This window comes from Pseudomonas vranovensis, from assembly GCF_040438935.1.
GTDB classification, from domain to species: domain Bacteria; phylum Pseudomonadota; class Gammaproteobacteria; order Pseudomonadales; family Pseudomonadaceae; genus Aquipseudomonas; species Aquipseudomonas vranovensis.
The window spans coordinates 4501244-4557989 of the sequence record NZ_CP159259.1 but is presented as its reverse complement, the minus strand read 5'-3'; the positions used below and the strand labels follow the sequence as shown (position 1 = coordinate 4557989).

The 56746-nt window shown below is 62.6% G+C and carries 51 protein-coding genes (2 of these 51 cut by a window edge); 19 read left to right on the top strand and 32 right to left on the bottom strand.

Annotated features, from left to right (window positions below):
• The 14 genes in view from ABVN19_RS21145 to ABVN19_RS21080 are tightly spaced (at most 9 nt apart) and all read right to left on the bottom strand, a layout consistent with a single transcriptional unit that may run on beyond the window.
• On the bottom strand, positions 1–217 hold the 5' portion of the coding sequence (locus ABVN19_RS21145; RefSeq protein ID WP_028943940.1) for a beta-ketoacyl-[acyl-carrier-protein] synthase family protein. It extends 983 nt beyond the left edge of the window; the window shows 217 of its 1200 coding nt (coding positions 1–217); it begins with the start codon at positions 215–217; the stop codon falls past the left edge of the window.
• The gene (locus ABVN19_RS21140; RefSeq protein WP_028943941.1) at positions 214–699 is read right to left on the bottom strand and encodes a hypothetical protein; all 486 of its coding nucleotides are present in this window, start codon (positions 697–699) and stop codon (positions 214–216) included. Before ABVN19_RS21140 ends, ABVN19_RS21145 begins: the two co-directional genes overlap by 4 nt.
• On the bottom strand, positions 696–3011 hold the full coding sequence (locus ABVN19_RS21135; RefSeq protein WP_105641879.1) for an MMPL family transporter: 2316 nt from the start codon (positions 3009–3011) through the stop codon (positions 696–698). Before ABVN19_RS21135 ends, ABVN19_RS21140 begins: the two co-directional genes overlap by 4 nt.
• Positions 3001–3603, bottom strand: coding sequence for an outer membrane lipoprotein carrier protein LolA (locus ABVN19_RS21130; RefSeq protein ID WP_028943943.1), 603 nt, complete (start codon positions 3601–3603; stop codon positions 3001–3003). Before ABVN19_RS21130 ends, ABVN19_RS21135 begins: the two co-directional genes overlap by 11 nt.
• Positions 3600–4025, bottom strand: coding sequence for an acyl-CoA thioesterase (locus ABVN19_RS21125; protein ID WP_028943944.1), 426 nt, complete (start codon positions 4023–4025; stop codon positions 3600–3602). Before ABVN19_RS21125 ends, ABVN19_RS21130 begins: the two co-directional genes overlap by 4 nt.
• Entirely contained in the window at positions 4015–5562 is a 1548-nt protein-coding gene (locus tag ABVN19_RS21120; RefSeq protein WP_028943945.1) for an aromatic amino acid ammonia-lyase, read from the bottom strand. Before ABVN19_RS21120 ends, ABVN19_RS21125 begins: the two co-directional genes overlap by 11 nt.
• The gene (locus tag ABVN19_RS21115; protein ID WP_028943946.1) at positions 5543–6481 is read right to left on the bottom strand and encodes a glycosyl transferase; all 939 of its coding nucleotides are present in this window, start codon (positions 6479–6481) and stop codon (positions 5543–5545) included. Before ABVN19_RS21115 ends, ABVN19_RS21120 begins: the two co-directional genes overlap by 20 nt.
• A complete protein-coding gene (locus ABVN19_RS21110; RefSeq protein ID WP_105641880.1) occupies positions 6478–7212 on the bottom strand; it encodes a glycosyltransferase family 2 protein in 735 nt (244 codons plus the stop codon). Before ABVN19_RS21110 ends, ABVN19_RS21115 begins: the two co-directional genes overlap by 4 nt.
• Complete coding sequence (locus ABVN19_RS21105; RefSeq protein WP_105641881.1) at positions 7205–8878, bottom strand: AMP-binding protein; 1674 nt, start codon at positions 8876–8878, stop codon at positions 7205–7207. Before ABVN19_RS21105 ends, ABVN19_RS21110 begins: the two co-directional genes overlap by 8 nt.
• Positions 8875–9420: a hypothetical protein gene (locus ABVN19_RS21100; RefSeq protein WP_105641882.1), complete on the bottom strand. Its 546-nt coding sequence runs from the start codon at positions 9418–9420 to the stop codon at positions 8875–8877. The genes ABVN19_RS21105 and ABVN19_RS21100 overlap by 4 nt, the downstream gene beginning before the upstream one ends.
• Positions 9417–9671 (bottom strand): acyl carrier protein, encoded by a 255-nt coding sequence (locus tag ABVN19_RS21095; RefSeq protein ID WP_028943950.1) that lies wholly within the window; start codon positions 9669–9671, stop codon positions 9417–9419. Before ABVN19_RS21095 ends, ABVN19_RS21100 begins: the two co-directional genes overlap by 4 nt.
• Before the next feature lie 9 nt (positions 9672–9680).
• A complete protein-coding gene (locus tag ABVN19_RS21090; RefSeq protein ID WP_028943951.1) occupies positions 9681–9953 on the bottom strand; it encodes a phosphopantetheine-binding protein in 273 nt (90 codons plus the stop codon).
• A complete protein-coding gene (locus ABVN19_RS21085) occupies positions 9928–10740 on the bottom strand; it encodes a lysophospholipid acyltransferase family protein (RefSeq protein WP_028943952.1) in 813 nt (270 codons plus the stop codon). Before ABVN19_RS21085 ends, ABVN19_RS21090 begins: the two co-directional genes overlap by 26 nt.
• Entirely contained in the window at positions 10716–11432 is a 717-nt protein-coding gene (locus ABVN19_RS21080) for a beta-ketoacyl synthase chain length factor (protein WP_028943953.1), read from the bottom strand. The genes ABVN19_RS21085 and ABVN19_RS21080 overlap by 25 nt, the downstream gene beginning before the upstream one ends.
• Before the next feature lie 311 nt (positions 11433–11743).
• On the opposite strand from ABVN19_RS21080, the gene ABVN19_RS21075 reads away from it, so the two are divergent.
• Positions 11744–12517, top strand: a complete 774-nt coding sequence (locus ABVN19_RS21075; protein ID WP_028943954.1) for a ParA family protein — start codon at positions 11744–11746, stop codon at positions 12515–12517.
• Positions 12518–12578: 61 nt separating this feature from the next.
• Here ABVN19_RS21075 and trxC read toward each other — a convergent pair whose 3' ends face one another.
• From trxC to ABVN19_RS21055, 4 genes are read right to left on the bottom strand one after another with little or no spacing between them, the layout of a single operon-like run.
• A complete protein-coding gene (gene trxC, locus ABVN19_RS21070; protein WP_105641883.1) occupies positions 12579–13013 on the bottom strand; it encodes a thioredoxin TrxC in 435 nt (144 codons plus the stop codon).
• Between the two features lie 53 nt (positions 13014–13066).
• Positions 13067–14527, bottom strand: coding sequence for a protein adenylyltransferase SelO (selO, locus tag ABVN19_RS21065; RefSeq protein WP_028943956.1), 1461 nt, complete (start codon positions 14525–14527; stop codon positions 13067–13069).
• Between the two features lie 58 nt (positions 14528–14585).
• On the bottom strand, positions 14586–17939 hold the full coding sequence (mscK, locus tag ABVN19_RS21060) for a mechanosensitive channel MscK (protein WP_105641884.1): 3354 nt from the start codon (positions 17937–17939) through the stop codon (positions 14586–14588).
• Positions 17940–17978: 39 nt separating this feature from the next.
• Entirely contained in the window at positions 17979–19721 is a 1743-nt protein-coding gene (locus ABVN19_RS21055) for a potassium/proton antiporter (protein ID WP_028943958.1), read from the bottom strand.
• A gap of 208 nt (positions 19722–19929) precedes the next feature.
• On the opposite strand from ABVN19_RS21055, the gene ABVN19_RS21050 reads away from it, so the two are divergent.
• Both ABVN19_RS21050 and ABVN19_RS21045 read left to right on the top strand, forming a co-directional pair.
• Positions 19930–20739, top strand: a complete 810-nt coding sequence (locus ABVN19_RS21050) for a DUF6543 domain-containing protein (protein WP_353632769.1) — start codon at positions 19930–19932, stop codon at positions 20737–20739.
• Complete coding sequence (locus tag ABVN19_RS21045) at positions 20732–22120, top strand: hypothetical protein (protein WP_353632768.1); 1389 nt, start codon at positions 20732–20734, stop codon at positions 22118–22120. Before ABVN19_RS21050 ends, ABVN19_RS21045 begins: the two co-directional genes overlap by 8 nt.
• Positions 22121–22177: 57 nt before the next feature.
• Here ABVN19_RS21045 and betA read toward each other — a convergent pair whose 3' ends face one another.
• The 3 genes from betA to betI form a co-directional block, all read right to left on the bottom strand.
• Entirely contained in the window at positions 22178–23875 is a 1698-nt protein-coding gene (gene betA, locus ABVN19_RS21040) for a choline dehydrogenase (RefSeq protein ID WP_028943960.1), read from the bottom strand.
• Between the two features lie 81 nt (positions 23876–23956).
• A complete protein-coding gene (betB, locus tag ABVN19_RS21035; RefSeq protein WP_028943961.1) occupies positions 23957–25429 on the bottom strand; it encodes a betaine-aldehyde dehydrogenase in 1473 nt (490 codons plus the stop codon).
• A gap of 30 nt (positions 25430–25459) precedes the next feature.
• Positions 25460–26125, bottom strand: a complete 666-nt coding sequence (gene betI / locus ABVN19_RS21030) for a transcriptional regulator BetI (RefSeq protein WP_028943962.1) — start codon at positions 26123–26125, stop codon at positions 25460–25462.
• Between the two features lie 420 nt (positions 26126–26545).
• Here betI and betT point away from each other — a divergent pair, with 420 nt between their 5' ends.
• Positions 26546–28549, top strand: a complete 2004-nt coding sequence (gene betT, locus ABVN19_RS21025; protein WP_028943963.1) for a choline BCCT transporter BetT — start codon at positions 26546–26548, stop codon at positions 28547–28549.
• A 129-nt stretch (positions 28550–28678) separates the two neighbouring features.
• A complete protein-coding gene (locus ABVN19_RS21020; protein WP_105641886.1) occupies positions 28679–29419 on the top strand; it encodes an ABC transporter substrate-binding protein in 741 nt (246 codons plus the stop codon).
• On the opposite strand, the gene ABVN19_RS21015 is transcribed toward ABVN19_RS21020, so the two are convergent.
• From ABVN19_RS21015 to gpmI, 4 genes are all read right to left on the bottom strand, one after another.
• Positions 29410–30177 (bottom strand): divergent polysaccharide deacetylase family protein, encoded by a 768-nt coding sequence (locus tag ABVN19_RS21015; protein ID WP_028943965.1) that lies wholly within the window; start codon positions 30175–30177, stop codon positions 29410–29412. The two genes, ABVN19_RS21020 and ABVN19_RS21015, sit on opposite strands and share 10 nt — an antisense overlap.
• Before the next feature lie 9 nt (positions 30178–30186).
• A complete protein-coding gene (locus ABVN19_RS21010; RefSeq protein WP_028943966.1) occupies positions 30187–31506 on the bottom strand; it encodes a S41 family peptidase in 1320 nt (439 codons plus the stop codon).
• Between the two features lie 93 nt (positions 31507–31599).
• Complete coding sequence (locus ABVN19_RS21005) at positions 31600–32883, bottom strand: murein hydrolase activator EnvC (RefSeq protein ID WP_105641887.1); 1284 nt, start codon at positions 32881–32883, stop codon at positions 31600–31602.
• A gap of 154 nt (positions 32884–33037) precedes the next feature.
• Complete coding sequence (gpmI, locus tag ABVN19_RS21000; RefSeq protein ID WP_028943968.1) at positions 33038–34573, bottom strand: 2,3-bisphosphoglycerate-independent phosphoglycerate mutase; 1536 nt, start codon at positions 34571–34573, stop codon at positions 33038–33040.
• A 215-nt stretch (positions 34574–34788) separates the two neighbouring features.
• On the opposite strand from gpmI, the gene ABVN19_RS20995 reads away from it, so the two are divergent.
• The 3 genes from ABVN19_RS20995 to secB are packed head-to-tail and all read left to right on the top strand — an operon-like array spanning position 34789 to position 35990.
• Positions 34789–35202, top strand: a complete 414-nt coding sequence (locus ABVN19_RS20995; RefSeq protein ID WP_028943969.1) for a rhodanese-like domain-containing protein — start codon at positions 34789–34791, stop codon at positions 35200–35202.
• Between the two features lies 1 nt (position 35203).
• The gene (grxC, locus tag ABVN19_RS20990; protein ID WP_028943970.1) at positions 35204–35458 is read left to right on the top strand and encodes a glutaredoxin 3; all 255 of its coding nucleotides are present in this window, start codon (positions 35204–35206) and stop codon (positions 35456–35458) included.
• A 40-nt stretch (positions 35459–35498) separates the two neighbouring features.
• Positions 35499–35990: a protein-export chaperone SecB gene (secB, locus tag ABVN19_RS20985; RefSeq protein WP_028943971.1), complete on the top strand. Its 492-nt coding sequence runs from the start codon at positions 35499–35501 to the stop codon at positions 35988–35990.
• A 57-nt stretch (positions 35991–36047) separates the two neighbouring features.
• Here the strand turns inward: secB and ABVN19_RS20980 are convergent, their stop codons facing one another.
• Positions 36048–36503, bottom strand: coding sequence for a tRNA (cytidine(34)-2'-O)-methyltransferase (locus ABVN19_RS20980; protein WP_028943972.1), 456 nt, complete (start codon positions 36501–36503; stop codon positions 36048–36050).
• Between ABVN19_RS20980 and ABVN19_RS20975 the strand changes: the two genes are divergently transcribed.
• Positions 36502–36939, top strand: a complete 438-nt coding sequence (locus ABVN19_RS20975) for a hypothetical protein (RefSeq protein ID WP_105641888.1) — start codon at positions 36502–36504, stop codon at positions 36937–36939. The two genes, ABVN19_RS20980 and ABVN19_RS20975, sit on opposite strands and share 2 nt — an antisense overlap.
• A gap of 234 nt (positions 36940–37173) precedes the next feature.
• On the opposite strand, the gene ntrC is transcribed toward ABVN19_RS20975, so the two are convergent.
• The 3 genes from ntrC to glnA form a co-directional block, all read right to left on the bottom strand.
• Entirely contained in the window at positions 37174–38610 is a 1437-nt protein-coding gene (gene ntrC, locus ABVN19_RS20970; RefSeq protein WP_028943974.1) for a nitrogen regulation protein NR(I), read from the bottom strand.
• Positions 38607–39692: a nitrogen regulation protein NR(II) gene (gene glnL, locus ABVN19_RS20965; protein ID WP_028943975.1), complete on the bottom strand. Its 1086-nt coding sequence runs from the start codon at positions 39690–39692 to the stop codon at positions 38607–38609. The genes ntrC and glnL overlap by 4 nt, the downstream gene beginning before the upstream one ends.
• Positions 39693–40068: 376 nt before the next feature.
• Positions 40069–41475 carry a glutamate--ammonia ligase gene (gene glnA / locus ABVN19_RS20960; protein ID WP_028943976.1) on the bottom strand — a complete coding sequence of 469 codons (1407 nt, stop codon included), beginning with the start codon at positions 41473–41475 and terminating at the stop codon, positions 40069–40071.
• Positions 41476–41807: 332 nt separating this feature from the next.
• On the opposite strand from glnA, the gene thiI reads away from it, so the two are divergent.
• Positions 41808–43262: a tRNA uracil 4-sulfurtransferase ThiI gene (gene thiI / locus ABVN19_RS20955; RefSeq protein ID WP_028943977.1), complete on the top strand. Its 1455-nt coding sequence runs from the start codon at positions 41808–41810 to the stop codon at positions 43260–43262.
• Positions 43263–43390: 128 nt separating this feature from the next.
• Entirely contained in the window at positions 43391–45214 is a 1824-nt protein-coding gene (typA, locus tag ABVN19_RS20950; RefSeq protein WP_028943978.1) for a translational GTPase TypA, read from the top strand.
• Positions 45215–45333: 119 nt separating this feature from the next.
• Here the strand turns inward: typA and ABVN19_RS20945 are convergent, their stop codons facing one another.
• On the bottom strand, positions 45334–45741 hold the full coding sequence (locus ABVN19_RS20945) for a YkgJ family cysteine cluster protein (RefSeq protein ID WP_028943979.1): 408 nt from the start codon (positions 45739–45741) through the stop codon (positions 45334–45336).
• A 198-nt stretch (positions 45742–45939) separates the two neighbouring features.
• Between ABVN19_RS20945 and ABVN19_RS20940 the strand changes: the two genes are divergently transcribed.
• The 3 genes from ABVN19_RS20940 (at position 45940) to ABVN19_RS20930 (ending at position 50142) form a co-directional block, all read left to right on the top strand.
• Positions 45940–48390, top strand: a complete 2451-nt coding sequence (locus ABVN19_RS20940; protein ID WP_105641889.1) for a glycogen/starch/alpha-glucan phosphorylase — start codon at positions 45940–45942, stop codon at positions 48388–48390.
• A gap of 141 nt (positions 48391–48531) precedes the next feature.
• Positions 48532–49542: a class 1 fructose-bisphosphatase gene (locus tag ABVN19_RS20935; protein WP_028943981.1), complete on the top strand. Its 1011-nt coding sequence runs from the start codon at positions 48532–48534 to the stop codon at positions 49540–49542.
• Positions 49543–49545: 3 nt separating this feature from the next.
• The gene (locus ABVN19_RS20930; protein WP_028943982.1) at positions 49546–50142 is read left to right on the top strand and encodes a DUF924 family protein; all 597 of its coding nucleotides are present in this window, start codon (positions 49546–49548) and stop codon (positions 50140–50142) included.
• Between the two features lie 64 nt (positions 50143–50206).
• On the opposite strand, the gene ABVN19_RS20925 is transcribed toward ABVN19_RS20930, so the two are convergent.
• Positions 50207–52099, bottom strand: coding sequence for a methyl-accepting chemotaxis protein (locus tag ABVN19_RS20925; protein ID WP_105641890.1), 1893 nt, complete (start codon positions 52097–52099; stop codon positions 50207–50209).
• A gap of 234 nt (positions 52100–52333) precedes the next feature.
• Between ABVN19_RS20925 and ABVN19_RS20920 the strand changes: the two genes are divergently transcribed.
• Complete coding sequence (locus ABVN19_RS20920; RefSeq protein ID WP_028943984.1) at positions 52334–52588, top strand: hypothetical protein; 255 nt, start codon at positions 52334–52336, stop codon at positions 52586–52588.
• On the top strand, positions 52585–53160 hold the full coding sequence (locus ABVN19_RS20915) for a lipocalin family protein (protein WP_028943985.1): 576 nt from the start codon (positions 52585–52587) through the stop codon (positions 53158–53160). The genes ABVN19_RS20920 and ABVN19_RS20915 overlap by 4 nt, the downstream gene beginning before the upstream one ends.
• Before the next feature lie 136 nt (positions 53161–53296).
• Here the strand turns inward: ABVN19_RS20915 and ABVN19_RS20910 are convergent, their stop codons facing one another.
• Positions 53297–54661: a formimidoylglutamate deiminase gene (locus tag ABVN19_RS20910; RefSeq protein ID WP_028943986.1), complete on the bottom strand. Its 1365-nt coding sequence runs from the start codon at positions 54659–54661 to the stop codon at positions 53297–53299.
• A gap of 142 nt (positions 54662–54803) precedes the next feature.
• On the opposite strand from ABVN19_RS20910, the gene hutC reads away from it, so the two are divergent.
• The 3 genes from hutC to hutU form a co-directional block, all read left to right on the top strand.
• On the top strand, positions 54804–55514 hold the full coding sequence (hutC, locus tag ABVN19_RS20905) for a histidine utilization repressor (RefSeq protein WP_167332117.1): 711 nt from the start codon (positions 54804–54806) through the stop codon (positions 55512–55514).
• Positions 55511–56083: a HutD family protein gene (locus tag ABVN19_RS20900; protein ID WP_028943988.1), complete on the top strand. Its 573-nt coding sequence runs from the start codon at positions 55511–55513 to the stop codon at positions 56081–56083. Before hutC ends, ABVN19_RS20900 begins: the two co-directional genes overlap by 4 nt.
• 298 nt (positions 56084–56381) lie before the next feature.
• Positions 56382–56746, top strand: the 5' end (the start) of a protein-coding gene (hutU, locus tag ABVN19_RS20895) for a urocanate hydratase (protein ID WP_353632767.1). The gene runs 1315 nt beyond the window's last position; the window shows 365 of its 1680 coding nt (coding positions 1–365); it begins with the start codon at positions 56382–56384; its stop codon lies off the right edge, out of view.

Genomic DNA, 56746 nt, shown 5'->3' with positions numbered 1-56746 from the left:
ACAGCAGTTGGTTGTTGCGGCTGTGCCGTGACTGCAGTGCTTCCGGCAACGCCAGCAGCGCGCCTCGAACAGCGGCAACCGGTACGCGCTTCTGCGGTACCCAGCCCACTTCTTCGCGCACCCCGGCGCAGTCGCCGGCAAACAGCTTTCGGGCGACATCGGCCTGATCACGCCCCAGGGCGCAGACCAGGCCCAGGGCATTGAGAAAGGCGGTCATGGCGGCGTCTCGCTGGGTAATGGGCTGACTAGATAACGCAGGCCCTGCCCAAGGTTCAAGGTGAAGTCATCGACTTCACGGTAATCGACCCGCCAGCGTTCGCCCAGCCAGCGCTGCTTGCCTTGCTGACGGGCATCGGGATAGCGCTGTTGCAGTTGTGCGTCGGGTGTCAGGGCAAACAGCAGGGCAGCAAACAGTTCCCGCGCCGCCGGGTTGGGTGGCAGCAGGCCGTCAGCTTGCCACAGGCCGTGGTCGAGCAACTGCCGCGCCTGGGGAATACCCAGCAAGTCGAGCATCGACCAGCGCAGGCTGCTGCCCTCTTGCTGGATCACCAGCAACCAGTCCTGGCGTAGCTCGGCCTGCTCGCGCCGGATGTGCAACTGCATCGGCAGCGCCAGTGCAGGCAGTTTATCGGGCAGCGGCGGCTGGCTGGCGCAGGCACTGAGCAGGGCAAGGGCAAGTGTCAGCAACAGGTGTTTCATGGCTGCTCCTTGTGCCGGATGGCGGCCCAGGGGGCGAGAAGGAAGCTGAACACCAGCCCCAGGCTCACCGCCAGGCCAAAATTGCTTACCGCCGGCGTCTGGGACACTGCCAGCAGGCCGAACGACAGCCATGTCGTGGTGGCGGCCAGCAAGGTTCCCAGCAGACTGACTGCGGCGCCGCCAATCTGTTCGTGCATGAGGATGGCGTAGTCGACGCTGATGGCGGTGACCAGCAGCAACCCGAACAGACTGAACAGGGTCAGTGGCTGGCCCAGCCAGCCGAGGCTGGCCAGGCTGCACAAGGCGGCCAGCAGTGGCAGGGCGACGATGCGCAGGGATCCGCCCCTGCCGAACGGAACGATCAGCAGCACCACGATCAGCGCACAGGACAATAGCTTGAGTTCGGCGGCGCTGACTTGGGTAGCGGCGAACACCCGGTTCAACTCGCCGAGGCGGTCCACCGGTTGTACGCCTGCCAAACCATCGGCCTGTCTCTGCAGCGAGGCCGGGTCAGTCAGGCCCTGCAGGCTGACCATCGCCGCGACGCCCTGAGTGTCGGCGCCCAGCCACAATGTGCGCCAGGGCTCGCCCAGAGGGCCGCTGAGGGCCTGATCGATGCCCAGGGGTGGCAGTGCCTGCAGCTGGCTCAGCTCCGCCTGCAATGCGCCTAGGGGCACGCCCAGGGCCAATAGCGGCTGCCAGTGCGCGGGCAGCTTGCCCAGCGCATCGCGCAACTGCTGTTGTTCCACGGTGCTGGCGACCAGTTGGTTGAGCATCCTGTAGCCCTTGAGCTTGCCGGCTTCGACCAGCGCGTCGAGACGCTCGCCCAAGGCGCTCAGGCGGCCAAGCAACTCGGCCTCGTCGGCAGCGCGCACCAGGTAGAACTGGCTGGTCGGCTGGTAGCCGGTAATGCGCGCGACGGCGCGGGCTTCAGCGAGCAGTTGCGGCGAACTGTCGACCCATTGGCGGATATCGTTGCGGCTGTCCAGCCGCCACACGCCGGCGGCGCAGAACAGGACCAGCAGGCCGAGCAGTACCGGGCTGGGTACCTTGGCCAGAAGCCCGGCGCGCAGGTTCATCAGCCACTGCGCAACCTGCAGCGGCCATTGTGCCGGTTGCAGGTTGACGCCCTTGAGCAGGGCTGGCAGCAGGCACACGGCACTGAGGTAGGCGCCGAGCAGACCGGCGGCGGAAAACACCGCGATCTGGGTCAGCGCCGGGAAAGGGGTGAAGGCCAGCGCCAGGTAGCCGATGCAACTGGTGACCAGGCTCAGGCTCAGCCCTGGGAGGGTCAGGCGCAGTGCTGGCCAGGCGTGCCAGGGGCGCAGGCTCCAACTCTTCGAGAGGTAATGCAGCGGATAGTCCACTGCCACACCGATCAGGCTCGAGCCCAGCACCAGGGTAATCACATGCATCTGGCCGAACAGGGCGACGCAGGCCACGGCGCCGAACAGCATGCCAACCATTACCGGGACCAGCGCCAGTAGCACGCGCAGGCGCCGGAAGGCCAACAGCAACAGCAGCACGATGCCGACTGTAGCGCCACCGCCGACCCAAGTGATTTCCTGGCTGGCCTGGCGCTGGCCGTTGGCGGCGTACAACAGGCCGCTGGCGGCCAGCAACTGGGCGCCTTGCCGGGTGGCTTGCCGACGACTGTCGTCGAGCAGGCCGGCCACCTGCAGCGGCAGTTTCACATCGAAGGCGTTGCCCTGGGTGTGGGCACGCAGCAACACCCAGGTCTGGCCGTCGGCCTCGGCCAGCAGGGTACCGCTGGCGGTATCCAGTTGCACCGAAGCCGGCCGCGGTTGGCTGCTCTGGATGCGTGCAGCGAGGCCCAGCCAGTCGTCCTGGCTGGGCACCAGGCTGATCCCGGCGAACGGGTCATAAAGGCTCTGCACCCGCTGTTCGACAAAGGCCTGGGGATCATCGGTCAGGACCTGGCGGTCAGTGGGTGAGAGCATCGCCAGGCGGCCTTGCAGCAATTGCTCGCGCACCGCCTGCAGGTCGGCCTGCGCGTTCCATTGGACCTTGGTGAACACACCGCTGGCCTGCCACTGCTCACCCAGTTGCCGAGCCAGGGCGATGGCCTGTTCGCGTTGCGGATGGCCGACCAGTACCAGCATTTCGCTGTTCAAGGGTTCCTGCATGCGCTGTTCGGCGCGCTGCACCAGTGGGTCCTGGGCGTCGCCGGGCACCAGGGTCATCAGGTCGGCATTGAGCGGCGCCCCGCGATGCCACTGCCAGCCGGCCAGGGCCAGGACCGCGACCAGCAGCACCAGGAACAGCCGCGGCAACCAGCGCTCACTCGGCAAAGTCGCGGCGCTCCGTGTCGCTCAATTGGCTGGCGCTGCTGCTCGAGGGCAGGCGCAGCACGGTGCTGTCGCCCTGGGTTTCGAGCATCTGGATGCGCTCGACAAATTGGCCGCCGTCGATGTCGATCTGTTTGAACACCTGCTTGAGCAGCATCGAACGCGGTGTCAGGCGCAGTTGCCAGTGTTGCGCATCACCTTGCAGGCTGAGCTCGAAGTCGCGCTGCAGGCCGCTGCTGTCGCCTTGCAGCACGGCGAAGAACAAACGGTTCTGCTCGGCACCGGCGCTCTTGTTCGGCAGCGTCTGCCAGCCCTGCGGATCACGGCGTGAGATGCCCTTAGCATCGAGGCGGTAGTCCTGCTTCAGCGGCGTTTGCAGCAGCCAGAGCAACCCATGGTCGCGGGCCAGCACGAACTGGCCCTTGCTCACCAATGGCTGGGGCAGGGCGCGCAGGTGTTTTTCCTGGATGAACGGGCCCTTGACCACTGGCGGCTCACCGAGCTGCCTGCTCAGCTCATCCAGGCCAAAGGCCTGGGCCAGGCCATAGGCAAGCATGAGGGTGGCGGCCAGCAAACTGCGCAGCAGTGCCTTCATGCGAGCACCCTGGCCACGGCGTCGAGCATTGCCTGGGGCGAAGCCAGCTGCATTTCGCCGCTGGCGATCTCTACCGCCACTTGCACGGAGCTGGCGCGGGTCATGCGCTCGCCGGTGACGGCGTCGCTGATCAGGTAGTTGATCTTCAGGCGGTTCTCCCATTCCACCAGGCTGGCGCGTACGGTCAGGCGCTGGCCGAAAATGGCACCGCGCACGTAGCGCAGCTGCAGGTCGATCACCGGCCACGCGTAGCCTGAATCGCGCATCTGCAGGTAGTTATGGTCGAGCCGGTCGAGCAGCGCGCAGCGCGCCACTTCCAGGTATTTGACGTAGTGGCCGTGCCAGACCACCTGCATGCTGTCGACATCAAAAAACGGCACCTGCACTTCGCTGTCGACGTGCAGCACTCCCTTACTGCGCATGCAGCCTCCAGTGTTGTTCGGCAATTCGGTTCAGGCACAGGCGCAGGTCGCCGTCCAGGGCACGGTCTTCGATGACCGGGGCGAAGTCGGCCAGCAGTTCGTGGTGCATGGCAGCCAGGGCCGGCGGCAGGTCGCGGGCATTAACTTCGCGGCTGCGCAGCCACACGCCTTGATGGGCCGCCAGCAGGGTTGCGGCGGCCACCTGTTCGGTCAGTTCCAGTACCCGCAACGCGTCGCGGGCGGCGATGGTGCCCATGCTGACTTTGTCCTGGTTGTGGCACTCGGTGGAGCGCGAGAACACGCTGGCTGGCATCGTCTGCTTGAGGGCTTCGGCGGTCCAGGCGCTGGCGCCGATCTGCACGGCCTTGAAACCATGGTTGAGCATCGCTCGCTCGGCGCTGGCGCCCGACAGGTTGCTGGGCAGGCCATGGTTGTAGCGCACATCCACCAGCAGGGCGAACTGGCGGTCGAGCAGGTCGGCGACGTTGGCCACCAGGTTCTTCAGGCTGTCCATGGCAAAGGCAATGTGCCCGCCATAGAAGTGCCCGCCGTGCAGTACACGTTCGGCGTCGGCGTCGATGATCGGGTTGTCGTTGGCGCTGTTGAGTTCGGTCTCGATGAAGCCGCGCAACCAGCCCAGGCTGTCGGCCAGCACGCCTAGCACATGAGGTGCGCAGCGTAGCGAATAGCGGTCCTGCAGGCGGTGCAGGGGCGCGGTGGGGGCGTCGATGGCCAGGTCCCGGCGTAGCCAGGCGGCGACCTGCATCTGCCCGGGGTGCGGCTTGGCGGCGAACAGGCGCTCGTCGAAGTGTTCCGGGTTGCCTTGGAGGGCGACCACGTTCAATGCAGTGATGCGGGTGGCCAGCTTGAGCAGGTAGTCGGCGCGGGCGTAGGCCAGGCAGGCAAGGCCGGTCATCACGGCGGTGCCGTTCATCAGCGCCAGGGCTTCCTTGGGGCGCAGCACCAGGGGCGTCCAGCCCAGTTCACGGTGAACGTCGGCGGCGTTGCGGCGTTCGCCGTTGTACATGACCTCACGTTCGCCCGATAGGGTGGCAGCGACGTAGGACAGCGGCGTCAGGTCGCCACTGGCACCCACCGAGCCTTCTTCCGGGATCATTGGCAGGATGTCGTGGGCGAGGAATGCCTGCAGGCGCTCCAGCAGTTCCACCCGCACCCCCGATACCCCCTGGCACAGCGACTGCAGCCGCGCCGCCAGCACTGCACGGGTCGAAGGCGCATCCAGCATCCGGCCCAGGCCGCAGCCATGGAAGGTGTACAAGTGCCGGGGCAGGGCCTCGACATGTTCCAGGGGTACTGCCACCACGCACGAGTCGCCGTAGCCGGTGGTCACGCCGTAGATCACCCCTTCCTGGTTCAGCAAGGTGTCGAGAAACTGCGCGCCACGGGCGATGCGGGCACGGTAGGGGGCGTCGTCCTGCAGGCGGCTCGCGGCCTGGTGATGGGCCAGGGCCAGAACGTCTTCAATCGCAAGCGGCGACTCGCCGAAGGTGACAGGCTCATGCACGGGCATCGTCATCGGTCTTCCAGAAAGGGTAGAAATTGAACCATTGCTGCGGTGCCTGCAGGCAATAATGCCCCAGGCGTTCGGCGTAGCGCCCGGCCCACTCGACGATCACCTGGTCGCGTTGGCCACGGCGCCATTCGATGGCGGTGGCGAAAGGTTCGAGCATCACCTGATAGCGCCCTTGCTGCTTGAGGCAGAACAACAGGTTGAGCGGGCACTTGAGCAGCCCGGCCAACAACCAGGGGCCCTGGGGAAACGCCGCCGGATGGCCGAGAAAGTCTACCTCGACGGTGCGCGCGCCGTGCAGCGGCACGCGATCACCGGCAATCGCCAGCCACTCGCCGCGCTCCAGGCGCTCGCTCAGTTGCAGCATGATCGCCGGGTCCAGCTCGCTGACCTGGATCAGGCGCAAGTGCGTGGCCCCGGCTTCGCCGAGCAGGCGATTGAAGCGTTCGGCATGCTTGGTGTGGACCAGCACATTCATGGTCACCTGTTCACCCAGTTCGGCCAGGGCGCGACAGACTTCCAGGTTGCCCAGGTGGGCACCGACCAGCATCTGACCGCGCGCGCCGCGCAATTGCTGGCGCAGCTGGGCCGGGTCGATGATTTCGATCTGCTCCAGGCGCAGCTTGCCGTTCCACACGTCGAGCTTGTCGAGCAGGGCATCGGCAAATGCCATGAACTGGCCAAACACCCGCCAGTGGCTGGGTCGCAAGGCAGGGCGGCTGCTCCAATCGGCCAGGCGCTGCTGGTATTGCCAGGCGCTGCGCCGGGCTTGTCGGCCAAACAAAAAGAAGTACAGCACCACGCCGTAAAGGATCGGGCTGAGCAGGCGCCTGCCAAGTACCCGGGTGCCCAGGGCGGTCAGTTTCATCAGCCAGAAACTGCCCCGCTCCTGTTGCTCGGCCCAGTGTTGTTCGCTGCGGCTCATGCCTGCCACCGCCGCCAGAGAATTACCGGGGCACGCAGCAACATGCCGAAGAACAGCTTGGCGTGCATCCGGGAAATCAGCGCGTTGTCGTGAACCAGGCGGAAGTGCGACAGGCCGTCGGCCGGGTAATGGACCCGGGTCGGCAGCCAGTGCATGGGCTGGTTGCGCCAGGCCAGGCGCACGAGAATCTCCGTGTCGAAGTCCATGCGCTTGCCCAGCTTCACCGAATTGATCAAGGCCAAGGTGGGCGTCAGCGGGTAGACGCGAAAACCACACATCGAGTCGCGGATCTGCAAGGACAGGGTGTTGATCCATACCCACACATGGGTGAGGTAGCGGGCATACAGGCGACCCTTGGGCACACTGGCATCGAACTGTGGATAACCGCAGATCAGCGCCTGCGGGTGTACCTCGGACTGTTCGAGAAAACGGCGGACATCGCTCAGGTCGTGCTGGCCGTCGGCATCTACCTGCAGTGCATGGCTAAAGCCCAGGTGCGCGGCCTCGCGCAGGCCGACCATGACCGCGCCCCCCTTGCCCTGGTTGACCGCAAGCGACACCAGGTGAACCTGCTGGTGGTCGGCCAGTTGGCGCAGTACCGTGGCACAGGCCGGGCTGCTGGCGTCGTCCACCAGCACGCAGGGCAATCCGCCAGCCAGCAGCTCGGCGACCACTGCCGGTACGGCGCGCTCATGGTTGTAGACCGGGATCACCGCACAGGGCTTATGCACCGATGGCCTCCAGCACGATGCGGCCACTGGAGCAGGTTTCACCCGCAGCACTGTAGGTGAAGTAGAGCTTGCCGCGCTCGCTGTCGAAGCGCAGTTGCAGCTCCAGCAGGTCGCCTGGGCGCACCACGCGCTGGAACTTGATCACTTCCATGCCGACAAAGCGCCGAGGACAGTCCAGCAGCGCCTGGCCCAGTTCGATGGCCCAGTCGACCTGCACCACGCCAGGCAGCACCGGCGTCTGCGGGAAGTGCCCGCTGAAGTAGGCAAGGTCGGCCGACACGGCAAGTTGCAGGTGCAGTTCGTGGCCTTGCTGCGTCTGGCTGACGACCTCGGGGCCGGTCGTGCGCGGTGCGTGCAGCAGCGTTTCGACGTCAGCCTGGGGCAGTTTGCCCTGGCTGTTGAACGGCAATTGACGCAGCAGGCGCCAGCGTCGCGGCAGGGCGAGGGCTTCGCAGTGCTGGCTCAGGTGCGTGCGCAAACCTTCGGTGATGGCGCGTCGGCCCTGGTTGCGCAGAGCGTGCAGGCCGGCCGCACTGAGCACCAGCAAGGCGCCCAGCGAGGCGCGGCCTTCCTGTACCACGGCCAGCCGTGTGTCTTCGACCCAAGGGTGTTCCAGCAGGGCTTTTTCCAGCATCGGCAACGAGATGCGCTTTTCTTCCAGTTTGACGATGCGGTCCAGTCGCCCGAGCAGGCGAAAGCGTCCATCGGCGGCGAACTCGACGGCATCGGCGCTTTGCTGGACGTGCCCTGCGGGCAGGTAGGGCGACGCGATACGCAGTGCTCCTTCGGCGTTCTGGCCCAGGTGTACACCGGCGAACGGCTGCCACAGGCTGTCGCCCTGGCGCCAGGCGATGCCGCCGGTCTCGGAACTGCCAAGAATTTCGGTGGGCCATTGCCCCAGGCGTTGCTGCAAGGCGCGTGCGGCCCCGGCAGGCAACTCGCCCCCGGAGGAGAACACCCGGCGCACCTGGCTCAGGGCAGGCCAGTCGAGGTTGTCACCCATGCGTTTGAGCAGGGCGGGGCTCGCGACCCAGGCGAAGGCCGGGTGCTGGCGGCTGGCGCGCTGCAGGTCTTCGGGGAAGGGCAGTTGGCGACGCAGGAACGGCCGGCCTGCGCACAGAGGCCAGAGCACGCGAAACAGCAAGCCATAGATGTGTTGGGCGGCGACACTGCCGATGATGCAGGCCGTGCCCAGCTCGGCGCCCCAGCAGTGTTCCAGGGCCAACACTTCGTTGGCCAGTTGGCGCAGGGTCTTGTCGATGCGCTTGGGTTCGCCACTGGAACCGGAGGTACACAGGCTCAGGCGGCAGGTATCGAGGTCGAGGTCGGCGGCGGCCAGGGGCGCTTGGTACAAGGTTTCAAGTGCGTGGTCCTGTTCGCTGACCCACAGATCGACAGCGTCGTGCCAGCGCAGGCGGGTCTGGGGCTGCAAGTCGGCGGGCAGGAGCACCTGTACACCGGCGCGCCAGGCCCCCAGCAGAGTAATGGCGAGATCCGCGGCATCCTCCAGGTGTACGGCAACGCTGCGAACGCCACGGCGTTCCAGGCCCGCAGCCAGTTGCAGGGCTTTGGCACAAAGCTCGGCATGGTCCAGCGCCGGATCCAGAGTGACCGGACGCGGCGCAGGTGCCGGGTGCAGGAGTTGCTCAAGGTTAAGCCAGCTCATGAGCGTCCTCGCACGCGTTGTCGTATCAGCCATTCAATGGCGAATAGCAGGCCCATCAAACCGTAGGCGATCAGGCCGTTGTACAGGGTCCACCAGCTCAGGGGCGCCCACAGGGTCAGTGCCGTGGCGACCAGGCCGTTGGCCAGGAAGAACACGCACCAGGCCTGAGTGACCTGGCGCGTATAGCGGATTGCCGCTTGGGGCAGTTGCGGCTCGCGCAGCCGCGCCAGACGCTCGACTACTGGCGGGCCGAACTTCAGGCTCAGGCCGAACAAGCCGAGCAGGCAGGCATTGATCAGCACCGGGTACCAGCGCAGCAGCGCCGGGTTGTCGAGCAGTGCCAGCACGGCACAAAAACCGATGGCCACCGCTGCCATCCAGTGGCTGCCGGCGCGGCGCGGTTCGCTCAGGGCGCGGGCCAGCCACAGCCCTGCCAGCAGCAGGCCGAATTGCCAGGGGGCAAAATGGGCCATGCCGAAATACACCGCAAAGGGGTACAGCAGACCGGCCACGACCAGGCCGAGGCCGACCAGGCGCTTCATGCCGCCGGGCTGACCAGGCGGTACACCGCCTCGACCACGTCATTGACGGTACGCACGGCCTTGAAGTCTTCAGCGGTGATTTTCTTGCCGGTCTGGCGTTTGATGTGATCGAGCAGGTCGACCGCATCGATGCTGTCGATTTCCAGGTCCTTGTACAGGTTCGAGTCCAGGCTGATGCGCTCGGGCTCCAGTTCGAACAATTCGACCAGGGCATCGCGCAGGGTATTGAAGATGTCTTCGCGGGTTTGCATGGTGCTGTCTCAGGCGGCCTGTTTGGCAGTGACGAAAGCGGCGAGGCTGGTCACGCTGGTGAAATGGTTGCGGGTGTCCTTGGCGTCGGCATCGATCTTGATGCCGTACTTTTTCTGGATGGCCAGGCCAAGTTCCAGGGCGTCCACCGAATCCAGGCCAAGGCCTTCGCCGAACAGGGGCTGATCGTCGTCGATATCCTCGGCGCTGATATCTTCCAGACCCAGTGCCTCGATGATCAGCAGCTTGATGTCACGGTTAAGGTCTTGCTGTGGAACGCTCATCTGTGGCGAGCTCCTTGATGAAATACTGGTGCAGGTAATCGTTGAGTTTACGTGAGGCCTGGGGGGCAGGCCCGAGGGCTGCAAATGCCTGAGGGTCGATATCCTCGCCGATCTGCAGGCTGAAGTGCACTCGGCGCAATGGGATACGGTACCAGGCCTCGGCCTTGGTCAAGGTGGTGGGGGTGACCTTGATGGTCACCGGTGTGATGATCTTCGCACCGCGCAGGGCGATTGCGGCCGCACCGCGATGAAAGGCGGGCGTCTCGCCGGGCGGGGTGCGCGTGCCTTCGGGGAAGATGATCAACGTCTGGCCTGCGTGCAAGGCGGCGGCCGCGCTGTCGAGCATGTCCATGCTGCCGTCGTTGCTGATGTACTGTGCCGCGCGCACCGGACCGCGGGTGAACAGGTTGTGGAACAGGCTCTGCTTGACCACGCAGTTGGCCTGGCGTACCCGGCCGATCAGAAACACCACGTCGATCAGTGACGGATGATTGGCGAGGATCATCTGGCCGGGACGCCCGAGCGTGTTTGCGCCACGCACCTCATACGTCAGCACGCCGCTCACCGCCATGAAACGCACGAAGCGCCAGAACAGCCAACTGATGGTATGCCGGGTTCGCTGGCGAAGGCGCGTGCTGTCGCCGGGCAGGCACGCCAGCAGCGGGATGACCAGCACCCGCAGGCACAGGCTGCCGACACCGAACAGACCGAAACTGAATGCGGTGGCGAACAGTCGCCAATAGTAGGCATCCCGTGGCCGGTTCAAGGCTTGCGCCGCCAGGTCCATGAACGGCGCTTCCCGGTATGGGTAAAAGTGACCTGGCCAGTCAGCAGGTTGCGCAGCCAGCACAGGGCGTGTGGTTCGTTGTCGGGGTGCGAGGTGGTGCTGCTCTGCTGGGCCAGGGTCCAGGTGTCACCGGGGGTCAGCAGCAGTGCCAGCGCATAGTCGAACGGCACGTCGTCGACCCAGTCGCGGTAAGCCTGGGGCGGAAGTTCTTCAACGACGATCAGCAGCACCGCCGGTGCGCCATCGTGCAACAGGCCGGCGGCTTCCAGCACGCCTTGCTCGAAACCGTCACCGGCGCCGGCAAGGGCGGTCATTTCGGCGCTGGAGTCGCGCATGATCGACCACAGGCCGATCACGGCGTTATGCACCGAGAGGCTGAACTGTGTGGGGGAGAGCGGTTGTTCCCGGGCCAGGTCGCTGAGGAGGGCGAAGGTGCGTGGGGTTTCCCCGTGCCGGCAGACGAACACCAGCGGCAGGTCCTCCAGCCCTTCGGCCAACGGCCAGCCGACGGCGAAGGCCATGCGTGCCAAGCGGCTCAGGCGTCGGCGCTGCATGGCAGGCAAAAACGACACATCCGGCGCCTGATCGGTCGGCGCTAAGGGCTGGCTTGCCTGGCTCCAGTGCTGCCAGTCGGCAGTCGTCTGCAGGCCTGGCGCCCAGGCTCGCCACTGGCTGATGTCGAATGTGATCACGATGGTTGTTTTCCGCCCTGAGGGACTGCCTTGCCGAGGGTGCTGCAGCTGTTGAACTGGCAGGGTTTGGCGCTAAAACCGAGTGGCGCGCATTATCCCGGTGACTCCGGCGGGTAGCAAATGCTGGTTGCACATTCGCCCGCCAGTAAAAGACCTCGAAGGATCTGCTTCGTCAGACTAGCCTGTTTTTTCCCGACAGACGGTAGCAAACGGTTGTCGGTCGATTCCTTGGCATCTTGAGCATACGGTGCTGGTCAAGCCTGCGCCGGCACCACATACTCGGTCATTCCCTGATACACGGAGGTCATTCCATGCGGCGCGTGGTGTTCAATCAGAAAGGTGGCGTGGGCAAGTCGAGCATTGCCTGCAACCTGGCAGCGGTGAGTGCCAATGAAGGCTATCGAACCTTGCTGATCGACCTGGATGCCCAGGCAAACTCGACCCAGTACCTGACCGGGTTGACCGGTGACGACATTCCCATGGGGATTGCCGATTTCTTCAAGCAGACCCTGTCTTCGGGCCCGTTTGCCAAGAAGAACAAAGTCGATATCTACGAAACCCCCTTCGACAACCTGCATGTGGTGACCGCCACCGCCGAGCTGGCCGACCTGCAGCCCAAGCTTGAGGCCAAGCACAAGATCAACAAGCTGCGCAAACTGCTCGATGAGCTGAGCGAAGACTACGACCGGATCTACCTGGACACACCGCCAGCGTTGAACTTCTACGCCGTTTCAGCGCTGATTGCGGCAGATCGTGTATTGATTCCTTTCGATTGCGACAGCTTTTCCCGCCAGGCGCTGTATGGCCTGCTGGCCGAGATCGAGGAACTCAAAGACGATCACAACGAGGATCTTCAGGTTGAGGGCATCGTCGTCAACCAGTTCCAGGCCCGTGCCAGCCTGCCCCAGCAGATGCTCGACGAGCTGTTGGCCGAAGGCCTTCCGGTGTTGCCGGTCTACCTCAACAGTTCGGTGAAGATGCGTGAATCACATCAGGCCAGCCTGCCGCTGATTCACCTGGAGCCCCGGCACAAGCTGACGCAGCAGTTTGTCGAGCTGCATGCCTTGCTTGAAGAGAACGCCTAGTAATTGATCGCGGGGCAAGCCCGCTCCAACCTGTAGGAGCGGGCTTGCCCCGCGATGGCTTTCAAATTCCCTGGCTACGCAGCCACTCCAGCAACTGCTGAAGTGGAAACGCACCGCTCTGGCGCGCTACTTCCCGGCCATTCCTGAACAGGATCAGGCTGGGAATCGACCGAATCCCCAATTGCCCCGCCAACTGTTGATTGGCCTCGCTGTCCAGCTTGGCCAGGCGGCACCGGCCGCTCAGCTGCTTGGCCGCTTGTTCAAAGATCGGGGCAAAGGATTTGCACGGCCCGCACCAATCGGCCCAGACGTCGATCAACAGCGGCAGGTCGCCCTTGATCTGGCTGGCGTAGTCGCCCTGTTTGAGCTCGAAAGGCGTGTTCAGCAGTACCGGGCTTTTGCAGCGACCGCATTTTGGCGAATCGCCCAGGCGCTCGCCCGGGATACGGTTCAGCCCGTTGCAGTGCGGGCAGGGGATCAGCAGGGGTTCAGTCATCAAAAAAACTCCGTAGCAGCGGCGGTGCGACGCTTCGACTTGCCTCGCGATTGTCAGGATGAGCAACTGATTGCCAGGTGCTTGCCCCACTCAGGCGGACGCTCGGCATAGGCCGCCATTCCCGCCTGTTCTTCAAACGGCTTGCACAGTACCTGGTGCAGGCGCCGCACTTCTTCGTAGTCACCGCGTTCAGCTGCTTCAATAGCACGCTGGGCCAGGTAGTTGCGCAGGATATACAGCGGGTTGACCGCGTGCATGCGCTCGCGCCGGCCCTCGGCATTGCCGGGTTCGCGGGCGACACGGGCCAGGTAGTCCTCTGACCAGCGATCGAAGCCTGCAAGGTCGATGAAGTCGTCGCGTACCACCCGCAGTGCCTGCTCGGCATCCTGGTCTCCCAGTTTGCGGAAGAACAGGGTGTAGTCCACCGCGCCGGGTTGCATCAGTTGCAACAACCGTTCTATCAGTTGCTTGTCGTCATCTTCTGCCTCGGTCAGGCCCAGGCGACGGCGCATCAGGTGCAGGTAGTGGGCTTCGTACAGGGGCAGGAACAAGGCCAGGGTGTCCTTGAGCGCCTCGACGCTGATGAACGGCGTCAGGGCCTGGGCCAGGGCGCTGAGGTTCCAGTGGGCGATCGGCACCTGGTTGCTGTAGCTGTAGCGGCCCTGGTCGTCGGAATGGTTGCAGATGAAGTTGGCGTCGAAATCGTCGAGGAAGGCGAACGGGCCGAAATCGAAGGTGATGCCCAGGATCGACATGTTGTCGGTGTTCATCACCCCATGGCAGAAGCCATAGGCCTGCCACAGCGCGATCAGCTCGGCATTGCGCTCGACAATGCTGCGAAACATCGCCAGGTAGGGCTCGGGTTCGGTTTGGCATTCGGGAAAGTGCAGGCTCAGCACATGCTCGGCAAGCTGCCTTTGTTGCTCGGGCTGGCGGGTGTAGTAGAAGTATTCGAAGTGGCCGAAGCGCACATGGCTCGGTGCCAGGCGCAACAACATGGCGGCGCGCTCCTGGGTTTCGCGCCATACCGGGGTGCTTGAGCCGATCACGCACAGGGCGCGACTGCTGGGAATGCCCAGGGCATGCAGGGCTTCGGAGGCCAGGAACTCGCGAATCGAGGAGCGCAGTACGGCGCGGCCATCGCCCATGCGCGAGTAAGGCGTCTGGCCTGCACCCTTGAGGTGCAGGTCCCAATGCTCGCCGGCATCGTTGTACACCTCGCCCAGCAGTAGGCCGCGGCCGTCACCCAGGCGCGGGTTGTACGAACCGAACTGATGCCCGGAATACACCATGGCCCGGGGTTCGGCCTCGCTCCACAGTTTGTGCCCGCCAAACAGCTCGGCGAACACCGGGGAGTGTGCTTCGGTGGGGTCAAGGTCGAGCAGTGCCATGGCCGAGTCGCTGGCCACCACCAGGCGTGGTTCGGCGATCGGCTCGGGCAGCACGGAAGTTGAGAACGCATCGCCCAGGCGGGCGAAGCGGTTGTCGAAGGTCAGTTCGTCGAGGGCTTTCAACGGCCATCTCCTGCAGAATATCCGATCATTCTGCAAGGGTATGGCCGTTGGCGTCCAGTCAGGCCGGCTTGGCGGGTGCGTCGCCGTCGGGCTTGCTGTCGTCGGGGCCGGTAGGCAGTACGGTCTTGTCCAGGCTTTCGACCGGGACCATCTTGTACTCCTGACCCTGCATGTTCTTCAGGTAGATCTCCATCTGCCGGAACGAGATGTTGATCTTCTGCTTTTTGAACTCTTTGTTGATGAAGCGGTTGATCTCATCCAGCACCGGGTTGCGGTCGCCCAGGTCCCTTACGTGCATGCGCAGTTCGTGGTCCAGGGTGCTCTCGCCGAAGTTCAGGAAGTAGACAATCGGCTCAGGCTCCTTGAGCACCCGTGGGTTGTCGTTGGCTGCCTTGAGCAGCAGGGTGCGCACCAGGTCCAGGTCCGAGCCGTAGTCGACGCCGAGTTTGAGGGTCACCCGTGTGATGGTGTCGGTCAGCGACCAGTTGATCAGTTGTCCGGTGATGAAGGTCTTGTTCGGGACAATGATGTCCTTGCGGTCGAAGTCGGTGATGGTGGTGGCGCGGATACGGATCTTGCTCACCGTACCCGACAGGTTGCCGATGGTGATAGTGTCGCCGATCCGCACCGGGCGCTCGAACAGGATCATGATGCCGGAGATGAAGTTGGCGAAGATTTCCTGCATACCGAAACCAAGGCCGACCGAGAGGGCTGCGACCAGCCACTGCAGCTTGTCCCAACTCACACCCAGGGCCGACAGCGTCGAGACGAACCCGACGCCGGCAATCACGTAGGACAGCAGGGTGGTGGTGGCGTAGGCGCTGCCCTGGGCCAGGTTCAGGCGCGACAGCACCAGCACTTCAAGCAGGCCCGGCAAGTTGCCGGCCAGGGCAATGGTGATGCCGATGATCACCAGCGCGCCCAGCAGGTCGCTGAGGCTGATCGGCACCATGCTCATGGTCGCGCCCGTGCCGCTGGTGTACTCGTACAGGGTGATGTTGTCGAGGTAGGCCACCACGCTGATCAGGTCGGACCAGACCCAGTACAGCGCCGCGATGAAGCCGCCCAGCAAGGCCAGGCGGATCAGGCGCAGGGACTGCTGGTTGACCTGCTCGATGTCCAGGGTCGGTTCTTCGACGATGACTTCGCCATCGAGCCCTTCCTTGGTGGTCTGCTGGCGCTTGCTCAGTGCCCGCTGGTAGGCCAGGCGCCGTGCGGCTACCGCCAGGCCGCGAACGAAGGCGGCCTCGATCACCAGCCAGAACATCAGGAGGTAGAGGGTATCGATCAAGCGGTCGGTGAGCTTGAGCGCGGTGTAGTAGTAGCCAAAGCATACGGCGATGAACAGGGCCACTGGCAGCACGGTGAAAGCCACGCCGACGAACTTGCGAAACAGCGAGGTGTTCTGGTGGGTCGGGCTGCTCAGCAACAGGCGGCTGAGCAGCCAGGCCATCAGGGCATAGCAGGTCAGCACCACACCGATGCCCAGTACGTCGTCCGCCAGTGCCGAAGGTTGGTGTTCAGCCACCGCCACCACGCCGACCAGGGCCAGCACCACGGTACCGAGGCGACGAATCCAGCCACGCAGGAACTCGACCTGGGGCTTTTCCCAGCGGAAATGCAGTTCGGCCACGCCGCCAGGCGCCAGGATCCGGTAGGCGGTGTAGAACACCAGCCATGCCTGGGCGATCTGCAGCAGGGCCGCGCCGAGGTTGGCGTTCTGGCCACGGGCATCGATCTGCAGGGCCAGGCCGCACAAGGCCAGGCCCAGGCTCAGTGGCATGGCCAGGAGAATGTTGACCAGAATCGCCTGGGGTGTGTGCCACTGGCTGTCGCGCTTGAAGTGGCCAACGTCCTGGTGAACCTTGTTCAGGCGCGCATACAGGTACTTGCGTCGCCACAGCAGGGCGCCGATCAGCAGCAGCAACGGCAGGAACAGCAGCGGACGCTGGCTCAGGCCATCGGCCAATTCCTTCAGGCCGGAGCCCCAGGGCAGGCTGACCACTTGCTTTTGCAGGCGCTCGGGGACTGTGCGCAACCACTCGAAATCCAGCGGCTTGTTGCTGGGAATCCAGAACATCTGCTCATCCAGGGTGGTGCGCAGGCTCTGCGAGGTGCTCAGCAGTTGCTTCTGGTTCAGTTGCAGGGTGATGGATTCGTTGAGCAGGGCGCTCAGTTCGCGGTTCAGGCGTTCCAGCAGGTCACTGCGGGTGATCGCCACTTCCAGCAAGGCTTTGCGCAGCTGCGGGGTGACGTCTTCCTGCGGCTGGTTGGCCAGCAACTTGTCGACATAGCTGCTGGGGCTGCTGATTTGCTCGCGCTGCTGGTTGACCTCGAACTGGTACAGGCGGATGTCGGCAATCTGGTCGGCCAGGTCGCGGTCGACTTTCAAGTGCGGCAGTGCCTGCTTTTGCTTGTAGAGGATCTTGGACAGCAGCAGGCTGCCCTTGAGGACGCTGATCTGTTCGTCCAGGGCCTGGTCGGCCTGCGTCAGGCTGTCGAGCTGCTGCTTGGTCTTGAGGTTCTGTTGGGTCAGTTCATTGAGCCGGTCGGTACTGCGCAGCAGGTAGTCGGAAAGCTTGAGGTTGGCCGCGCTCTCGGTGGCCAGCAGGGTGCTGCCACCGGCTTTCTGGGCTTCAAGGGACTGCTCGGTAACGGTTTGCTGGGATTGGGCGAGGCGCTTCTGGTTGATCAGCGTCTGCAGGTCCTGGATCTCTTGCTCCATGCGGGTGACGCGTTCGATCAGCAAGTCGTGCTGGCTGTTGCCCAGGTCCTGCAGCAGGCTGTTGCCGGCCAGCTCCTGGCGGCGCAGCAGGGTCATGGCATTGAGGGCGGCCAGCTCGGCATTGAGCTGGTTGCGCTGGTCGGCAGTCAACGGCTTGCCGGCGTCCTTGCCCGCCTTGAGCGTGTTGTTGATTTGCTGGGTGCGGGTCTGGTTGGCGCTGATTTCGGCCTGGGCCCGCTCTGGGCGGGTTTGCGAGGTGATGGTCAGACTGTTGGCTTCCGACAGCGCCTTTTGCAGCTCACCCTGCTGGGTGGTGCGCTCGGCCAGCATCTGCTCCAGCTGCGGCACGCTCAGGGCTGCGTAGCGCTGGGCCACGGGAATCACTTTGCTGTCGTTGAGCTTGGCCAGTTCGCGTTGGTTTTCGCGGGTCTGGTTGGGTGCGTCACTGAGCTGTTGCTTGAGGGCGGCGAGCTTTTTCTCGCTGTCTTCCTTGCTGCCAAGGAAGGTCAGGGTCTGCTCCAGCACTTGCTGCAGGGCTTTCTGTTCAGCCTCGGGCAGCTTGCGCTCGGCGATCTTGTCGAGGCTGGACTGGATGGACGCACTGGTCGGCGGTTCTGCCGCCCAGGCGAAGGAGAGGGACAGGCACAGCCCGAGCAGGGCTGCGCAAACATAAATGCGCAGGGACATAGGCAGAAAATTCATGCAACCAGAGGCGAAGTTCGGAGTTTAAAGGAACAATCCGGGGCCGGGTCGAGTTCCTTCGGGGAATTTGACGCCCACTTTGAGGATCTTGTTCCCTTCCATCACCGCCACCGTCCATAGCGTGTTGTTCCATTCGATCTGGTCGCCCACCACTGGCGCGCCGCCAACCTTCTGCGCAATGAAGCGGCTGAGCGGCATATGCGGGTCCTGGCCGTCGAGCTGCAAACCGTACAACGCCGCTACAGCCCCCAGTTCTGCGTCACCTTCGAGCACGAAGTCACCAAAGAAGCGCAGATCCAGACCGCGCTGCGGCGCCTGGCTGAACAACTTGCCGAGGGCCGGAAGGTTGTGTTCGTGACCGATCACGCAGAGCAAGTCATCGACTTCCAGGGTGGTACTTCCCGACGGGTGGAGCAGTTGCTGGCCGCGAAACAGGGCAGCGATACGGGTGCCCTCGGGCATTTTCAGCTCGCGCAGGGCGGCGCCGATGCACCACTTTTCCGCGCCCAGGCGATAGACGAACAGCTCCCACTCACTGGTGATATGGACTTCCAGGGCCGAACGGGAGATGGGCGCAGGGTCCGGTGGTACGGTGACCTTGAGCAACTTGGCCATCCACGGCAGGCTGGTGCCTTGCACCAGCAGCGAGACCAGCACGATAAAGAAGGCCAGGTTGAAGAACAGCTGGGCGTCGGGCAGCCCGGCCATCAGTGGGAACACAGCCAGAATGATGGGAACCGCGCCGCGCAGGCCGACCCAGGAGATGAACGCTTTTTCCCGGCCATGGAAAGCCTTGAACGGCAGCAGGCTGGCGATCACCGACAGTGGCCGGGCGAAGATGATCATCCACAGCGCCAGGCCCAGGGCCGGCAGGGCGATGGGCAGCAGGTCGTGGGGGGTGACCAGCAGGCCGAGCACCAGGAACATGCCGATCTGCGCCAGCCAGGCCATGCCGTCGAGCATATGCAGGATGCCGTGGCGGCTGCGGATCGGGCGGTTGCCCAGCACCAGGCCGCACAGGTACACCGCGAGGAAGCCGCTGCCGTGCAGGGCGTTGGTGAGCGAGAACACCACCAGGCCGCCGGCGATCACCAGGATCGGGTAGAGACCGCCGGCCAGATTGATCCGGTTGACCAACTGCAGCATCAGCCAGCCACCGCCCAGGCCCATCAGGCCGCCGATACCGAACTCGCGCAGCAGGTGGCCGAGCAGGCTCCAGTGCAGGCCGGTCTGGCCGCTGGCGATCATCTCGATCAGGGTGACGGTAAGGAATACGGCCATCGGGTCGTTGCTGCCCGACTCGATCTCAAGTGTAGCGGTGACCCGCTCGTTCAGGCCCTTGCCACCCAGCAGCGAGAATACCGCCGCAGCGTCGGTAGAGCCGACGATGGCGCCGATCAGCAAGCCCTGGATCAGGCTGAGATCAAACAGCCAAGCAGCGACCATGCCGGTCAGGCCCGTGGTGATGAGCACGCCTACGGTGGCCAGCGACAGGGCTGGCCACAGGGCCACGCGAAAACTCGCCACCCGTGTGCGCAAGCCGCCGTCGAGCAGGATCACGGCCAGGGCCAGGTTGCCCACCAGGTAAGCGGTTGGATAATTGTTGAAGATGATGCCGCCACCATCCACGCCGGCCAGCATGCCGACGGCCAGGATGATGACCAGGATCGGGATGCCCAGTCGGGAAGACAGTGAGCTGACCAGAATACTTGCACCTACCAGCAATGCGCCGATCAAGAACAGGCTATTGATGGTGGACGCATCCAAAGGCGGTACTCCGGGGAAAAGCAGAAAGGGGACCGGCTTGAACAAGCAGGTCGCATGCCAACTGATTCTAACCTGAGGGCTTGGCGAGCTGTAAAGCGTTCCGTGGCGTTGATTTCAAATGCCTGGTGCGGTGGTGGATAGATGACACCTCGTCGCAGGGGCACTGGGTTGAAGTGAGGGCCCTTCCATTGCGCCAAGGTCCCACGCCATGCCCGACTATGCCCTTACTCCCGTTCAGCCGCAGGCCAATGCCACGCTGCAAGGCATCGCTGAGCGCTATACGGCCAACTTTCCCACCCTGCATAGCCTGGCGCGCCAGGCTGCCGGGCACATCGTGCGCGACCAGCTGGGGTACTGGATGGACCCCGACCGCATCTACTGGCATCGCTTCAATGCTGCGATCAGCAGTCACCTGACCTACACCGGTTGGCGGCATGAGGGCAGGCCACTGCGTTCGATGACCTTGAGCGAGCTGACCCTGCGGCGTTTTCTGGTCGATGAACAATCCAACAGCGATCTGCTCAGTCTCTACGGTGGCTTCTACCGGGTCGATGGCGCCTTCGGCCGATATGACCAAACCTGCGAAGTGAGGCTGCTGCCGGCAACAGTGCAGCAGGCCTTCTGGGCGCTGGATTTCCAGCCCGTCTACCTGGCAGCGGTAACGAAGTTCTGGAGCGATGCAGGTGAAGACTTCTGTTTGCTGGCACGGGCGGGTTTTCTTGCCGCGGTTGCGCGCGCCAGGTTGGCGCGAGAGGACGCCGAGGCGTTGTGTGCGGCGGTCGTGCCGGGCGCGGTGCTTCCTGTGGGCCTGCAGCAACTGCGCAGTAAGCCTGCGCTGGCGCGCGACTCGCCGTTTCGCCATTGCCTGCTGGGTGGCTACCGGGCCCGCGACCTGTTCTGGCTGACGCTGCCGGGCGGGCGCCAGGTGCTGTACCTCAGCGGGCAGGGTGGCAGCGAGTTGCAGGTGTTCGCCAGCACGGCGGACTTGAACACCTGGGTTCGCCTGGCAAGTGCATGACACACCGAGCCGTGAGCGCTTCATCGCTCATTTCCTTGGTGACGCGGCGGCGCTGGCCGATCACGGTGATGCCTTGCAACGACTGTGTGATCAATTGCAGAGCGCAACGGTTTCTCTGGTTCGGGCCCGTCAGGCGATTCGCGGGGATGTCTTCGACAGCGTGTACCGGTCGGCTGTTGACCAGCTGGTACGTGATGCCCGGGCACGCACCACGTCAAACAGCGCGCTGGACAAGGCCCAGTGGCTGGAGTACCTGAAGCTCGTTCCACGCTTTGCCACACCTGCGGCCCTGCTCTGGTGGCCGTTGGCAGGCCTGGACCTGGGCGCCGGTGTCGGCAACCTGGTCCTGCATGTGGATCAGGCATTGCACGCGCCGCTGCAGGCGCAGCGGCGGGCGGGATGGGTGGCGGCGTTCATTGATGTGCTGTTTATTCTGATCGATTCGCAGATGCTCCGGGCTGGAGAAGTAGTGGAGTCGCCCGGGTTGATCGATGCACCGGCCCTGTTGCCTGAGCAAGGTTATGTGCCCGGCTCGCTGCGCACGTTGGAAGGTGGGGGGCAGGCTGTGCCGGGGTTGGATGGCCCGTTCTGGGACTTGCACATGCGCGCCTCGGCGGATGAACTGCTGGCGGTTTCCGATCTGGCCCTGGCCCGCCAGCGTGCGTTGCTGGTGCAGGTGCCACGCGCCGACCTGGATGCCTTCGGCCAACCGTTTCGGGTGTACTGCGATGAGCTGGGGTTCCATGCGCGCAACATCAGGCAGTACACCCACTCGCCGCAGCGCTACAACAATCTGCTGCGGGGCCTGGCAATGGAGGACGCGCCGGCTGCCAACGTAGCCAGGGTTCATGATCTGGCCGAGGAGCTGGAGCTGCTCGGGGGCGACAACCAGGTGCGCCTGTACCGGGTCGGCATTGGCGGCAGGGAGACATCCGGGGCGTACTGGCGTGTGGGACGGGTCAAGGTCGGGGACCGTTTGCTGACCACGGATTTCACTTCGTTCACGGAGAACCCGTACATGGCCTGGGAGTTTTTCAACCAGCCGACAGTAAAAGCGGGTACCGCCTTCGAGGAAGGTGCCGTTGTGTATGTGCTGGAGCCAGGTGGAGCACGGTGTGCGGTGCCGGTGGCGGCGTTTTCCGACTTGCAGCATGAGGCCGAATCGGTAGTGCTGCCTGGAAGCTATTTGCAGGTGGAGGGCATTACTGAAGTCAGCGGCGAGCATTACCGGTTTATGCAGGTACGGTTGCGGGCGCTGGAGGCGGGGGGCGGGGACGCGTACGAACTGCGTACCGGGCAGCCGTTTGATCGGGAGCGGTTTGCGCAGCGTCTGGGGGAGGATGGAGGTTCAGTGGTGGAACGATTTTTTCTGCGGTATTGAGTATCGCCGGGCAAGCACGCTCCTACGGTGTAGGAGTGCGCTTGCCCGGCGAGGGTATTACGCCTGCTTCACTTCACGCATCGGCTTGCCTTTGACCGGCGCGCCGTTGGCCACGTAGTACTTGGCATTGCTGCGCGGCAGCGGCTGGCGGCCACGGATCTTGTCGGAGATTTTCTCGGCGATCATGATCGTGGTGGCGTTCAGGTTACCGGTGATGATGATCGGCATGATCGAGGCGTCGACCACGCGCAGGCCTTGCATGCCATGCACGCGACCCTGGCCATCGACCACGGCCATCTCGTCGTCGCCCATCTTGCACGAGCACGACGGGTGGAACGCGGTTTCGGCGTGTTCGCGGATGAACGTGTCCAGCTCTTCGTCCGTCTGCACGTCGGCGCCCGGGCTGATCTCGCGGCCACGGTACGGGTCCAGTGCTGGCTGGGCCATGATTTCGCGGGTCAGGCGGATGCCATCGCGAAATTCCTGCCAGTCTTGCTCGGTAGCCATGTAGTTGAACAGGATGCTCGGGTGCTGGCGCGGGTCCTTGGACTTGGCCTGGATGCGGCCGCGGCTTGGCGAACGCATCGAGCCCATGTGGGCCTGGAAGCCGTGTTCCTGTACGCCGTTGCTGCCGTTGTAGTTAATCGCGACAGGCAGGAAGTGGTATTGGATGTTCGGCCACTCGAACTCGGGACGGGTGCGGATGAAACCACCCGCCTCGAACTGGTTGCTGGCGCCGATGCCGGTACCGTTGAACAGCCACTCGGCACCGATGGCCGGCTGGTTGTACCAGAGCAGCGACGGGTACAGGGAAACCGGCTGGGTGCAGGCGTATTGCAGGTAGAGCTCGAGGTGGTCCTGCAGGTTCTCGCCAACGCCTGGCAGGTCGTGGACCACCGGGATGTCGAGGTTCTTCAGCAGTTCGGCCGGGCCGACACCGGAACGCTGCAGCAGTTGCGGCGAAGCGATGGCACCGGAGCAGACGATGACTTCCTTGCGGGCACGGGCTTCGACGCGCTCTTCGCTGGCGCCGACCAAGTAGGTCACGCCGATGGCGCGCTTGCCGTCGAACAGCACACGGTCCGTCAGGGCGTGGGTGACGATGGTCAGGGTCGAACGCTTCTTGGCGGTGTCCAGGTAGCCACGGGCGGTGCTGGCGCGACGGCCTTTTGGTGTGACGGTACGGTCCATCGGACCGAAACCTTCCTGCTGGTAGCCGTTCAAGTCTTCGGTACGTGGGTAACCGGCCTGCACGCCGGCTTCGACCATGGCATGGAACAGTGGGTTGTTGCCGGCTTTTGGCGTGGTCACGCTGACCGGGCCTTCGCCGCCGTGCCAGTCGTTCGGGCCGATGTCACGGGTTTCGGCCTTGCGGAAGTACGGCAGGCAGTCCAGGTAGGTCCAGTCTTCAAGGCCTGGCAGTTGTGCCCAGCCGTCGAAGTCCAGGGCGTTGCCGCGGATGTAGCACATGCCGTTGATCAGCGACGAGCCACCCAGGCCTTTGCCACGGCCGCATTCCATTCGGCGGTTGTCCATGTGCGGCTCTGGGTCGGTCTCGTAGGCCCAGTTGTAGCGACGACCCTGCAGCGGGAAAGCCAGGGCGGCCGGCATCTGGGTGCGGAAGTCCATGCGGTAGTCGGGGCCACCGGCCTCCAGCAGCAGGACAGTGACGCCTTCGTCTTCGGTCAGGCGGGTCGCCAGGGTGTTACCGGCCGAGCCGGCACCGACGATGATGTAGTCGAATTCATGGGACATGTTCTGTTCCCTCTTTGGCAGTAGGCAGGAAAAACGGGAAGCGCCCGGGCCTGTACGGCCCGGGCGCGGCTACAGGGGTGCTTAGAACACCGAGTTGTAGTTGCCCAGTTCTACCTGTACCGATTTGATGCGCGTGTACTGAGCCAGCGAGCTCACGCCGTTCTCACGGCCGACACCGGATTGCTTGTAGCCACCAACCGGCATTTCGGCTGGCGACTCGCCCCAGGCGTTGATCCAGCAGATACCGGCTTCAAGCTGGTGGATGATGCGGTGGGCGCGGCTGATGTCGTTGGTGCATACGCCAGCGGCCAGGCCGAAGTCGGTGTCGTTGGCACGACGGATGACTTCTTCTTCGCTCTCGTAGGAGAGGATGCTCATCACTGGGCCGAAGATTTCTTCCTTGACGATGGTCATGTCGTCACGGCAATCGGTGAATACGGTTGGGGCCACGAAGGCACCCTTGGCGAATTCGCCGTCGGTCAGACGCTCGCCGCCGCACAGGACGCGTGCGCCTTCTTCCTTGCCTTTGGCGATGTAGCCCAGCACGTTTTCCATGTGGGCGAAGCTGACCAGCGGGCCGAAGTTGGTGTTCTCGTCTTCAGGGTTGCCAACGCGGATGCGGGCAACGCGCTCGGCGATCTTGGCTTCGAAGGCGGCTTTCATCGAGGCGGGCACGAATACGCGGGTACCGTTGGTGCAGACCTGACCGGAGCTGTAGAAGTTGGCCATCATGGCGATGTCGGCGGCGCGATCCAGGTCGGCGTCTTCGCAGATGATCAGTGGCGACTTGCCGCCCAGTTCCATGGTGACTTCCTTGAGCGAGGAGCTCGAGGCGCTGGCCATGACTTTCTTGCCGGTGTCGGTGCCGCCGGTGAACGAGACTTTTTCGATGCGTGGGTGCTCGGTCAGCCAGGTGCCGACTTCACGGCCGCTACCGGTCAGGACGTTGAACACGCCGTCGGGCAGGCCGGCTTCGGTGTAGATCTCGGCCAGTTTCAGGGTGGTCAGCGAGGTGACTTCGCTCGGCTTGAAGATCATCGCGTTACCGGCCGCCAGGGCAGGTGCGGATTTCCACAGGGCGATCTGGATCGGGTAGTTCCAGGCGCCGATACCGACGGTCACGCCCAGCGGCTCGCGGCGGGTGTAGACGAACGAGCTGTCTCGCAGCGGGATCTGCTCGCCTTCGATGGCAGGTACCAGGCCGGCGTAGTATTCCAGCACGTCAGCACCGGTGACGATGTCGACGTAGCGGGTTTCGGAGTAGGACTTGCCGGTGTCCAGGGTTTCCAGGGCGGCCAACTCATCGTTGCGCTCGCGCAGAATGTCGACGGCGCGGCGCAGGATGCGCGAACGCTGCATGGCAGTCATGGCGGCCCAGACTTTCTGGCCGCGCTCGGCGCTTTCTACTGCGCGCTCGACGTCTTCTTGGGTGGCACGTTGCACCTGGGCGAGGACTTCGCCGTTGGCCGGGTTGATGGCGTCGAAGGTAGCGTCGCTGGAAGCGTCGACATAACCACCATCAATGTAGAGTTTTTGCAGTTCGAAACGGGCCATAGTGTCCTCGCAAGTGCATTGTGTAAGTGGCTATCCGAGCGTCGCTCCTGCTTTTTTGGCATTTGCGGCGCGTAGTGGTTCAGAGGCCCGTGCTTGTGTGTTCGGGCTCGTCTGCTTCGCCAGTTGTAGATCCATGTATTCGTAAGCGATTTGTTTCGCCTGGTCGGTGTCGAAGGCCTCTCCGGACAACGCTCCGCGCAGCCACAGGCCGTCGATCAGGGCTGCCAGTCCTCGGGCTGCGGTGCGTGCCTCGGACAACGGCAGGACGCGGCGGAACTGGCAACACAGGTTGGAATACAAGCGGTGATCGTTGATCCGCTGCAACCTGTGCAAAGACGGCTGGTGCATGCTGGAGGCCCAGAAGGCCAACCAGGTTTTCATTGCCGGGCCGTTGACCTGACTGGCGTCGAAGTTGCCTTCGATGATCACCTGCAGGTGGGCACGCGGGCTGTTGTCCTTGAGCGCCTGCCGGTTGGCGACGACGTTCTCGCTCAGCACGCTCATCAAGTACTGCATGGTCGCTGCGATCAGGCCGTTCTTGTCCTGAAAGTAGTGACTGATGATGCCATTCGACACACCGGCCAAACGGGCGATCAGCGCAATGCTGGCGTCACCCATCCCGACCTGGTCGATTGCCAGCAACGTGGCTTCGATCAATTGCTGGCGGCGAATGGGTTGCATACCGACCTTGGGCATCTTGCAAATCTCCTCAGGCCTGCGAGCAGTCGACGAGCGGCTGCCTCGGCAAAGGCCAGTCTATTTTGTTTTGATTGAACGTTCAATCAACAAAGAATAAGCTCTGCGACAATCTGTGCCATTGACAGACTTTTCCTACAGTCTGCGAGCACAAATTGGCACCCCAAAAAGACGTGTAACCCCCGGAATACAAGGTGTTGACGGGTGTAAGCGGCGCGTTGAACAGATCTGCCGAGCGGTACTGCACTGCCCGGCCAACCCTTGGAGCGGGGTGTCAGGCCTGTTTTTTTTCAACGTATTCGATTCGGGATCACGGTTTTTCAAGGTGCTTTTATAACACCTGACGCAGTGGGGCTATTGCACCATTTGCGCAGGCAACGGTTGTTTCGTTTCTCTCGCACTGCCCGGAGCCTATGTGCAATGAGTTCTGCCTCCCTAATCAAGACCCCTGCCGAGAGGGTCCGGGTCAATAGCGTGGTGTTCTACACCTCGACGCTGCTGATCCTGCTTCTGACTGCCTTGCTTATCGCTGTACCCGAAACCGCTGGCCAACTGCTGGGTCAGGCGCAGGCCTGGCTGTCGCGCAGTTTTGGCTGGTACTACATGCTGGTGATTGGCGGCTACCTGGTATTCGTCATCGTTCTGGCGTTCTCCAACTTCGGCAAGCTCAAGCTTGGCGGCAAGGACGACACGCCGGATTTCAGCTACGGCGCGTGGGCCGGGATGCTGTTCTCTTCCGGTATTGGTATCTCGCTGCTGTATTTCGGTGCCTCCGAGCCGCTGGACCACTACTTCAATCCGCCGCAGGGCTCGCCGCAGAGCCTGCAGGCGGCCCGTGAAGGGTTGCAGCTGACCTTCCTGCACTGGGGCCTGCACGGCTGGGCCATCTATGCTCTGGTCGGCCTGGCCGTGGCTTACTTCGCCTACCGTCACAACCAGCCGCTGGCCCTGCGCTCGGCGCTGTATCCGCTGGTGGGTGAGCGTTGGGTCAAAGGTGCTGCCGGCCATACCGTCGACATCTTCGGTATGTTCGTGACCCTGCTGGGCCTGGTGACCAACCTGGGCATCGGCTCGATGCAGGTGTCCTCGGGCCTGGAATACCTGTTCGGCATGGAGCACAGCAACACCAACCTGCTGATTGTGATTCTGGTCATGAGCACCGTGGCGACCATTGCTGCGGTGTCGGGTGTGGAGAACGGCATCCGTCGCCTGTCCAACCTGAACATCATCCTGTTCAGCGGCCTGTTGCTGTTCGTGCTGCTCAACGGCCCGACCCTGCACCTGCTCAACAGCTTCGTGCAGAACATCGGTGATTACCTCAACGGTGTGGTGCTCAAGACCTTCGACCTGTACGTGTATGAAGGCGATGGCGCCAAGTCCGAGCGCTGGCTGGGCCTGTGGACCCTGTTCTACTGGGCCTGGTGGATCTCCTGGGGCCCGTTCGTCGGCATGTTCATTGCCCGTATCTCCCGTGGCCGTACCGTGCGCGAGCTGGTGGCCGGCGTGCTGCTGATTCCGCTGGGCTTCACCCTGGCCTGGCTGTCGATCTTCGGCAACACCGCGCTGGACCTGGTAATCAACCAGGGGGCGGTGGAGCTGGGACGATCAGCGCTGGAACAACCGTCGATGTCGATCTACCAGCTGCTCGAGCACTTCCCGGCAGCCAAGATCGTCGTGGGTGTAGCGGTGTTCGTCGGCTTCGTGCTGTTCCTGACCCCGGCCGACTCCGGCGCGGTGATGATGGCCAACCTGTCGTGCAAAGGCGGTAACGTCGACGAAGACGCACCGCACTGGCTGCGTATCCTCTGGTCGGCCATCATCACGCTGGTGACCATCGGCCTGCTGTTTGCCGGTAACTTCGAGGCCATGCAGACCATGGTGGTGCTGGCCGGCCTACCGTTCTCGGTGGTGCTGGTGCTGTTCATGTTCGGCCTGTACAAGGCCATGAAACAGGACAGCCAGGTCGAGCAGGAGCAGGCTGAACTGGCCGCCCGTGGTCGCCGTGGCTTCAGCGAGCGCCTGAGCCAGCTGGATCTGCAACCGACCCAGGCGGTGGTGCAGCGCTTCATGGACAAGCGCGTCAGCCCGGCCTTGAAGGAAGCTGCAGCACAGTTGCAAGTGCTGGGCTTCCAGGTCCAGACCCGGGTCGGCCAGTCGCGTTCGGCCATGGGCCTGCGCATCGAAATGGATGAGGGCAACCCTTTCGTCTATGAAGTCAGCCTCGACGGCTACCTGGCCGCGCCAAGCGAGGCGCCGGTCGAAGGCGAGAGCGAGGTACGCCAGCGCTTCTATCGCGCCGAGGTGTACCTGCACAACGGCAGCCAGGAATACGACCTGATGGGCTTCACACCCGAGCAGATCACCCGTGATGTGCTGGATCAGTTCGAAAGCCACCGCCAGTTGCTGGGGCGTGTCTACAGCTGATAAAGGCTGATTGACGGCAGAGGGCCCTGTTCCAAGGAACAGGGCCCTTTTGGTTTGTGCGCGGTACCAGGCTGGACAGTCACACAGGGGACCGGCACTCTTGGCGTTGCCAAGGAGCCCGGTGCCATCATGTTCAAGCGTCTTGTTCTGTTGCTGTGCAGTTGCCTGTCGTTCGCCCACGTTGCCCGCGCGGACGACCCCATGGTGCTGCTGACCGAAAACTTCCCGCCCTACAACATGTCAATCAACGGCAAGAGCTTTGCCCGCGACGAGGGCATCAACGGTATCGCCACCGACATCGTGCGCGAGATGTTCAAGCGCGCCGGGGTGCCTTACACCCTGACACTGCGCTTCCCCTGGCAGCGTATCTACCAGCAGGTGCTGACCACGCCCGGCCATGGGATTTTCGTCATGGCCCGCCAGCCCGAACGTGAGGCGCTGTTCAAGTGGGTGGGGCCGATCGGCCCGGATGACTGGATCCTGCTGGCGCCAAAAGACAGCGACATCAGGCTCGACAGCCTGGAGGACGCCCGGCGCTATCGCATTGGTGCCTATAAGGGCGATGCCATCGGCAACTTCCTCACCAATAAAGGGCTAAAGCCGGTGTTGGCGCTGCGAGACCGCGACAATGCGCAAAAGCTGATCAAGGGCGAGATTGACCTGTGGGCCAGTGGTGATCCGGCCGGACGCTACTTGGCACGGCAGGTGGGTGTCAGCAAGCTGAAGACCGTGCTGCGTTTCAACGGCGCCGAGCTGTACCTGGCGCTGAACAAGCAGGTGCCCGATGAGGTGGTGCGCAAGCTCCAGCAAGCCCTTGAGCAGATGCGCAGCGACGGCTTTGTCGAGACGGTGTTCGCCCGCTACTTGTAGATGCCGTTGCGGCCGTGGCCTGTCATGGCCCGGTTGCTGCGCTCGGCGATCATCTGGCGAATCTCGATCCATTCGATGCCTTGGGCCTTGAGCCTGGGCAGCTCGCGTTCCAGTACTTCCAGCGTTTGTGGGTATGGGTGGCCGATCAGCACCGCCGAACCTTGTTTGCGCGCCAGGGCAATGCCCTGTTGCAGCTGCCCGGCGATGGCCTCTGTGGTGCGCACATCATCGAGGAACACATCCCTAGAGACGCTGGCCAGGCTGGCGTTCTGCGCCGATCGGGCCGCGACCGTGGCAGCGCTGGTGCGGCTGTCGACAAAAAACAGGTCACGCCGTTGCAGCTCGCTCATCAGCCAGGCCATAGGGCCGGCCTCGGCGGTCATACGGCTGCCCATGTGGTTATTGATGCCTGCGGCGTAGGGCACCTTGGCCAGGGCGGCATCGAGTCGGCGCTCAAGCTCCGGCAGCGGTGTGCCGGGATGCCAGGCGTAGGGGCCGGTGGCAGGGTCCATGGGCATGTGCAGGATCACCGTCTTGCCGGCGCGATGGGCCTCGCGGGCAAAATCGCTGGCGTGGGGGGTGTCGGGCATGATCGCCAGGGTTACTGGCCCGGGTAGCGCCAGGGTGCGGGAATCACGGGCCGGGTTCTGACCGAGGTCGTCGATGATCAGGCTGAGGTAGGCTTTGGCCGGTTGAGCCGATGCCGCCAGGGCGGCACCGCTCAACAGGTACAGCAGGGTGAACAGCAGGCAACGCATCGACTGGCCTTATTTACCCTGGGTGATGCTCAAGCCCTTGAGCAGGCTCAAGGCCTGGCTGAGCTGGAAGTCATCATCCTGTGGGCGAGCCTTGCTGCTGGCCGCCTTGCCGGACGGACGGTCGGCGCCGCCGTTGCCGTTGCCCAGGTGGCCCTGCAGGTCGGCTTCCTTGAAGTTTTCGGTGTCTTGCTCGGCGGTGATCTTGGCGCGACGCACCTCGATGTCCGGAACAATGCCCTGGGCCTGGATCGAGCGACCGTTGGGGGTGTAGTAGAGCGCGGTGGTGATCTTCAAGGCGCGGTCGTTGTTCAGCGGCAGTACGGTTTGCACCGACCCTTTGCCGAAGCTGTCGGTACCCATCACTACGCCGCGTTTCTGATCCTGCAGGGCGCCGGCGACAATTTCCGAGGCCGAAGCGCTGCCGCCGTTGATCAATACCACCAATGGCACCGCCTCGCTGGCGTCGGCCGGGTCGGCCGAGAAGCGCAGCTCGGAGTTGGCGATGCGGCCCTTGGTGTAGACGATCAGGCCCTTGGTCAGGAAGTGGTCGGCCACTTCCACCGCCGACTGCAGGACGCCACCGGGGTTGTTGCGCAGGTCCAGTACCAGGCCGCGCAGCTTCTTGCCGTTGTCCTTGCGCAGCTTGGCCAGGGCCTTGCCGACTTCTTCGCCGGTCTTGACCTGGAACTGGGTGATGCGGATGTAGCCGTAGCCGTCTTCGAGCAGCTGGCTCTTGACGCTCTTGACCTGGATGACTGCACGGGCAAGGGTCACGTCGAACGGATTACCGCCGTCGCGAACCAGGGTCAGGGTGATTTTCTCGCCAACCTTGCCGCGCATCTGGTCGACGGCCTCGGTCATGGTCTGGCCGCGGGTCGGGTGGCCATTGATCTTGACGATCAGGTCGCCGGCCTCGATACCGGCACGGGATGCCGGGGTGTCGTCGATGGGGGAGACCACCTTGACGAAGCCATCTTCCATGCCGACTTCGATGCCCAGGCCGCCGAACTCGCCGCTGGTGCTTTCCTGCAGCTCCTGGAAGTCTTCCGGGCCCAGGTAGGCCGAGTGCGGGTCGAGGTTGCTGAGCATGCCCTTGATGGCGTTTTCCAGCAGGGTCTTGTCATCCACAGGTTCGACATAGGCTGCCTTGATCCGGTCCATGACCTCGGCAAAGGTGCGCAGTTCGTCCAGCGGCAGCGGCGCCTTGGCCGTAGCCGCCGTAGCCGGTACCGAGGCAGGCTTGGCGGGCTCGGCCGCCTGGGCCAGGGACGCGCCAAGGGCCATGGCGATGGTCAGGGCCAGCGAGGTGAGGCGAGGCGAATACAGCATGTCGAACGAACTCCTGATCCTGGTAGCGCTCCGTAGGGAGCTTCGGCGTAGCCCGATAGTGCGCTACGCCGCTAAATAGGGGGTTGGTGGTACCTATCCCTGGGCACGGCACCATTGTGCGGGGTCGCTGGGGCGGCCCTGCTGGCGGATGGCGAAGTACAGTCCCGAGCTGTTCTGGCCGCCGCTGTTGCCGACAGTGGAAATAGCCTCGCCGGCCTTGACGACGTCTCCGGCGCTCTTGAGCAGGCTCTGGTTATGGCCGTAGAGGCTCAGGTAGCCATTACCATGGTCGAGAATGACCAGAAGTCCAGCGCCGCGCAACCAGTCGGCAAACACCACCCGGCCACCATGCACGGCACGCACCTGGCTGCCGGGGGAGGCACTGATCATCACGCCGTCCCACTTGGCTCGCGAATCGTCGCCGCGGGTTTCACCAAAGCGCGCGAGCAATCGACCATTGACCGGCCATGGAAGTTTTCCCCGCGCCGAAGAAAAAGCGCCGCCGAAGGTCTCGCCGTTGCTGGAAACCAGCGGGCCAGGCAGCGGCTTGGGCTTTTTCGGGGCATCGCTGTTGGCTGCCAGGGCTTCGCGCTGGCGTTGTTTTTCCGCTTCCTGCGCAGCCAGCAGCGCCTTCTGGCGAGCTTCTTCCGCTTCGCGAGCCTGGCGGGCGAGGGTTTCTTCGATGGTCTTGAGGACCTTGGTCAGATCGGCCTGGTCCTGCTCGCGGGCCTGCAGCTTCTGGTCGCGCGCTTTTACATCGTTATTGAGCTTGGCCAGCACCTGCTGGCGTTCGGCGCGAACCTTTTCCAGCTCCTGGCGCTGGGCATCGAGGTTGCCTTGCTGGGCCAGCAACTGGGCCTGTTGCAGGCTGATGTCCTGTTCGACATTGGCGAGCTGGCGCAGGGTTTCGTTGAAGTTGCGCAACTGCTCCAGGCGTGCCTGGCTCAGGTAGTCGTAATAGGTCAGGGTGCGGGCGAATTTTTCCGGATTCTGCTGGTTGAGCAGCAGCTTGAGGTATTCCTCGCGACCGTTCTGGTAGGCCGAACGGGCCTGGATGGCAATCAGGCGTTGTTGTTCAACGCGGGCGCTCTGGAGTTTTTTTTTCTCGTGATCAAGGCGCTCCAGCTCGCCCTCGGTCTTTTTTAGTTCCTGTTGCAGGGCCTCCACCTGCTTTTCCAGCTTGCCGATGTCGGTTTCTGTGCTGCGCAGGTCTTTCTGCACACCGGATTTTTCCTGCTGCAACTTGCCGAGCATTTTTTTCAGCTCGGCAATGTCCTGGCGCGTGGCGTCCAGTTGCTGCTGGGTTTGCGCGCGCTCGTCGGCAAACGCCGGGCTGAGCAGGCAAGACAGGGCTAGTACGATCAGGGCGCGAAACATGGAGTGGGCGGCACCAGGGATGGAGACGGGCCTAGTATGCCCGCCACAGGCTGCAAAAAAAACGGCTTTAGCGCCAAGCGGCAAACCAGAAGCGGCAAGAAAAGCGAGCGCTCGCCCGCTGTTTCTTGCCGCTCGAAGCGTGCTGCTTACCGCTTCAGCCGTCGATCAAAATCGACGTGCCTGTCATTTCTGCAGGTTTTTCCAGGCCCAGCAGTTTGAGCATGGTCGGTGCCACGTCGGCCAGTACGCCGCCTTCGCGCACCTTCAGGTCACGCTTGCCGACATAGATGAACGGTACTGGCTCAGTGGTGTGCGCGGTGTGCGCCTGGCCGGTGCATTCGTCTTCCATCTGCTCGACGTTGCCGTGGTCGGCGGTGATCAGCGCTTCGCCGCCCACTTGGTCGAGGGCCTCGACGATGCGCCCAACGCACAGGTCCAGGGCTTCGACAGCCTTGACCGCGGCTTCGAACACGCCGCTGTGGCCGACCATGTCGCCGTTGGCGTAGTTGACCACGATCACGTCGTAGCGCTGCTGTTCGATGGCCTCGACGATGCGGTCAGTGACTTCCGGCGCGCTCATTTCGGGCTGCAGGTCGTAGGTAGCGACCTTCGGCGATGGGATCAGGATGCGCTCTTCGCCTTCGAACGGCTCTTCGCGGCCACCGGAGAAGAAGAACGTCACGTGGGCGTACTTCTCGGTTTCGGCGATGCGCAGCTGGGTCTTGCCGTTCTTGGCCAGGTATTCGCCGAGTACGTTGTTCAGGCTACCCGGGGCGAACGCGGCCGGGGCCGGAATCTTGGCCGAGTACTGGGTCAGGCCGATGTAGGCGGCAAGCTTGGGCAGGCGTGTGCGCGGGAACTCATTGAAGTCGGCTTCGACGAACACGCGCGACAGCTCGCGGGCACGGTCGGCGCGGAAGTTCATGAAGATCACCGCGTCGCCGTCTTCGACTTTTACCGCGTCCCCGATGCGTGTGGCTTTGACGAATTCGTCGCTTTCGCTGCGGGCATAGGCCGCTTCGAGGCCAGCTACGGCGGTGTCGGCGGTGTATTCAGCGGTGCTGTCGACGATCAGGTTGTAGGCGGTGGATACGCGGTCCCAGCGGTTGTCGCGGTCCATGGCGTAGTAGCGGCCGATGAGGCTGGCGATGCGGCCCTTGCCCAGCTTGGCGAAGGTGGCGTCGAGCAGCTCGATCGAGGATTGCGCGCTTTTTGGCGGGGTGTCGCGGCCGTCGAGGAAGGCGTGCAGGTAGATTTTCTCGGCGCCACGCTGTGCGGCCAGTTCGGCCATGGCGATCAGATGATCCTGGTGGCTGTGCACGCCGCCATCGGAGAGCAGGCCGAGGATGTGCACGGCCTTGCCGGCGCCCACCGCCTTGTCGACCGCGCCGCAGAGCACGGCGTTCTCGAAGAACTCGCCGTCCTTGATGGCCTTGGTCACCCGGGTGAAGTCCTGGTACACCACGCGGCCGGCGCCGAGGTTCATGTGGCCGACCTCGGAGTTGCCCATTTGCCCGTCAGGCAGGCCGACGTCCATGCCGGAACCGGAGATCAAGCCGTGCGGCTGGGTGGCACGCAGGCGATCGTAGACTGGCGTGTTGGCCGAATAGATGGCGTTGTAGTCAGGGCTTTCGCTGTGACCGAAACCATCCAGGATGATCAGGACCAAGGGTTTTGGCGTGCTCGTCATCAATCCCACTCACGGTTGTTCAGATGATAAAGACACGCATTTTAGGGCATATTGGTCAGGAATGACGAATTAACCTTGTTTGCGACCGGGCACGGGCCGACGGACTGTAGCCACTTGGCAGGATTTACTGGCCATGAGCCGGTCGGGCGGGCTTTGGCCGACCTTGGGTGCTGTGTATACTGGCCAACATTTTTAATGGCCTGGATCACCTTCCGATGGTTGCTCACCTGATTGAATTCGCAACAAAACACTATTTGCTGGTCGGTATTTTCATCGTTCTGTTGGTGCTGCTGATCATCCACGAAGCACGCAAGGGCGGCCGCAGCCTGAGCACCGGCGAACTGACTGCACTGGTCAACGCCGACAAAGGCCTGGTGATCGACATCCGTTCGACCAAGGACTATTCGGCGGGCCACATCGTTGGCGCCCTGAACATTCCACAGGACAAGTTCGCTGCCCGCATGGGCGAGCTGGAAAAGCACAAGGCCAAGACCCTGATCGTGGTCGATGCCATGGGCCAGCACGCCGGCACCACTGCCCGCGAACTGCTCAAGGCTGGCTTCACCGCCGCCAAGCTGTCGGGCGGCGTGTCGAGCTGGAAGGCCGACAACCTGCCGTTGGTGAAGTGATATGAGCGACGTCATCGTCTACTCCAGCGATTACTGCCCCTACTGCTCGCGGGCCAAGTACCTGCTCGAGAGCAAAGGTGTGGATTTCAAAGAGATCAAGGTCGATGGCAAGCCGCAGGTGCGCGCCGAGATGAGCCAGAAGGCCGGCCGCACTTCGGTGCCGCAGATCTGGATCGGCAGTACCCACGTCGGCGGTTGCGACGACCTGTATGCCCTTGAGCGCGCCGGCAAGCTCGACGCCCTGCTCAAGGCTTGAAGCAGAACCCCTATAAAGAACCTGGAAAGAAGGATCTGTCATGACTGATCAACAGAACAACGATGCCGCCGCCGCAGCTGAAGACAACTCTCCACAGTTCTCCATGCAGCGCATCTACGTGCGTGACCTGTCGTTCGAGGCGCCGAAAAGCCCGGCCATCTTCCGTCAGCAGTGGGAGCCGAGCGTCGCACTGGACCTGAACACCAAGCAGAAAGGCCTGGAAGGCGACTTCCACGAGGTCGTGCTGACCTTGTCGGTGACCGTGAAGAACGGCGACGAAGTGGCGTTCATTGCTGAAGTGCAGCAAGCCGGTATCTTCCTGATCAAGAACCTGGACGCGGCTTCGATGAGCCACACCCTGGGTGCCTTCTGCCCGAACATCCTGTTCCCGTACGCGCGTGAAACCCTGGACAGCCTGGTCACCCGCGGTTCGTTCCCGGCGCTGATGCTATCGCCGGTCAACTTCGACGCCCTGTACGCCCAGGAAATGCAACGCATGCAGGAAGCAGGCGAAGCGCCTTCGCTGCAGTAAGCCTTGCGACGTATTGAAAAAGCGCCCTGATGGGCGCTTTTTTTATCGCGGGGCGACTCAGGCAAAGCCTTGCTGTCGCCACGCTTCATACACCGTCACCGCCACCGTATTGGACAGGTTCAAGCTACGGCAGCCCTCGCGCATCGGCAGGCGCAGGCGCTGTTCGGCAGGCAGGCTGTCCAGCACTTCGGCAGGCAGGCCACGGCTTTCCGGTCCGAACAAGAAAGCATCACCCGGATGGAACGCCACTTCGTGGTAAGGGTGCGAAGCCTTCGTGGTGAAGGCGAACAGGCGTGGCTGGCCAAGGCTTTCCAGGCAACTGGCAAGGTCGGGGTGGCGCTTGAGCGGAGCATACTCGTGGTAATCCAGCCCGGCGCGACGCAGGCGCTTGTCGTCCAGCTCGAAACCGATGGGCTCGATCAGGTGCAGGTGGCAGCCGCTGTTGGCGCACAGCCTGATAATGTTGCCGGTATTCGGCGGAATCTCTGGTTGAAAGAGGATGACGTGAAACATGCACGGCTCCGAATATAAAGATGGCGAGCATTCTACTCCTGAACCGGACCCGCGTTCGCAGCTCTGGCCACGGGTGCTGTTTTCCCTGGCCATTCTGGGCATGCTGGTGGGCTTGATGATCGGTCGCCTGACCACACCTGAACCTCGGCTGCTGGAGCAGGTGCAGGTGGTCGAAGGTGGGCTGGACCTGTGGTTCAACGAGGAACCCAAGCTGCACGGCGAAGAAGTCGAAGGCACCCTGGCGCTGCTGTTCGATGCCCAGGGCAAGGCGGCGCGTGGCCAGTTGCTGCTGCAGGGCAAGCCTGTCAGCTGGCGGGTTCAGAAGAGTGATGGCGGGTTGCTGGTGACCCTGGTGGCGGCCCGTCCCCTGCACGGCGATTGGGCCGGTGCAGAGGACGATGGGCGCTGGCGGGTGCAGGTGCGACTGCGCGAATAAAAGAGGGGAATCCCCGGCCTGCCTGTACCAAGGTCCCCAAAACTGGAGTACTCATACTAATGCAGGGTGTGTGCCAGTTTTGTTGCAGTGCGCAAAATGGTGGGTTTGGCGGGGTTTCGCGTTATCTGAAAGGGATTCTGTGCCTTAGCGCGGTGCGTGGGGCACAGGTTCGGTGCAGTTTTCGCGGGGCAAGCCTGCTCCTGCGGCAGGAGCGGGCTTGTCCCGCGATCGCTTTTAACCCTCGTCGTCGCCGTCCTCGTCACTGCCATCGACCTTCATCCCCAACTCCTTGATCTTGCGCGTCAGGGTGTTGCGTCCCCAGCCCAATAGCACGGCCGCATCGCGACGACGCCCGGCGGTGTGCTTGAGGGCGGTCTCGATCATGATTCGCTCGAAGCTCGGCACCGCGCTGTCGAGCAGGCTCGACTGGCCGCGTGACAGCGCCTGGTCAGCCCACTGGCGCAGGGCTTGCTCCCAGTTGGTGACCGGGGCGGCGTCTTGAGGCAGGTTGAGCAGCTCCGGCGGCAGGTCGCCGACATGCACTTCCCGGCCCGAGGCCATTACGGTGATCCAGCGGCAGGTGTTCTCCAGCTGGCGTACGTTGCCGGGCCAGGGCAGGTTACGCATGTACTCTTCGGTCTCGGCCTTGAGCAGCTTGGGCTCTACCGCCAGCTCCTGGGCCGCCCGGCCAAGGAAGTGACGAGCCAGGGTCGGGATGTCTTCGCGACGGTCGGCCAGGCGTGGAATATGGATGCGGATCACGTTCAGACGGTGGAACAGGTCTTCACGAAACTTTCCGGCCTGTACCAGGGTTTCCAGGTTCTGGTGGGTGGCGGCGATGATGCGTACATCGACTTTCACGGGTACATGACCACCGACCCGATAGAACTCGCCGTCGGCCAGTACCCGCAGCAGGCGTGTCTGGGTGTCGGCCGGCATGTCGCCGATCTCGTCGAGGAACAGCGTGCCGCCATCGGCCTGCTCGAAGCGGCCGCGACGCAGGTTGGCTGCGCCGGTGAAGGCCCCTTTTTCGTGACCGAACAGCTCGGACTCCATCAGGTCCTTGGGAATGGCGGCCATGTTCAGGGCAATGAACGGGGAGGCTGCGCGTGGGCTATGGCGGTGCAGGGCGTGGGCGACGAGCTCTTTGCCGGTGCCCGATTCGCCATTGATCAACACGGTGATGTTGGAGTGGCTCAGGCGACCGATTGCGCGGAACACCTCCTGCATCGCCGGCGCTTCGCCGATGATTTCCGGGGTGCGGGTCAAGGTGGGGGCAACGTCCAGGCCTTGCTGTTCCTGGGCGTGCTGGTTGGCGCGCTTGACCAGCGATACCGCTTCATCGACGTCGAACGGTTTTGGCAGGTACTCGAACGCTCCACCCTGGTAGGAGGCCACTGCGCTGTCGAGGTCCGAATGTGCGGTCATGATGATCACCGGCAGGCGCGGGTGCTGCTCGCGGATCTGCGCCAACAGGTCCAGGCCACTGGCCCCGGGCATGCGGATGTCGGAGATGATCACGTCCGGCTGCTGGCGTGCCAGGCGGCTCATGACACCATCGGCGCTGTCGAAACTCTGGGTGGTCATGCCCTCCTGTTGCAGGGCTTTTTCCAGGACCCAGCGGATGGAGCGGTCATCGTCGACGATCCAGACGGTTTCACTACGGCTCATGAGGCGGAGGCTCCTTGTTCCAGTGGCAGGAAGATCGAGAAGGTGGTGTGGCCAGGATGGCTGTCACACTCGATCAGGCCCTGGTGCTGGCTGATGATGTTCTGGGTAATGGCCAGGCCCAGCCCGGTACCGTCCGGACGGCCGCTGACCATGGGGTAGAAAATGGTTTCCTGCAGCTCGGCCGGAATACCCGGGCCGTTGTCGATGATTTCGACCTTGGCCACCAGGCGATGGCGGGTGTGGCCGATGGTGAACTGGCGCATCGCGCGGGTGCGCAGGCTGATGCGGCCCAGGCGCAGCTCATTCTGGCCGCTGATTGCCTGCATCGCGTTGCGCACGATATTGAGTACCGCCTGGATCATCTGTTCACGGTCGATCAGTACGTCCGGCAGGCTTGGGTCGTAGTCGCGCGCCAAGGTGATGCCACCCTGGCTTTCGGCCTCGACCAGGCTGCAGACCCGCTCGAGCACTTCGTGGATGTTGGTCATTGCCAGCGACGGCAGTTTATTCGAGCCGAGCATGCGGTCGACGAGGTTACGCAGGCGGTCGGCCTCCTCGATGATCACGTTGGTGTAATCCTTGAGGCCTTCTTCAGGCAGCTCCCGGGACAGCAACTGCGCCGCGCCGCGAATGCCGCCCAGCGGGTTCTTGATTTCATGCGCCAGGCCGCGCACCAGCATTTTGGTGGTTTCCTGCTTGGACAGCTGGGCTTCCTCCTTGGTGATGCGCAGCAAGCGATCACGCGGGTGGACCTCCAGCAACAGCAAGGTCTGGCCTTTGCTCAGGATTGGCGTCACCGCGTAGTCGACGGTCTGGGTCTGGCCGGTCAGGGAGGTCAGCTGCGCCTCGCGCTTGGTGAAGGGGTGGGCGTGCTCCACCGCCTGGCGCAAGGAGTTGAGTGCCTCGGGCGATTCGGTAAACAACTCGCTGATGAATTGCCCATGGCTGCGCTGGCCGCTGATGGCCAGGAGCATTTCCGCTGCCGGGTTCATGTACTCAAGACGCAGATCGGCATTGAGCAGGATGGTGGCAGTGGTCAGGTTGTCCAGTAGCAGTCGGTGCAGGGCATCGCTGATGGTCATGGCGCGTCGGTGACCTCTTTTGGTGATCTGCGGTTACAAGGAAAATGCAAAAATTAAACCAAAGCTCCGAAAAGAAGCGTAATCCCCTGAAATGGGGCCATGGCTGCGCAGGAAATCACTGATTTGCCTGGTATTGGCAGAAAATTGAACCAAATTGGGGTGTTTTCAGATTGGGCGCATCCCCTTATGCACCACTATAGAGCACTGTAGTTTTCGCGGGGCAAGCCTGCCGCTACCTGGCGACTGCTGCGCAGTCGATCGCAGCCTCGTTTCTCGGCAGCGGCTACGCATTGCAAGTTGAGCCTGGCCGCGAGGCGGTTTTGAAGGCAAAAAAAAGGCCTCCCGATGGGAGGCCTCTCTACGTCACGTCACGAAATCAGCAGCTGTAGTACAGCTCGTATTCCAGTGGGTGTACGAAGGTGCGGACCTTGATTTCTTCTTCGCTCTTCAGCGCGATGTAGGCATCGATGAAGTCGTCGGAGAACACGCCGCCCTTGGTCAGGAACGCACGGCCCTTGTCCAGCTCTTCCAGGGCTTCTTTCAGGCTGCCACACACCTGTGGGATTTCCTTGGCCTCTTCAGGCGGCAGGTCGTACAGGTTCTTGTCGGCGGCATCGCCTGGGTGGATCTTGTTCTGGATACCGTCCAGGCCGGCCATCATCAGTGCAGCGAAGCACAGGTATGGGTTGGCCGCCGGGTCCGGGAAGCGCGCTTCGATACGGCGGGCTTTCGGGCTGGAAACGTAAGGAATACGGATCGAGGCGGAACGGTTGCGCGCCGAGTAGGCCAGCATGACCGGGGCTTCGAAGCCAGGTACCAGACGCTTGTAGGAGTTGGTAGCCGGGTTGGTGAAGCCGTTCAGGGCCTTACCGTGCTTGATGATGCCGCCGATGAAGTACAGGGCGGTGTCGGACAGGCCGGCATAGCCTTCGCCGGAGAAGGTGTTCTTGCCATCTTTGGAGATGGACATGTGTACGTGCATGCCCGAGCCGTTGTCGCCGTACAGTGGCTTAGGCATGAAGGTAGCGGTGCGGCCGTAGGCGTCGGCAACGTTGTGTACGCAGTACTTGAGGGTCTGAACTTCGTCAGCCTTCTTCACCAGGGTGTTGAATTGCACGCCGATTTCGTTCTGGCCGGCAGTGGCAACTTCGTGGTGGTGTACTTCGATGACCAGGCCCATTTCTTCCATGGCATTACACATGGCAGTACGGATTTCGTGGTCGTGGTCGAACGGAGGTACTGGGAAGTAGCCGCCTTTGACGCCTGGGCGGTGGCCTTTGTTGCCGCCTTCGACGTCCTGGTCGGACATCCATGAACCTTGCTCGGAGTAGATCTTGAACATCGAGCCGGAGATGTCGGACTTGAACTTCACTTCGTCGAAGATGAAGAACTCGGGCTCTGGACCGACGAAGACGGTGTCACCGATACCGGTGGTCTTCAGGTACTCTTCGGCGCGGCGGGCGATGGCGCGTGGGTCGCGGTCGTAGCCTTGCATGGTCGAAGGTTCGATGATGTCGCAGACCAGAATCAGGGTCGGCTCTTCGGTGAACGGGTCCAGAACGGCGGAGGAGTCGTCCGGCATCAGGATCATGTCGGAAGCTTCGATGCCTTTCCAGCCGGCAATGGAGGAACCGTCGAACATCTTGCCGGCTTCGAAGAAGTCTTCGTCCAGGGCATCACGCGACGGCATGGTCACGTGATGTTGAATGCCTTTGGTGTCCGTGAAGCGCAGATCAATCCATTTAACGTCATGATCTTTGATGAGTTGAACCGACTTCGACATAGTGTCCTCCGGGGTGGGGTAGAGCTTGCCTGTGCAGCCCTTGAATTTGGGTGATGCCGGGCGCGAATAGTCGGCCAAGGCAACCTGCCTCACAAGGGAGCAAATTGCATGCCAGTGCCCCGGTTTGGAATTTTTGCCCCATTCCTATGCGTTTCAGGGGCAATGAGCCGAAATGTCAGACAATTTATGCACCCTTAGGAGGCGTAAATGAGGTTGTAGGCACCAATTTGGTGCAGCGTAAACCTTCTGTACATTAATTGGTTAAACCTTGAGCAATTTCCGCTATAATCCGCGCCCCACTTTTTTAGTCGGCATTGCGCGCGCTGTTTTCAATGAAACTAATCGTAAAAGTCTTCCCAGAGATCACCATCAAGAGCCGCCCGGTTCGCAAGCGCTTCATCCGTCAACTGGGCCGCAACATCCGTACCGTGCTCAAGGACCTCGATCCTGCGCTCGCGGTTGACGGTGTCTGGGACAACCTCGAGGTGGTCACCCGCATCGAGGACGAGAAAGTCCTGCGCGAGATGATCGAGCGTCTGACCTGCATGCCGGGCATCGCCCACTTCCTGCAGGTCGACGAGTACCCGCTGGGCGACTTCGACGATATCGTCGCCAAGTGCAAGACCCACTTCGGTCACCTGCTGCCCGGCAAGCGCTTTGCGGTGCGTTGCAAGCGCGGCGGTCACCACGACTTCACCTCGATGGATGTCGACCGTTATGTCGGCAGCCAGCTGCGCCAGCAGTGCGGCGCCGCCGGTATCGACCTGCGCACCCCAGAGGTCGAGGTACGCATCGAGGTACGTGACAAGCTGCTGTATGTGATCCACAACCAGCACAAGGGCATCGGCGGCTACCCGCTGGGCACGCTGGAGCAGACCCTGGTGCTGATGTCCGGTGGTTTCGACTCCACCGTGGCGGCCTACCAGATGATGCGTCGCGGCCTGATGACCCACTTCTGCTTCTTCAACCTTGGCGGCCGTGCCCACGAACTGGGCGTGATGGAAGTCGCCCACTTCCTGTGGAAGAAATACGGCAGTAGCCAGCGCGTGCTGTTCGTCAGCGTGCCCTTTGAAGAAGTAGTGGGCGAGATTCTCGGCAAGGTCGACAACAGCTACATGGGCGTGACCCTGAAGCGCATGATGCTGCGCGCTGCGACCAATATCGCCGACCGCCTGGAGATCGACGCCCTGGTAACCGGCGAGGCGATCTCCCAGGTGTCCAGCCAGACCCTGCCGAACCTGGCGGTGATCGACTCGGCCACCGAGAAGCTGGTACTGCGTCCGCTGCTGGCCAGCCACAAGCAGGACATCATCGACCAGGCCAACGAGATCGGTACCGCCGAGTTCGCCAAACACATGCCTGAATACTGCGGCGTGATTTCGGTGAACCCGACCACGTGCGCCAAGCGTCATCGCCTTGAACATGAAGAAAAGCAGTTCGACATGGCTGTGCTCGAGCGCGCCCTGGAGCGTGCTCGCCTGGTGTCCATCGACCATGTGATCGATGAACTTGGCCAGGATATCCAGATCGAAGAAGTCAGCCAGGCGCTGGCCGGGCAAGTGGTGATCGACATTCGCCACCCCGACGCCCAGGAAGACCAGCCCCTGGAACTGGACGGCATCGAGGTCAAAGCCATGCCGTTCTACGCCCTGAACAGTCGCTTCAAGGAGCTGGACGCTACGCGCCAGTACCTGCTGTATTGCGACAAGGGTGTGATGAGTCGCCTGCATGCCCATCATTTGCTCAGTGAGGGACATGCCAATGTGCGCGTTTATCGTCCGACATAAAACGCCGGGGCTATATGGCGGGAGCATCCGCCATCGCCCTCCCGACCTGCGGGCCCGTTGAGTGCCATTCATTCATATTGGCCGCCTAGACTGGGCGGCAACCCGAATCCTCTGATCGAGATACACACGTGATCGAAAATCTGCGTAACATCGCCATCATCGCCCACGTTGACCATGGTAAAACCACCCTGGTCGACAAACTCCTGCGTCAGTCCGGCACTCTGGAGCGTAACGAGCTCAACGACGAGCGCGTCATGGACTCCAACGACCAGGAAAAAGAGCGCGGTATTACCATTCTGGCGAAAAACACCGCCATCAACTGGAACGGCTACCACATCAACATCGTCGACACCCCCGGCCACGCCGACTTCGGTGGCGAGGTTGAGCGTGTAATGTCGATGGTCGACTCCGTACTGCTGCTGGTCGACGCTCAAGACGGCCCTATGCCGCAAACCCGTTTCGTGACCAAGAAGGCCTTCGAAGCCGGCCTGCGTCCAATCGTGGTCATCAACAAGGTCGACCGTCCTGGCGCGCGTCCTGACTGGGTTCTGGACCAGATCTTCGATCTGTTCGACAACCTGGGTGCCACCGAAGAACAGTTGGACTTCAAAGTCGTCTACGCCTCGGCCCTGAACGGCATTGCCGGTCTGGACCACACCGACATGGCCGAAGACATGACCCCGCTGTACCAGTCGATCATCGACAACGTACCGGCGCCGGCTGTTGACCGTGACGGTCCGTTCCAGATGCAGATCTCGGCACTGGACTACAACAGCTTCCTGGGTGTTATCGGCGTTGGCCGTATCGCTCGTGGTCGCGTCAAGCCGAACACCCCGGTCGTGGCTATCGACGTCGACGGCAAGAAGCGCAACGGTCGTATCCTGAAGCTGATGGGTCACCACGGTCTGCACCGCGTTGACGTTGAAGAAGCTCAGGCTGGCGACATCGTCTGCATCAGCGGTTTCGACGAGCTGTTCATCTCCGACACCCTGTGCAGCCCTGACGCGGTCGAAGCGATGAAGCCGCTGACCGTCGACGAGCCAACCGTTTCGATGACCTTCCAGGTCAACGACTCGCCGTTCTGCGGTAAAGAAGGCAAGTTCGTCACCAGCCGCAACATCAAAGAGCGTCTGGACAAAGAGCTGCTGTACAACGTTGCACTGCGCGTTGAAGAAGGCGACTCGGCTGACAAGTTCAAGGTTTCCGGTCGTGGTGAGCTGCACCTGTCGGTTCTGATCGAAACCATGCGTCGTGAAGGCTTCGAAATGGGCGTTGGTCGTCCAGAAGTGATCATCCGCGAAGTCGACGGCGTCAAGCACGAGCCGTTCGAGAACGTCACCATCGACATCCCTGAAGATTCGCAGGGCAAGGTCATGGAAGAAATGGGTCTGCGTAAAGGCGACCTGACCAACATGGTTCCGGATGGCAAGGGCCGTGTACGCCTGGAATACAACATTCCAGCCCGTGGTCTGATCGGTTTCCGTAACCAGTTCCTGACCCTGACCAACGGTGCAGGTATCCTGACCTCGATCTTCGATCGCTACGCTCCGATGAAGTCCGGCCACATGTCCGGTCGTCAGAACGGCGTACTGGTATCGGTAGAGACCGGCAAGGCACTGACCTACTCCCTGGAAACCCTGCAGGCGCGCGGCAAGCTGTTCGTCGAGCACGGCCAGGAAATCTACAACGGTCAGATCGTTGGTCTGAACAGCCGTGACAACGACCTGGGCGTCAACCCTACCAAGGGCAAGAAGCTCGACAACATGCGTGCTTCGGGTAAAGACGAAACCATCGCTCTGGTTCCACCTGTTCGCTTCACCCTGGAACAGGCTCTGGAATTCATCCAGGACGACGAGCTGTGCGAAGTGACTCCTAAGTCGATCCGTCTTCGCAAGAAGATCCTCGACGAAGGCGAGCGTACCCGCGCTGCCAAGAAAGCCAAGGCTAACTAAGCCCGGCTGAAACGAAAACGCCCCCGGTCGCAAGGCCGGGGGCGTTTTTGTTTGTTTGCTAAGCCAATCGCGGGGCAAGCCTGCTCCCACTGTGGGAGCGGGCTTGCCCCGCGATGCGTCTAGCGGCGTGCTGCAGGTTTTGGAATGTACGCGCAATAGCCCGGGCGTGGTCCGATCCGCGGGTGGTTGCGGCAGGTGTCGGGGCGCTTGTCGTAAATGGTGCACAGGCGGCTTTTACGATCCAGGTACAAGCAGTCATCGTTGCTCATCTGCGCCAGGGTGAATATTCCCGACTTCTGATTGAAGCGCTGAATGATCCCGTCTTTCTGCAAACGCTTGGCGATGTTCTTTGGCGGCTCGCCCACCTCGAACTCATCCACCACGCCCATGCGGATCAGGTCTTTGATTTTCACTTCCGTCGGCAAGGAGCAGCAGGTCGAGTTGCAGCCTCCACACATATGGCTTTGGTATTTCTGCCAGGTATCCAGGCGGTCGACTTCGGCGGCGGCAATCAGGGTCGGTTTCATCAGGCTCAGGTTATTAGATGTTCTGGTGGGCGCGCGATCATACCGGAGTTGATCAAAATGTGAACAACCATTTGCCGGTTGCCCGTCTGCACGCTCGCTTTTGCGTACAAACTCCAGAACCTGCGCTGACGCTCTGTGTCGAAGGGTCTAGGCTGAACAGTCTCCATCCGCATTCGTCAACTTGCCCGAGGACGTCGCATGTCTCAGGAACCACTCGCACGTGACGCAGAGGTGGCCGCGTTTCGCACCGCTGTGCTGGATAAATTGACTTACGCCGTCGGCAAGGACCCGGAGCACGCTTTCGAGCACGACTGGTTCGAGGCCATCGCCCTGGCGGCCCGTGATCACATGGTCGATCACTGGATGGATCACACCCGGCAGATCTACCGCAAGAGCCAGAAGCGGGTGTACTACCTGTCACTGGAGTTTCTCATCGGCCGCTTGCTCTACGACAGCCTGAGCAACCTGGGCCTGCTGGACATTGCCCGTGAGGCCTTGAGCGGGCTGGATGTCGATCTTGAGCGTATTCGCCTGCTGGAACCCGACGCGGCACTGGGTAATGGCGGCCTGGGTCGATTGGCGGCATGCTTCATGGAGAGCATGTCGACCCTGGGCATCGCGGCCCACGGCTATGGCATTCGCTACGAACATGGCCTGTTCCGCCAGGCGGTGGTCGATGGTTGGCAGCAGGAGCAGACCGAGAACTGGCTGGATTTCGGCAACCCCTGGGAGTTCGAGCGTGCCGAGGTGATCTACCCGATCAGCTTCGGCGGTAGCGTGGAAACCGTGCATGACGCCAACGGCCAGCAGCGCCAGGTCTGGTGGCCGGCCGAAACCGTCCGTGCGGTGGCCTACGACACGCCGGTGGTCGGCTGGCGCGGATCCAGCGTCAACACCTTGCGGCTATGGCGGGCGCGGGCGCTGGAGGAGCTGCACCTTGAGCGCTTCAATGCCGGCGACCATCTGGGGGCGGTAGCCGAAGTAGCCCGCGCCGAAAGCATCTCGCGGGTGCTGTACCCGGCCGACAGCACCGAGGCCGGCCAGGAGCTGCGCCTGCGCCAGGAGTACTTTTTTGTCTGTGCCTCGCTGCAGGACCTGCTGCGCCGTCACCTGAACATGCACGACAGCCTGCTCAACCTGCATGAGTCGGCGGCAATCCAGCTCAACGACACCCACCCCTCGATCGCCGTGGCCGAGCTGATGCGCCTGCTGGTCGACCAGCACGAGGTGCCCTGGGACACTGCCTGGCAACTGACCGTCGATACCCTGGCCTACACCAACCACACCCTGCTGCCCGAAGCCCTGGAAACCTGGCCGGTGGGGTTGATGGAGCGCATGCTGCCGCGGCACATGCAGATCATCTACCTGATCAACGCCTTTCATATCGACGCCCTGCGCGCCAAGGGCATTCACGATTTCGACGTGCTGCGCGCCGTGTCGTTGATCGAGGAAGACAATGGCCGGCGGGTGCGCATGGGCAACCTGGCGTTTCTCGGCTCGCACAGTGTCAACGGCGTCTCGGCGCTGCACACCAAGCTGATGCGCAGCACGGTGTTTTCCGAGCTGCACAAGCTGTATCCGGAGCGGATCAACAACAAGACCAACGGCATCACCTTTCGCCGCTGGCTTTTCCAGGCCAACCCACAGCTCACCGCCATGCTGGTCGAGGCCCTGGGCCCCGAGGTGCTCGACGATCCGCAAGGCAGGCTGCGGGCGTTGGAATCATTCGCCGACAAGCCGGCCTTCTGCAAGCAGTTCGCTGCCCAGCGCCTGCACAGCAAGCGCGCCCTGGCCAGCCTGATCCAGGAGCGCCTGGGCACCACGGTCAACCCCGAGGCGATGTTCGATGTGCAGGTCAAGCGCATCCACGAGTACAAGCGCCAGTTGCTCAACCTGCTGCACACCGTGGCCCTGTACCAGGCGATCCGCGCCGAGCCAGGCATGGGCTGGGTGCCGCGGGTGAAGATCTTCGCCGGCAAGGCGGCGGCCAGTTACCACCAGGCCAAACTGATCATCAAGCTGAGCAACGACATCGCCCGGGTGGTGAACAACGACCCGACCGTGCGCGGCCTGCTCAAGGTGGTGTTCCTGCCCAACTACAACGTGAGTCTTGCCGAAAGCATCATTCCGGCGGCTGATCTTTCCGAGCAGATATCCACCGCCGGTTACGAGGCATCGGGCACCAGCAACATGAAGTTCGGCCTCAACGGCGCGCTGACCATCGGTACCCTCGATGGCGCCAACGTGGAGATGAGCCAGGAGGTGGGGACCGAGAACATGTTCATCTTCGGCTTGAGCGCCCAGCAGGTCGAGGCCCGTAAGCGCAGTGGCGACTTTGGCGCGAGCACCGCGATCGGCGCCTCCCATCGGCTCAATGATGTGCTCCAGGCCATTCGTGGCGGGGTGTTTTCGCCCGACGACCCGGCCCGCTACGTGGGGTTGGTGGACTCGCTGGTAGCCTATGACCGCTTTCTGGTGTGCGCCGATTTCGATGCGTACTGGGAGGCGCAACTGCGTGTCGAAGCGCTCTGGCGCGACCCCAGGCAGTGGTGGCGCACGGCGGTGCTCAACACCGCGCGCATGGGCTGGTTCTCCTCCGATCGGACCATTCGCGAGTACGCGACGCAGATCTGGAGAGCCCTGGACTAAGCTGCATGCATCGGCCCGGGAGTGATGAACTCTCGGGCCGATGTGCCGTCTGATCGGGCAAGCGTGTCTCATTGCTCGCTAGCGCTTCACTCTCCCTGTAAACTGCGTGGGTTTTTATTACCCCATTCTTCGGAGCCTTACATGTCCCGCGTTACCCTGAGTCGCTATTTGATTGAGCAGACCCGCAGCAACAGTACCCCTGCCGATCTGCGCTTCCTGATCGAAGTGGTGGCGCGTGCGTGCAAGGAAATCAGCCACAACGTCTCCAAGGGCGCCCTGGGCGGCGTTCTGGGCAGCATGGGCACTGAAAACGTGCAGGGCGAAGTCCAGAAGAAACTGGACGTGATTTCCAACGACATCCTGCTCGAAGCCAACGAGTGGGGCGGTCACCTGGCCGGCATGGCGTCCGAAGAAATGGACAACGCCTACCAGATCCCGGGCAAATACCCGAAGGGCGCCTACCTGTTGGTATTCGACCCGCTGGACGGTTCGTCGAACATCGACGTCAACGTGTCGGTCGGCACCATCTTCTCGGTCCTGCGTTGCCCTAACGAGTATCTGAGCCAGAACGAAAGCCTGAACGAGCAGGCCTTCCTGCAGCCAGGCACCAAGCAGGTTGCTGCCGGCTACGCGATCTACGGCCCGCAAACCATGCTGATCCTGACCCTGGGCAACGGCGTCAAGGGCTTCACCCTGGACCGCGAGCTCGGCAGTTTCGTCCTGACCCACGAGAACATCAAGGTGCCGGAAACCACCGCCGAGTTCGCCATCAACATGTCCAACCAGCGTCACTGGGAAGCCCCGGTCAAGCGCTACGTCGGCGAGTTGCTGGAAGGTGAGACCGGCCCGCTGAAAAAGAACTACAACATGCGCTGGATCGCCTCGATGGTTGCCGACGTGCATCGCATCCTGACCCGCGGCGGCCTGTTCATGTACCCGCGCGATGCCCGCGAGCCTTCCAAACCGGGCAAGCTGCGCCTGATGTACGAAGCCAACCCGATGTCCTTCATCATCGAACAGGCCGGCGGTGCATCCACCGACGGCAACCAGCGCATCCTCGACATCCAGCCCGAGAGCCTGCACCAGCGTGTGGCGGTGTTCCTCGGTTCCAAGCAGGAAGTCGAGCGCGTTACCGGTTATCACCAGGAGTAAGTCATGCTCGCACCTTGGCAGCCGTTGCTGGAGTGGTGGTTCGGATGGGGCACCAGCCCCCAGGACGTCGCTGACGAGAAGAGTACGCTGTGGTTTGGCAAGCACCACGACGCCGAGGCGCAAGAGCGTTTCGGCGACCTGGTCGAACAAGCCCTGGCCGGCGGTCTGGAAGAGTGGCTGCAAAGCCCGCAGGGTTGGCTTGGCCTGGTCCTGCTGCTCGACCAGCTGCCGCGTATGATCTACCGCGACACGCCGCGTGCCTTCGATGGCGACCGGCGTGCCCAGGTGCTGGTGATGCAGGGTCTGGACAAGGCCTGGGACTATCAACTGCTGCCGATCCAGCGGGTGTTCATCCTGCTGGTGCTGGAACATGCCGAAGTGCTGGACTGGCAGAACGTCAGCATCGAACGCTATCGCTTGTTGCTCGATGCCCAACCCGACAGCGACCGGCGTTTGTTCGAGGGTTTCCTCGATTACGCCGAACAGCACCAGCGAGTGATTGCCCGCTTTGGTCGGTTCCCGCACCGCAATCTGATCCTGAATCGGCCAAGTACCGATGAAGAGATGGATTTCTTGCTGGAGCCGGGTTCGCGGTTCTGAGCTGGATTCAATCGTGGGGCAAGCCCGCTCCTGCCACAGGAGCGGGCTTGCCCCGCGATCAGTTTCAGATCCTGAAACTCCCCACCAGATGCTTCAACCGCTCGACCTGATGCTCCAGGTCATTGCAGGCACGCAACGTCGCTTGCAGGTTCTCCACCCCTTCCTGATTCAGCGTATTGATCTCGGTAATGTCGACATTGATCGATTCGACCACAGCCGTCTGCTCTTCAGTGGCGGTGGCCACCGACTGGTTCATGCCATCGATCTCGCCGATACGCTGGGTCACGCTGCCCAGTCGCTCACCCGCCTGGTTGGCGATCCCTACACTGTGTTCGCTGTGGCTCTGGCTTTCGGTCATGGTGCTGACCGCAACGCGGGCACCGGCCTGCAGTTCCTCGATGATGCGCTGTACCTGTTGCGCCGAGTCCTGAGTACGGTGGGCCAGGTTGCGGACTTCGTCGGCGACCACGGCAAAGCCGCGGCCGGCTTCACCGGCGCGGGCCGCCTCGATGGCGGCATTGAGCGCCAGCAGGTTGGTCTGCTGGGAAATGCCACTGATCACTTCGAGAATCTGGCCGATGTTCACCGTGTTGGCGTTCAGGGTCTCGATGTTGCCGCACGAATCGCTGATCTTCGCTGACAGCTGGTTCATCACCTCGATGGTCTGCTCGACCACCTGCTGGCCATCGGCAGCCAGGTTGCGTGCTTCGCTGGAGTGCTGGGAGGCGAGGGCGGCGTTCTGGGCGATTTCCTGGGCAGCGGCACCGAGCTCGTTGATGGCTGCTGCCACGCTGCTGGTGCGGCTTGATTGCTGGTCGGCATTGAAAATCGACGCGTTGGAGGCGCTCACCACCCGCAGGGCAACTTCGTTGACCTGGCCGCTGGCCGAGGCCACTTCGCGGATCGACTCGTGGATGCGCTCGACGAAGCGATTGAATGACTGGCCCAGGCTGCCGAACTCATCCTGGCCGTGAATGGCCAGACGGCGGGTGAGGTCGCCTTCACCTTCGGCGATATCGTGCATGGCCCGGCCCATCACATGCAGCGGTTCCATCAGCACGCGAATCAGCACGCCGAGCAGGGCGATGATGATCAGCACGGCGATCACCGTGGCGATGATGGCCGTGGTGCGCAGCTCGCTGAGCATGGCGAAGGCGAAGTCCTGGTCGAGTTCCAGGGCCACATACCAGTCCGCCGATGGCACGCCGCTGACCTTGGTGAAAGTGATGAACTGGGCGTTGCCGCCGCGCTCGGTTTCCTTGAGCCCGCTGCCGATCTGCGGGGTATGCCGAGGGTAGGCTTCGCTGAGGTTCTTCAGCACAAGCTTCGAATCGGGATGTACCAGGATCTTGCCGTCACCGTTGACGATGAACGCCTGGCCGTGACCGTCGAAGTTGAGTGCGTTGATGATCGCACTGATGCTGTCCAGGTCGGTGTCGGCACCGTTGATGCCGATCAGTCGGCCCTGGTACTGCACGGGTGTGGCCAGGGTGATCACCAGCTTGTTCGCCGAGGCCGAGATGTACGGTTCGGTGATGATGGTCTGCCCGGCACTGCTGGCGGCCTTGTACCAGCCCCGTACGCGTGGGTCGTAGTCCGCGGCGCGGTTGCCCAGCGGCACCGACTGCATGTAGCCGTCCTGGCCGCCGAAATAGGTCAGCAGGAAATTGCTGCCATACACCGGCAAATTGAGGCTACGAGTCAGGCTGTCTTTGCTGGCGCCATCGACGGCCACCTGCTGGGACAGTGACTGCAGGATCTGGATGCGGCTTTGCAGCCAGGTCTGGATGTTGCTGCTGGTCAGGCTGCCCAGTTCCTGCATCGACGCCTGGGTGTTGGCGAGCAGCGTCTGGCGCTGGCGGTAGTCGTTGAACAGGATGAAGCAGGTAAAGGCGACAGCAACCACCAGGGCGGCGGCGAGCAGAATCTTGTGGCTGAACTTCAGGTTTTTTGTCATTGCGGAGTCTGTCTGCACAAGGCGGGTCAACGGAGAGGGCGCGGCAATACGTCGCAGCGCCTTTCTGTGTCGTCCGCTCCAGGCAAAAGATTAGGTCGTTGCAGGTCTATACGACCAAAGGCAGGGATTTGGCGTCAGGAAAGCGTGCAGCGCCGGGAACCAGAACCCGTTTTTCCCTTCTAAGCTGTCGGTAGGCCACTGCGCCTGCACCCTCATGTCCAGGAGTGACCCTTCATGTCGTTGCGTTCCCTCGCCCTGCTGTCCTTGTGCGTGTTTCTGACTGCGTGCAACAAGATCAATCAGGAAAACTATTCAAAGATCAAAGCCGGTATGGCGAAGGCCGAAGTCGAGCAATTGCTTGGCGCCCCCAAGGAGTGCTCCGGCGCACTGGGCATGTCCAGTTGCACCTGGGGTGACGAGAAAACCTTCATCAGCGTGCAGTACGCCGCCGACAAGGTGCTGATGTACTCCGGGCAGGGACTCAAATGAAACGGCTACACCTGCTGCTGGCCCTGTGCGCCGGCTTGATCCTGGGTGGCTGTGCCAACTCGGGAACGGGCCCGGTACCGCCCAAGACCGTCGAAAAGGTCGACCTCAAGCGTTATCAGGGCAAATGGTTCGAACTGGCGCGTCTGCCGATGTACTTCCAGCGCGACTGCGCCCAGTCCGAGGCGCACTACAACCTCAAGCCTGACGGTACGATGGGTGTGCTCAACCGCTGCATGACCCTTGAAGGCGAATGGCAGGAAGCCAGCGGCACTGCCTCGCCGCAGGAGCCAGGCAAGACCGACAAGCTCTGGGTAACATTCGACAACTGGTTCTCGAAAGTGCTGCCGGGTGGCATCAAGGGCGACTATTGGGTGCTCTACATCGGCGACGACTACCAGACCGCGCTGGTCGGTAATCCGGATCGCAAGTACTTGTGGATCCTGTCGCGCAAGCCGGTGATCCCGGCGCTGGAGCGCGAGAGCCTGCTGGCCAAGGCACGCCAGCAGGGGTATGACACGACCCGCCTGATCTGGCGGGTGTCGGACCGGGACATGGTGGCGCACAAGCGCTGATGGCTGTGGGAGCAGCGGTGCGGGTATTCCAGGCTGTGAATATTTGATGGTTGGACGGGCCTCTTGCGGGGCAAGTCGAGACGTCGCACCGCCGCTCCCACAGGATTTGTAGGAGCGGGCTTGCCCCGCGATCCGCTTACCCCAGCAACGTGCGCAGTACCCCGGCGAACGCCCGGGCACTCTCTTCCTCATCGGCATGGCGCCCCTGGCGCACTACCCACGTGCCGTTGACCATCACATCCCGCACCTGGCGATCGCCGCCGGCAAACAACCAGCGGTTGAGGATGCCGTCGTCACTGGCAGTGGCCAGGTACGGATCGTTGCCGTCGAGCACCAGCCAGTCAGCCCGTTTGCCCACCGCCAGCTCGCCTATCGGCTGCCCCAGCGCCTGGGCGCCGCCACTCAAGGCTGCGTCATACAAGGTGCGTCCGACCATCGGCTGATCGCCCCGGTACAGGCGATTGCGGCGCTGGTCGCGCAGGCGCTGGCCATATTCGAGCCAGCGCAGCTCTTCGACCACGCTCAGTGACACATGGCTGTCTGAGCCGATGCCCAGGCGACCGCCCTGGGCCAGGTAGTCTACCGCCGGGAAGATGCCGTCACCCAGGTTGGCCTCGGTGGTCAGGCACAGGCCGGCAACGGCACCGCTGCGGGCCATCAGTTGCACTTCATCGGGTTCGGCATGGGTGGCGTGGACCAGGCACCAGCGCGGGTCGACTTCGGTGTTTTCGAACAACCACTGCAAGGGCCGGCGCCCGCTCCAGCTCAGGCAGTCGTCGACTTCCTTCTGTTGCTCGGCAATGTGGATATGCACCGGGCAGCCTTTGTCGCTGGCCGCCAGTACCTGGGCAACCTGCTCCGGCGTCACTGCGCGCAGGGAGTGAAAGCACAGGCCCAGCCGTTGTGCCGGTTGGCGGGTCAGTTGCGGCACCAGTCGCGCCTGCAAGTCCAGATACTGCTCGGTGCTGTTGATAAAGCGCCGTTGGCCTTCATTGGGGGCCTGGCCGCCGAACCCCGAATGGCTGTAGAGCACGGGCAGCAGGGTCAGGCCGATGCCGCTGCTGCTGGCCGCCTGGCTGATGCGCAGCGACAACTCGGCAGGGTCGGCATAGGCTTGACCCTGGGTGTCATGGTGAACGTAGTGGAATTCGGCGACCGAGGTGTAGCCGGCCTTGAGCATCTCGATGTATAGCTGGCGGGCGATGACCTGCAACTGCTCGGGGCTGATCTTGCCGACCAGTCGGTACATCAGCTCGCGCCAGGTCCAGAAGCTGTCATTGGGGTTGCCGGCGACTTCGGCAAGCCCGGCCATGGCGCGTTGGAAGGCATGGGAGTGCAGGTTGGGCATGCCCGGCAGCAGCGGGCCTGCCAGGCGTTCGGCACCTTGGGCCGAGCCGCCAGGCTGAATGCGTGCCAGTAGGCCATCGGCGCCGACCTCGATACGGACGTTTTCGGCCCAACCCGTAGGCAGCAAAGCGCGCTCGGCAAAGAAGACGGACATCGACCCACACCTCATTGTGATTATTTGTATATACATATACAGACGTTTGCCTGCTGGGTAAACTCCGGCAAGCTACCGTTCATTCAACCGAACAAGGATATCTTCCGTGCCGACACCTCCTGTCTCCGCGCTGGTTGCCCAGATGGGCGAGGGTCCGGCGCCGCTGTATGCCCGGGTCAAGCAGATGATTGCCCAACAGATCCAGAATGGCAGCTGGCCGCCGCACCATCGGGTGCCGTCGGAAAGCGAACTGGTCACCCAGCTGGGTTTCAGCCGCATGACCATCAACCGCGCCTTGCGTGAGCTGACCGCCGAAGGATTGTTGGTGCGCATGCAAGGCGTGGGGACCTTCGTGGCCGAGCCCAAGACCCGCTCGGCGCTGTTCGAGGTCAACAACATTGCCGACGAGATCGCGGTCCGTGGTCATGAGCACAGTTGCAAGGTGGTGATCCTGGCCGAGGAGGCCGCCGGTTCCGAGCGCGCCCTGGCCCTGGACATGCGCGAAGGCCAGCGAGTGTTCCATTCTTTGATCGTGCATTACGAAAACGGCATTGCCGTGCAGATCGAAGACCGCTTCGTCAATGCAGCGGTCGCACCCGATTACCTCAAGCAGGACTTCACCCGGCAAACTCCCTACGCCTATTTGTCCCAGGTTGCACCGCTGACCGAAGGCGAGCATGTGGTCGAGGCGATTCTGGCCGAGCCGGAAGAATGCCGCCTGCTGCAAATCGAACAGAGCGAGCCGTGCCTGCTGATCCGCCGCCGCACCTGGTCGGGCCGCGTGCCGGTCACGGCGGCTCGCCTGATTCACCCCGGTTCCCGTCACCGTCTGGAAGGACGCTTCAGCAAATGAGCCAGTTGCAGGTTTTACGCGCCAAAGACTACCCCCGCATGCCGTGGAAGAACGGTGGCGGCAGTACTGAAGAAATCACCCGCGATGCGGGTGTGGGCCTGGACGGCTTCGGCTGGCGCCTGTCGATAGCCGATATCGCCGAGTCGGGCGGTTTTTCCAGCTTCGCCGGTTACCAGCGGATCATCACCGTGCTCGAAGGCGAGGGTATGCGCCTGCTGGTCGATGGCCAGCCCACAAGGCCGCTGTTGCCGTTCGATGCCTTTGCCTTCAGGGGTGAGAGCCAGGTCAGTTGCACGTTGCTTGGTGCCTCGATTCGCGACTTCAACCTGATCTACGCCCCCGAGCGTTACCAGGCTCGCCTGCAGTGGCTCGACGGCACTCAACGGGCATTCAGCTCGGCCTCGACCGTGCTGCTGTTCGCGGTTTCTGCCCAGGTGGACGTCGCCGTAGCCGGGCAGGGGGAGCACCGACTTGGTCGCTACGATTGCCTGCAGCTTGAAGGCAACCACAGCCTGCAGACGATCAACATACAAGGCCGCTGCTGCCTGATCGAGCTGTCCCCGCACTGAAGACGTAACAGCCTCGGGCCACATACGGTGGCCGGGGCTGTTACCGATTGACCCGAAGTGGTGCAACGCCACTGGTCGGCTTCTCCTTCCGAAAAACACCGCCCAAAAAAATATTTCAGACCTTGTCCAAGGCCTGCGGGGCTTTAGCGCCTGCATCAGCGCCGCTTGAAGGACGCGTGCGAGAAGTTGGCATTTCAATTGCCTATGCTTGTACATACAAGTAAATATGTGTTTGTATAAGTCCATGACACACCCAATGCCTGGGTTGGTTTGGACTGATCGCTTAGGAGCCATTTCCGTGACTGACAACAATTTCAAAAAATTCCGTGACGTCGAAATCCGCGCAGCCCGCGGCAACAAGCTCACCGCCAAAAGCTGGCTGACTGAAGCCCCGCTGCGCATGCTGATGAACAACCTCGACCCGGAAGTGGCAGAGAACCCCAAGGAGCTGGTGGTTTATGGCGGCATCGGCCGCGCTGCACGCAACTGGGAGTGCTACGACAAGATCGTCGAGAGCCTCACCAACCTGAACGACGACGAAACCCTGCTGGTGCAGTCGGGCAAGCCGGTCGGTGTGTTCAAGACCCACAGCAACGCCCCGCGCGTGCTGATCGCCAACTCCAACCTGGTGCCGCACTGGGCCAACTGGGAACACTTCAACGA

What these genes read in the sequence shown, in the direction of transcription:
- ABVN19_RS21140 (WP_028943941.1), bottom strand. Translation starts at nt 699, where the DNA reads ATGAAACACCTGTTGCTGACACTTGCCCTTGCCCTGCTCAGTGCCTGC.
- ABVN19_RS21130 (WP_028943943.1), bottom strand. Translation starts at nt 3,603, where the DNA reads ATGAAGGCACTGCTGCGCAGTTTGCTGGCCGCCACCCTCATGCTTGCC.
- ABVN19_RS21125 (WP_028943944.1), bottom strand. Translation starts at nt 4,025, where the DNA reads ATGCGCAGTAAGGGAGTGCTGCACGTCGACAGCGAAGTGCAGGTGCCG.
- ABVN19_RS21120 (WP_028943945.1), bottom strand. Translation starts at nt 5,562, where the DNA reads ATGACGATGCCCGTGCATGAGCCTGTCACCTTCGGCGAGTCGCCGCTT.
- ABVN19_RS21115 (WP_028943946.1), bottom strand. Translation starts at nt 6,481, where the DNA reads ATGAGCCGCAGCGAACAACACTGGGCCGAGCAACAGGAGCGGGGCAGT.
- ABVN19_RS21105 (WP_105641881.1), bottom strand. Translation starts at nt 8,878, where the DNA reads ATGAGCTGGCTTAACCTTGAGCAACTCCTGCACCCGGCACCTGCGCCG.
- ABVN19_RS21100 (WP_105641882.1), bottom strand. Translation starts at nt 9,420, where the DNA reads ATGAAGCGCCTGGTCGGCCTCGGCCTGGTCGTGGCCGGTCTGCTGTAC.
- ABVN19_RS21095 (WP_028943950.1), bottom strand. Translation starts at nt 9,671, where the DNA reads ATGCAAACCCGCGAAGACATCTTCAATACCCTGCGCGATGCCCTGGTC.
- ABVN19_RS21090 (WP_028943951.1), bottom strand. Translation starts at nt 9,953, where the DNA reads ATGAGCGTTCCACAGCAAGACCTTAACCGTGACATCAAGCTGCTGATC.
- ABVN19_RS21085 (WP_028943952.1), bottom strand. Translation starts at nt 10,740, where the DNA reads ATGGACCTGGCGGCGCAAGCCTTGAACCGGCCACGGGATGCCTACTAT.
- ABVN19_RS21075 (WP_028943954.1), top strand. Translation starts at nt 11,744, where the DNA reads ATGCGGCGCGTGGTGTTCAATCAGAAAGGTGGCGTGGGCAAGTCGAGC.
- trxC (WP_105641883.1), bottom strand. Translation starts at nt 13,013, where the DNA reads ATGACTGAACCCCTGCTGATCCCCTGCCCGCACTGCAACGGGCTGAAC.
- mscK (WP_105641884.1), bottom strand. Translation starts at nt 17,939, where the DNA reads ATGTCCCTGCGCATTTATGTTTGCGCAGCCCTGCTCGGGCTGTGCCTG.
- ABVN19_RS21050 (WP_353632769.1), top strand. Translation starts at nt 19,930, where the DNA reads ATGCCCGACTATGCCCTTACTCCCGTTCAGCCGCAGGCCAATGCCACG.
- betA (WP_028943960.1), bottom strand. Translation starts at nt 23,875, where the DNA reads ATGTCCCATGAATTCGACTACATCATCGTCGGTGCCGGCTCGGCCGGT.
- betB (WP_028943961.1), bottom strand. Translation starts at nt 25,429, where the DNA reads ATGGCCCGTTTCGAACTGCAAAAACTCTACATTGATGGTGGTTATGTC.
- betI (WP_028943962.1), bottom strand. Translation starts at nt 26,125, where the DNA reads ATGCCCAAGGTCGGTATGCAACCCATTCGCCGCCAGCAATTGATCGAA.
- betT (WP_028943963.1), top strand. Translation starts at nt 26,546, where the DNA reads ATGAGTTCTGCCTCCCTAATCAAGACCCCTGCCGAGAGGGTCCGGGTC.
- ABVN19_RS21020 (WP_105641886.1), top strand. Translation starts at nt 28,679, where the DNA reads ATGTTCAAGCGTCTTGTTCTGTTGCTGTGCAGTTGCCTGTCGTTCGCC.
- ABVN19_RS21015 (WP_028943965.1), bottom strand. Translation starts at nt 30,177, where the DNA reads ATGCGTTGCCTGCTGTTCACCCTGCTGTACCTGTTGAGCGGTGCCGCC.
- ABVN19_RS21010 (WP_028943966.1), bottom strand. Translation starts at nt 31,506, where the DNA reads ATGCTGTATTCGCCTCGCCTCACCTCGCTGGCCCTGACCATCGCCATG.
- ABVN19_RS21005 (WP_105641887.1), bottom strand. Translation starts at nt 32,883, where the DNA reads ATGTTTCGCGCCCTGATCGTACTAGCCCTGTCTTGCCTGCTCAGCCCG.
- gpmI (WP_028943968.1), bottom strand. Translation starts at nt 34,573, where the DNA reads ATGACGAGCACGCCAAAACCCTTGGTCCTGATCATCCTGGATGGTTTC.
- ABVN19_RS20995 (WP_028943969.1), top strand. Translation starts at nt 34,789, where the DNA reads ATGGTTGCTCACCTGATTGAATTCGCAACAAAACACTATTTGCTGGTC.
- grxC (WP_028943970.1), top strand. Translation starts at nt 35,204, where the DNA reads ATGAGCGACGTCATCGTCTACTCCAGCGATTACTGCCCCTACTGCTCG.
- secB (WP_028943971.1), top strand. Translation starts at nt 35,499, where the DNA reads ATGACTGATCAACAGAACAACGATGCCGCCGCCGCAGCTGAAGACAAC.
- ABVN19_RS20975 (WP_105641888.1), top strand. Translation starts at nt 36,502, where the DNA reads ATGCACGGCTCCGAATATAAAGATGGCGAGCATTCTACTCCTGAACCG.
- ABVN19_RS20980 (WP_028943972.1), bottom strand. Translation starts at nt 36,503, where the DNA reads ATGTTTCACGTCATCCTCTTTCAACCAGAGATTCCGCCGAATACCGGC.
- ntrC (WP_028943974.1), bottom strand. Translation starts at nt 38,610, where the DNA reads ATGAGCCGTAGTGAAACCGTCTGGATCGTCGACGATGACCGCTCCATC.
- glnL (WP_028943975.1), bottom strand. Translation starts at nt 39,692, where the DNA reads ATGACCATCAGCGATGCCCTGCACCGACTGCTACTGGACAACCTGACC.
- glnA (WP_028943976.1), bottom strand. Translation starts at nt 41,475, where the DNA reads ATGTCGAAGTCGGTTCAACTCATCAAAGATCATGACGTTAAATGGATT.
- thiI (WP_028943977.1), top strand. Translation starts at nt 41,808, where the DNA reads ATGAAACTAATCGTAAAAGTCTTCCCAGAGATCACCATCAAGAGCCGC.
- ABVN19_RS20945 (WP_028943979.1), bottom strand. Translation starts at nt 45,741, where the DNA reads ATGAAACCGACCCTGATTGCCGCCGCCGAAGTCGACCGCCTGGATACC.
- ABVN19_RS20940 (WP_105641889.1), top strand. Translation starts at nt 45,940, where the DNA reads ATGTCTCAGGAACCACTCGCACGTGACGCAGAGGTGGCCGCGTTTCGC.
- ABVN19_RS20935 (WP_028943981.1), top strand. Translation starts at nt 48,532, where the DNA reads ATGTCCCGCGTTACCCTGAGTCGCTATTTGATTGAGCAGACCCGCAGC.
- ABVN19_RS20930 (WP_028943982.1), top strand. Translation starts at nt 49,546, where the DNA reads ATGCTCGCACCTTGGCAGCCGTTGCTGGAGTGGTGGTTCGGATGGGGC.
- ABVN19_RS20925 (WP_105641890.1), bottom strand. Translation starts at nt 52,099, where the DNA reads ATGACAAAAAACCTGAAGTTCAGCCACAAGATTCTGCTCGCCGCCGCC.
- ABVN19_RS20920 (WP_028943984.1), top strand. Translation starts at nt 52,334, where the DNA reads ATGTCGTTGCGTTCCCTCGCCCTGCTGTCCTTGTGCGTGTTTCTGACT.
- ABVN19_RS20915 (WP_028943985.1), top strand. Translation starts at nt 52,585, where the DNA reads ATGAAACGGCTACACCTGCTGCTGGCCCTGTGCGCCGGCTTGATCCTG.
- ABVN19_RS20910 (WP_028943986.1), bottom strand. Translation starts at nt 54,661, where the DNA reads ATGTCCGTCTTCTTTGCCGAGCGCGCTTTGCTGCCTACGGGTTGGGCC.
- hutC (WP_167332117.1), top strand. Translation starts at nt 54,804, where the DNA reads ATGGGCGAGGGTCCGGCGCCGCTGTATGCCCGGGTCAAGCAGATGATT.
- ABVN19_RS20900 (WP_028943988.1), top strand. Translation starts at nt 55,511, where the DNA reads ATGAGCCAGTTGCAGGTTTTACGCGCCAAAGACTACCCCCGCATGCCG.